56 protein-coding genes (1 of these 56 cut by a window edge) are annotated in these 55,419 nt (G+C 67.9%); 21 read left to right on the top strand and 35 right to left on the bottom strand.

The window, feature by feature from the left end:
* Together MUU77_RS03315 and MUU77_RS03310 are read right to left on the bottom strand one after the other, a co-directional pair.
* Positions 1-1,136, bottom strand: partial view of an MFS transporter gene (locus MUU77_RS03315; RefSeq protein WP_245091558.1) — the 5' portion only. The gene continues 109 nt to the left of window position 1, outside the view; 1,136 of the gene's 1,245 nt are visible here — the first part of the coding sequence; its start codon is at positions 1,134-1,136; its stop codon lies beyond the left edge, outside the window.
* Between the two features lie 60 nt (positions 1,137-1,196).
* Positions 1,197-1,646, bottom strand: coding sequence for a hypothetical protein (locus MUU77_RS03310; protein WP_245091556.1), 450 nt, complete (start codon positions 1,644-1,646; stop codon positions 1,197-1,199).
* A gap of 236 nt (positions 1,647-1,882) precedes the next feature.
* Here MUU77_RS03310 and MUU77_RS03305 point away from each other — a divergent pair, with 236 nt between their 5' ends.
* The gene (locus tag MUU77_RS03305) at positions 1,883-2,269 is read left to right on the top strand and encodes a DUF6165 family protein (RefSeq protein ID WP_245091554.1); all 387 of its coding nucleotides are present in this window, start codon (positions 1,883-1,885) and stop codon (positions 2,267-2,269) included.
* A 6-nt stretch (positions 2,270-2,275) separates the two neighbouring features.
* Here the strand turns inward: MUU77_RS03305 and MUU77_RS03300 are convergent, their stop codons facing one another.
* A complete protein-coding gene (locus MUU77_RS03300; RefSeq protein ID WP_245091552.1) occupies positions 2,276-2,476 on the bottom strand; it encodes a hypothetical protein in 201 nt (66 codons plus the stop codon).
* Positions 2,477-2,620: 144 nt separating this feature from the next.
* On the opposite strand from MUU77_RS03300, the gene MUU77_RS03295 reads away from it, so the two are divergent.
* From MUU77_RS03295 to MUU77_RS03280, 4 genes are all read left to right on the top strand, one after another.
* The gene (locus MUU77_RS03295; RefSeq protein WP_245091550.1) at positions 2,621-2,845 is read left to right on the top strand and encodes a hypothetical protein; all 225 of its coding nucleotides are present in this window, start codon (positions 2,621-2,623) and stop codon (positions 2,843-2,845) included.
* Positions 2,846-2,920: 75 nt separating this feature from the next.
* Positions 2,921-3,607 (top strand): phytanoyl-CoA dioxygenase family protein, encoded by a 687-nt coding sequence (locus MUU77_RS03290; protein WP_245091548.1) that lies wholly within the window; start codon positions 2,921-2,923, stop codon positions 3,605-3,607.
* A gap of 86 nt (positions 3,608-3,693) precedes the next feature.
* A complete protein-coding gene (locus MUU77_RS03285; protein ID WP_245091546.1) occupies positions 3,694-5,133 on the top strand; it encodes a M20/M25/M40 family metallo-hydrolase in 1,440 nt (479 codons plus the stop codon).
* Positions 5,134-5,222: 89 nt separating this feature from the next.
* Positions 5,223-5,804, top strand: coding sequence for a pyridoxamine 5'-phosphate oxidase family protein (locus MUU77_RS03280; RefSeq protein ID WP_245091544.1), 582 nt, complete (start codon positions 5,223-5,225; stop codon positions 5,802-5,804).
* Positions 5,805-5,873: 69 nt separating this feature from the next.
* Here MUU77_RS03280 and MUU77_RS03275 read toward each other — a convergent pair whose 3' ends face one another.
* From MUU77_RS03275 to MUU77_RS03245, 7 genes are all read right to left on the bottom strand, one after another.
* Complete coding sequence (locus tag MUU77_RS03275) at positions 5,874-6,113, bottom strand: DUF2789 domain-containing protein (protein ID WP_245094189.1); 240 nt, start codon at positions 6,111-6,113, stop codon at positions 5,874-5,876.
* Between the two features lie 124 nt (positions 6,114-6,237).
* Positions 6,238-6,780 carry a hypothetical protein gene (locus MUU77_RS03270; RefSeq protein ID WP_245091542.1) on the bottom strand — a complete coding sequence of 181 codons (543 nt, stop codon included), beginning with the start codon at positions 6,778-6,780 and terminating at the stop codon, positions 6,238-6,240.
* A gap of 30 nt (positions 6,781-6,810) precedes the next feature.
* On the bottom strand, positions 6,811-8,559 hold the full coding sequence (locus MUU77_RS03265; RefSeq protein WP_245091540.1) for a hemolysin: 1,749 nt from the start codon (positions 8,557-8,559) through the stop codon (positions 6,811-6,813).
* 60 nt (positions 8,560-8,619) lie between these two features.
* Positions 8,620-8,982 (bottom strand): lysozyme inhibitor LprI family protein, encoded by a 363-nt coding sequence (locus tag MUU77_RS03260; RefSeq protein ID WP_245094186.1) that lies wholly within the window; start codon positions 8,980-8,982, stop codon positions 8,620-8,622.
* A 269-nt stretch (positions 8,983-9,251) separates the two neighbouring features.
* On the bottom strand, positions 9,252-9,785 hold the full coding sequence (locus MUU77_RS03255) for a hypothetical protein (protein ID WP_245091538.1): 534 nt from the start codon (positions 9,783-9,785) through the stop codon (positions 9,252-9,254).
* 132 nt (positions 9,786-9,917) lie between these two features.
* A complete protein-coding gene (locus MUU77_RS03250) occupies positions 9,918-10,277 on the bottom strand; it encodes a hypothetical protein (protein ID WP_245091536.1) in 360 nt (119 codons plus the stop codon).
* A 416-nt stretch (positions 10,278-10,693) separates the two neighbouring features.
* Entirely contained in the window at positions 10,694-11,011 is a 318-nt protein-coding gene (locus MUU77_RS03245; RefSeq protein ID WP_245091534.1) for a hypothetical protein, read from the bottom strand.
* A 269-nt stretch (positions 11,012-11,280) separates the two neighbouring features.
* Between MUU77_RS03245 and MUU77_RS03240 the strand changes: the two genes are divergently transcribed.
* Positions 11,281-12,450, top strand: a complete 1,170-nt coding sequence (locus tag MUU77_RS03240) for a hypothetical protein (RefSeq protein ID WP_245091532.1) — start codon at positions 11,281-11,283, stop codon at positions 12,448-12,450.
* A 138-nt stretch (positions 12,451-12,588) separates the two neighbouring features.
* Here MUU77_RS03240 and MUU77_RS03235 read toward each other — a convergent pair whose 3' ends face one another.
* From MUU77_RS03235 to MUU77_RS03220, 4 genes are all read right to left on the bottom strand, one after another.
* The gene (locus MUU77_RS03235) at positions 12,589-13,524 is read right to left on the bottom strand and encodes a DUF2059 domain-containing protein (RefSeq protein ID WP_245091530.1); all 936 of its coding nucleotides are present in this window, start codon (positions 13,522-13,524) and stop codon (positions 12,589-12,591) included.
* Between the two features lie 246 nt (positions 13,525-13,770).
* Positions 13,771-14,451, bottom strand: coding sequence for a hypothetical protein (locus tag MUU77_RS03230; protein WP_245091528.1), 681 nt, complete (start codon positions 14,449-14,451; stop codon positions 13,771-13,773).
* Positions 14,452-14,473: 22 nt separating this feature from the next.
* Entirely contained in the window at positions 14,474-14,797 is a 324-nt protein-coding gene (locus MUU77_RS03225; RefSeq protein ID WP_245091526.1) for a hypothetical protein, read from the bottom strand.
* Between the two features lie 52 nt (positions 14,798-14,849).
* Complete coding sequence (locus MUU77_RS03220) at positions 14,850-15,068, bottom strand: hypothetical protein (RefSeq protein ID WP_245091524.1); 219 nt, start codon at positions 15,066-15,068, stop codon at positions 14,850-14,852.
* A gap of 141 nt (positions 15,069-15,209) precedes the next feature.
* Between MUU77_RS03220 and MUU77_RS03215 the strand changes: the two genes are divergently transcribed.
* Positions 15,210-15,989: a hypothetical protein gene (locus MUU77_RS03215; protein ID WP_245091522.1), complete on the top strand. Its 780-nt coding sequence runs from the start codon at positions 15,210-15,212 to the stop codon at positions 15,987-15,989.
* Between the two features lie 127 nt (positions 15,990-16,116).
* Here MUU77_RS03215 and MUU77_RS03210 read toward each other — a convergent pair whose 3' ends face one another.
* The 7 genes from MUU77_RS03210 to MUU77_RS03180 form a co-directional block, all read right to left on the bottom strand.
* Positions 16,117-16,335 carry a hypothetical protein gene (locus tag MUU77_RS03210; protein ID WP_245091513.1) on the bottom strand — a complete coding sequence of 73 codons (219 nt, stop codon included), beginning with the start codon at positions 16,333-16,335 and terminating at the stop codon, positions 16,117-16,119.
* Positions 16,336-16,671: 336 nt separating this feature from the next.
* Entirely contained in the window at positions 16,672-16,929 is a 258-nt protein-coding gene (locus MUU77_RS03205) for a hypothetical protein (protein ID WP_245091511.1), read from the bottom strand.
* Between the two features lie 7 nt (positions 16,930-16,936).
* Entirely contained in the window at positions 16,937-17,824 is an 888-nt protein-coding gene (locus tag MUU77_RS03200; protein ID WP_245091509.1) for a hypothetical protein, read from the bottom strand.
* A gap of 48 nt (positions 17,825-17,872) precedes the next feature.
* Positions 17,873-19,330 (bottom strand): hypothetical protein, encoded by a 1,458-nt coding sequence (locus tag MUU77_RS03195; protein ID WP_245091507.1) that lies wholly within the window; start codon positions 19,328-19,330, stop codon positions 17,873-17,875.
* A 31-nt stretch (positions 19,331-19,361) separates the two neighbouring features.
* Positions 19,362-20,171, bottom strand: a complete 810-nt coding sequence (locus MUU77_RS03190; protein ID WP_245091505.1) for an NrdJb — start codon at positions 20,169-20,171, stop codon at positions 19,362-19,364.
* A 121-nt stretch (positions 20,172-20,292) separates the two neighbouring features.
* Positions 20,293-20,886, bottom strand: a complete 594-nt coding sequence (locus MUU77_RS03185; RefSeq protein WP_245091503.1) for a hypothetical protein — start codon at positions 20,884-20,886, stop codon at positions 20,293-20,295.
* Positions 20,887-21,250: 364 nt separating this feature from the next.
* Entirely contained in the window at positions 21,251-23,401 is a 2,151-nt protein-coding gene (locus MUU77_RS03180) for an adenosylcobalamin-dependent ribonucleoside-diphosphate reductase (RefSeq protein WP_245091501.1), read from the bottom strand.
* A 539-nt stretch (positions 23,402-23,940) separates the two neighbouring features.
* Here MUU77_RS03180 and MUU77_RS03175 point away from each other — a divergent pair.
* From MUU77_RS03175 to MUU77_RS03145, 7 genes are all read left to right on the top strand, one after another.
* The gene (locus MUU77_RS03175) at positions 23,941-25,410 is read left to right on the top strand and encodes a Do family serine endopeptidase (RefSeq protein WP_245094183.1); all 1,470 of its coding nucleotides are present in this window, start codon (positions 23,941-23,943) and stop codon (positions 25,408-25,410) included.
* Between the two features lie 195 nt (positions 25,411-25,605).
* On the top strand, positions 25,606-25,968 hold the full coding sequence (locus tag MUU77_RS03170; protein ID WP_056878612.1) for a hypothetical protein: 363 nt from the start codon (positions 25,606-25,608) through the stop codon (positions 25,966-25,968).
* A 9-nt stretch (positions 25,969-25,977) separates the two neighbouring features.
* A complete protein-coding gene (locus tag MUU77_RS03165) occupies positions 25,978-26,469 on the top strand; it encodes a phage holin family protein (RefSeq protein ID WP_245091499.1) in 492 nt (163 codons plus the stop codon).
* On the top strand, positions 26,469-26,897 hold the full coding sequence (locus MUU77_RS03160) for a protein sip-5 (RefSeq protein ID WP_245091497.1): 429 nt from the start codon (positions 26,469-26,471) through the stop codon (positions 26,895-26,897). Before MUU77_RS03165 ends, MUU77_RS03160 begins: the two co-directional genes overlap by 1 nt.
* Positions 26,898-27,098: 201 nt before the next feature.
* The gene (locus tag MUU77_RS03155; protein ID WP_245091495.1) at positions 27,099-28,193 is read left to right on the top strand and encodes an AI-2E family transporter; all 1,095 of its coding nucleotides are present in this window, start codon (positions 27,099-27,101) and stop codon (positions 28,191-28,193) included.
* A gap of 765 nt (positions 28,194-28,958) precedes the next feature.
* Positions 28,959-29,699 carry an HAD-IA family hydrolase gene (locus MUU77_RS03150; protein ID WP_245091493.1) on the top strand — a complete coding sequence of 247 codons (741 nt, stop codon included), beginning with the start codon at positions 28,959-28,961 and terminating at the stop codon, positions 29,697-29,699.
* Positions 29,696-31,066: a leucyl aminopeptidase family protein gene (locus MUU77_RS03145; protein ID WP_245091491.1), complete on the top strand. Its 1,371-nt coding sequence runs from the start codon at positions 29,696-29,698 to the stop codon at positions 31,064-31,066. Before MUU77_RS03150 ends, MUU77_RS03145 begins: the two co-directional genes overlap by 4 nt.
* 174 nt (positions 31,067-31,240) lie before the next feature.
* Here MUU77_RS03145 and MUU77_RS03140 read toward each other — a convergent pair whose 3' ends face one another.
* The 4 genes from MUU77_RS03140 to MUU77_RS03125 all read right to left on the bottom strand — a co-directional run bounded on the left by MUU77_RS03140 (position 31,241) and on the right by MUU77_RS03125 (position 34,937).
* Positions 31,241-31,843 (bottom strand): response regulator transcription factor, encoded by a 603-nt coding sequence (locus tag MUU77_RS03140; protein WP_245091489.1) that lies wholly within the window; start codon positions 31,841-31,843, stop codon positions 31,241-31,243.
* 200 nt (positions 31,844-32,043) lie between these two features.
* Entirely contained in the window at positions 32,044-33,234 is a 1,191-nt protein-coding gene (locus MUU77_RS03135) for a sensor histidine kinase (protein ID WP_245091488.1), read from the bottom strand.
* Positions 33,235-33,261: 27 nt separating this feature from the next.
* Complete coding sequence (locus MUU77_RS03130) at positions 33,262-34,020, bottom strand: ABC transporter permease (RefSeq protein ID WP_245091486.1); 759 nt, start codon at positions 34,018-34,020, stop codon at positions 33,262-33,264.
* On the bottom strand, positions 34,020-34,937 hold the full coding sequence (locus MUU77_RS03125) for an ABC transporter ATP-binding protein (RefSeq protein WP_245091484.1): 918 nt from the start codon (positions 34,935-34,937) through the stop codon (positions 34,020-34,022). Before MUU77_RS03125 ends, MUU77_RS03130 begins: the two co-directional genes overlap by 1 nt.
* A 257-nt stretch (positions 34,938-35,194) precedes the next feature.
* Between MUU77_RS03125 and MUU77_RS03120 the strand changes: the two genes are divergently transcribed.
* The 4 genes from MUU77_RS03120 to MUU77_RS03105 all read left to right on the top strand — a co-directional run bounded on the left by MUU77_RS03120 (position 35,195) and on the right by MUU77_RS03105 (position 39,825).
* Positions 35,195-36,436, top strand: coding sequence for an efflux RND transporter periplasmic adaptor subunit (locus MUU77_RS03120; RefSeq protein ID WP_245091482.1), 1,242 nt, complete (start codon positions 35,195-35,197; stop codon positions 36,434-36,436).
* 198 nt (positions 36,437-36,634) lie between these two features.
* Positions 36,635-37,327 carry an ABC transporter ATP-binding protein gene (locus tag MUU77_RS03115; protein ID WP_245091480.1) on the top strand — a complete coding sequence of 231 codons (693 nt, stop codon included), beginning with the start codon at positions 36,635-36,637 and terminating at the stop codon, positions 37,325-37,327.
* Positions 37,328-37,340: 13 nt separating this feature from the next.
* Complete coding sequence (locus tag MUU77_RS03110; RefSeq protein ID WP_245091478.1) at positions 37,341-38,501, top strand: FtsX-like permease family protein; 1,161 nt, start codon at positions 37,341-37,343, stop codon at positions 38,499-38,501.
* 13 nt (positions 38,502-38,514) lie between these two features.
* Complete coding sequence (locus MUU77_RS03105) at positions 38,515-39,825, top strand: ABC transporter permease (RefSeq protein WP_245091476.1); 1,311 nt, start codon at positions 38,515-38,517, stop codon at positions 39,823-39,825.
* A gap of 38 nt (positions 39,826-39,863) precedes the next feature.
* Here MUU77_RS03105 and MUU77_RS03100 read toward each other — a convergent pair whose 3' ends face one another.
* Both MUU77_RS03100 and MUU77_RS03095 read right to left on the bottom strand, forming a co-directional pair.
* A complete protein-coding gene (locus tag MUU77_RS03100; RefSeq protein ID WP_245091474.1) occupies positions 39,864-40,469 on the bottom strand; it encodes a nucleotidyltransferase family protein in 606 nt (201 codons plus the stop codon).
* The gene (locus tag MUU77_RS03095; protein WP_245091472.1) at positions 40,466-41,428 is read right to left on the bottom strand and encodes an XdhC/CoxI family protein; all 963 of its coding nucleotides are present in this window, start codon (positions 41,426-41,428) and stop codon (positions 40,466-40,468) included. The genes MUU77_RS03100 and MUU77_RS03095 overlap by 4 nt, the downstream gene beginning before the upstream one ends.
* A 169-nt stretch (positions 41,429-41,597) precedes the next feature.
* Here MUU77_RS03095 and MUU77_RS03090 point away from each other — a divergent pair, with 169 nt between their 5' ends.
* Genes MUU77_RS03090 through MUU77_RS03080 form a run of 3 tightly spaced genes read left to right on the top strand, consistent with a single transcriptional unit; the run spans position 41,598 to position 44,908 of the window.
* Complete coding sequence (locus MUU77_RS03090; protein ID WP_245091470.1) at positions 41,598-42,053, top strand: (2Fe-2S)-binding protein; 456 nt, start codon at positions 41,598-41,600, stop codon at positions 42,051-42,053.
* Positions 42,054-42,107: 54 nt separating this feature from the next.
* Entirely contained in the window at positions 42,108-44,300 is a 2,193-nt protein-coding gene (locus MUU77_RS03085) for a xanthine dehydrogenase family protein molybdopterin-binding subunit (RefSeq protein ID WP_245091468.1), read from the top strand.
* 8 nt (positions 44,301-44,308) lie between these two features.
* Entirely contained in the window at positions 44,309-44,908 is a 600-nt protein-coding gene (locus tag MUU77_RS03080) for a hypothetical protein (protein WP_245091466.1), read from the top strand.
* Positions 44,909-44,911: 3 nt separating this feature from the next.
* Here MUU77_RS03080 and rarD read toward each other — a convergent pair whose 3' ends face one another.
* From rarD to MUU77_RS03040, 8 genes are all read right to left on the bottom strand, one after another.
* Positions 44,912-45,832, bottom strand: a complete 921-nt coding sequence (gene rarD / locus MUU77_RS03075; RefSeq protein WP_245091464.1) for an EamA family transporter RarD — start codon at positions 45,830-45,832, stop codon at positions 44,912-44,914.
* Positions 45,829-46,737, bottom strand: a complete 909-nt coding sequence (gene yedA, locus MUU77_RS03070) for a drug/metabolite exporter YedA (protein ID WP_245091462.1) — start codon at positions 46,735-46,737, stop codon at positions 45,829-45,831. Before yedA ends, rarD begins: the two co-directional genes overlap by 4 nt.
* A 307-nt stretch (positions 46,738-47,044) precedes the next feature.
* Positions 47,045-47,890, bottom strand: a complete 846-nt coding sequence (locus MUU77_RS03065) for a methylated-DNA--[protein]-cysteine S-methyltransferase (RefSeq protein WP_245091460.1) — start codon at positions 47,888-47,890, stop codon at positions 47,045-47,047.
* 160 nt (positions 47,891-48,050) lie between these two features.
* Positions 48,051-50,231 carry a carboxy terminal-processing peptidase gene (locus MUU77_RS03060; RefSeq protein WP_245091458.1) on the bottom strand — a complete coding sequence of 727 codons (2,181 nt, stop codon included), beginning with the start codon at positions 50,229-50,231 and terminating at the stop codon, positions 48,051-48,053.
* Positions 50,232-50,438: 207 nt separating this feature from the next.
* Positions 50,439-51,455: a lipoyl synthase gene (gene lipA / locus MUU77_RS03055; RefSeq protein ID WP_245091456.1), complete on the bottom strand. Its 1,017-nt coding sequence runs from the start codon at positions 51,453-51,455 to the stop codon at positions 50,439-50,441.
* A gap of 623 nt (positions 51,456-52,078) precedes the next feature.
* Positions 52,079-53,602 (bottom strand): carotenoid oxygenase family protein, encoded by a 1,524-nt coding sequence (locus MUU77_RS03050; RefSeq protein WP_245091454.1) that lies wholly within the window; start codon positions 53,600-53,602, stop codon positions 52,079-52,081.
* Positions 53,603-53,611: 9 nt separating this feature from the next.
* Positions 53,612-54,043 (bottom strand): DUF2141 domain-containing protein, encoded by a 432-nt coding sequence (locus MUU77_RS03045; RefSeq protein ID WP_245091452.1) that lies wholly within the window; start codon positions 54,041-54,043, stop codon positions 53,612-53,614.
* A gap of 103 nt (positions 54,044-54,146) precedes the next feature.
* A complete protein-coding gene (locus MUU77_RS03040; RefSeq protein ID WP_245091450.1) occupies positions 54,147-55,226 on the bottom strand; it encodes a 3-deoxy-7-phosphoheptulonate synthase in 1,080 nt (359 codons plus the stop codon).
* Positions 55,227-55,419: the final 193 nt, after the last annotated feature.

Raw genomic sequence — 55,419 nt, 5'->3', positions numbered from 1 at the left:
TAGCCCGTCGAGGTCCAGCCCAGCCCGGCGGTGATCGCCATGCCGCCCAGCCACGGGCCCAGCGCGTTGGCGGTGTTGAAGGCCGCATGGTGCGACGCCGCCGCCAGCGTCTGCGCGTCGCCGGCCACGTCCATCAGGTGCGACTGCAGGATGGGGCCCAGCGCCCCCATCAGGCCGATGCCGACGGTGGCCAGCAGGATCGTCGGCAGGGTCTGCGCCATCAGCGGGAACAGCAGCAGCATGGCCACGGCCCAGAGCAGTACGATCCAGGCGGCCCGCAACTGCATGCGGTCGAACAGCCAACCGCCGACGAAGTTGCCGATCACCCCGCCCACGCCGAAGCCGGCCAGGCCCAGCGGAATCCACGCCGGCGCCACCCGCGTCACCTCCAGCATCGTCGGTGCCAGATAGCTGAAGACCGCGAACATGCCGGCAAAGCCGATCGCGCCGATGCCCAGCGCCTGCCAGACCGGCAGCCGGTGGAAGGCGCGCAGTTCGTCCAGCGGATGCGCCCTGGTGCCATCGATGCCCTTGGGCAGCCAGATGGCCAGCAGCAGGGCGGTCGCCAGGGCGATCAGCGCGACGAAGGCGAACACCCAGCGCCAGTCGATCACCTGGCCCAGCCAGGTCGCCAGCGGATTGCCTATCAGGATGGCCAGGGTCAGGCCCAGCATGACCAGGCTGATCGCGCGCCCACGCTTGTTGGGCGGGCTGATGGCCACCGCGGTGAGCGCGGCGACGCCGAAATACGCGCCGTGCGGCAGTCCCGCGACGAAGCGGAACACCAGCAGGCTCTCGTAGGTGGGGCCGAGCGCGCTGGCCAGGTTGCCCAGGGCGTAGAACCCCATCAGCGCCAGCAGCAGCGTCTTGCGTTTCCAGCCGGCCCCCAGGATCGCCAGCAGCGGCGCACCGACGACCACGCCGAGCGCATAGGCACTGATCAGGTGACCCACCTGCGGCTCGGTCACGCCGAGCGAGGCCACCATGTTCGGCATCAGCCCCATGCTGGCGAACTCGCTGGTGCCGATGGCGAAACCGCCCAGCGTCAGCGCGAACAGGATCAGGCCGATCTGGCGGGACGTCAGCGCGTCGGCAACGGACGGAAAGGAAACGGGGGGCGGCGGCGAGACATCCATGCCGCCATTATGCTGCAATGCAGCAGGCCGGATCGACCCCGCCGACGGAACGCTGCAGCCTCAGCCGCCGCGGTACTCGGCCACCACCGCATCGGCATCGGGATTGGCGCGGGCGCGCTTGCGCACGAACACCACCGGGATGGGCCCGTTCATCACCGCCATCACCCGGTTCGCTTCTTCCTGCGACGACAGCGTGCTGAAGCTCGCGTTCTGCGACCGCGCATAGGGAATGCCGGCCTGGTCCAAGCGTCGCGCCAGCGCCTCCGCCCGCTGCGCCGCGTCGGACGGGCAGTTGGCGGGCGCGAAGATCACCACGTGGTGGCCGGGCTGTCCGTCCGGCAGCGGCACGTCGACGAACCCATGGCGGCTGGTCGCGCCGGCTTGCGCCGGGGCCGCACCGATGACGCGCGCGGCCACCGTCTGCACCGCATCGCGCGGCAGGTATGCGCGCGCGGCCAGCACCGCCAGCGCCGCCACGGCGGCGAAGAAGCCCACCTTCAGCACATTCATCGCCACCGCTCCGCGCGCGCGATGTCCGCCACGGGTGCCGCCGCCTGTTCCCGCGCCGGCACGGACACATGCGCACCCACCTGCAGCAGCAGGCCCATCATCCCGTTCCGCATGTGTTCCCCTTGAAGGCGCCCCCGGCGCGCACGCCCTATTCCAGCGCACTCCGGGGGCGCGCGCAATCGGCCGACGCCGGCCGCACGCCCCGGCGCGCGCGGGGACGGCGCTAGAATGCGCGCATGAACACCATCCTGATCCCCGTCTCCATCGGCGAACTGGCCGACAAGCTGTCCATCCTGGAAATCAAGGCTGCGCGCATCGACGATGCCGGCAAGCGCGCCCACGTGCAGGTGGAACGGGAGGGGCTGCGCGCGTTGTGGGACGCACAGGTGGCGGCGCAGGCCGAACTGGCGGACATGAAGGAGCAACTGCGCGCGATCAACGAGCGCATGTGGGACGTGCAGGACGCGTTGCGCGCGAAGGAAGCCGCACAGGTGTTCGATGCGGACTTCATCGCACTGGCGCGCTCGGTGGCGCACCACAACGGCGAGCGCATCCAGGTGAAGAACGCCATCAACCGCCTGGCCGGTTCGCGCTTCATCGAAGAGAAGCAGTACCAGGCCTGAGGCCGTTCACGCGGCGCCGTGGCGCCGGCGGATCACCTCCAGCCGCTCGCGGTAGTACAGCGCGTCGGCGGCCACCTTGGGCGGATGCTCGGCCAGCCAGTCCACCGCATCGCGCAGGAGGGCGGCCGGGTCGGCGTCGGGCGCTTCCAGCGCGGTATCCACGCGGTCCAGTTGCAGGATGACGTCTTCGCGCGTGCTCGGAGGCATGGGGCAGGTCCTTTCAGAGGGGCGTCCACCGTAGCGGACGGGCCGTATGCGGCGCGTCAGCGACGGGCCGCCGTGCGCAGGCATGCGGCCTGCCTGCGACGGAAGGCGCTCCCGCCGCGGCCGGCTTGGCGGTAGAGTCGTGGCATGAGTGTCAGCACGATCGTCGAACACGGCTGCCCGCTGACGGTACAGACGCTGGAGCGCGTGGATGCGCTGGGCGCGAGGTACTGGCAGGCGCGGGCGATGTTCCGCATCGCCTCCGGCCAGGCGCGCGTGGACGTGGTCACCCGCAGCCGCCACGCCACGCGCGAGGCCGCCGAACGCGCGGCGCTGGCGCTGGCGCGCGAGAATGGCTGGGGGCGCGGGTAAGCCGCCGATGCGGCATGCGTGCCGGACAGGCGACCAGCGCGCCCGGCAACCCGCCACGCCACGCACAGGAATCCCATGATCGACCGCGACGCACTCCAACGCGATGGCTACGTCCTGCTGCGCGGGGCCATTCCGCCCGCGTGGCTGGCGGGGCTGCGCGCCACCTTCGATGCCGGCGTGCTGCCCTCGCACGCATGGCCGGTGCCGCGCGGGCACGGGTGGCGGCATGCGCTGGTGGACCTGGACCCCACGGTGCAGGCGGTGTGCCGCCTGCCCGCGGTGCTGGCCGCGGCCGGGGCATTGATCGGCGAGCGCTTCTTCCTGGCCCAGGTGGAAGGCCGCGAGCCGCTGCAGGGCGCCGGCCACCAGGGCCTGCACCGCGACCTGTCCGCCGAGCGCCGCGGCGATACCGTCAATGCGCTGGCCTTCTTCGACGACTACGGCCCGGACAACGGCGCCACCCGGCTGGTGCCGGGCAGCCACCGCCCCGCGACCCGCGACGCGGCGCTGGATCCGGCCGACGAAGCACGCGCGGTGCAGCTGTCCGGCCACGCGGGCGACATCCTGGTGTTCGACGCCGACCTGCTGCATGGCGCCAGCCTCAATCCCTCGGGGGCGCGCCGGCGCTCCATCCTGTTCGGCTTCTTCGCCGAGCCGCGCCATGCCGCGCACCTGGCCACGGCGCACCTGCGCAACGTGCGCATGGCCACCGCCGAGCGCTTCGATCCGGCGCCGCCGCCACCGGTCGAGCAGCCCGCATAGGCGGGCCGCGGGCACGCGTGGCGCGGCCGGGGAAGTGGTAGCGTGGCACTCCTGACGCCACAGGCCGCCCTCCGGGGGGATGCACGATGAGACCGTTGTTGCCGGGTGGGCCGATGGGGTGGTGCTTCGTGCTGGCCGGACTGGCGCTGCTGCGCGCGGACACGCCATCGACGACGGTGCGCGCGCACGTCGCCGCCGCGCCGGCCGCTGCCCACGCGTCCACCGCGGACCCCGCGCGCGGCGCGGTGCGCATGCCGCGCGGTCCCGTGGCCCTGCGGCGGGTCCCGCCCACCACGACGGCGCCGGCCCCGCAGGCCGACCCGTTCGCACCGGTGTACATCGTGACCTCCGCGGACACCTGGCAGGGCATCCGCGGCCTGGCCCGTGGTGCGGTGGCGCGGCGCGACAGCACCGGCATGCCGCTGGTGATCGCCGAAACCCGGGCCGACCGGCTGGGCGGCATCAGCCGCTACGTGCACGAGCACGAGCGCCGCTGCGGCGGTTATTTCGCCTTCCCCGACCGCGCGCAGGCCGAGGCCTTCGTACGCGGCGACCGCGCGAAGCAGGCCATGGCCAAGTCCGCGCTCGCCCGTTACACGCTGGACAACCAAGCCACCGTCGGCCGCTGGCTGCCGCAGGTGCAGGAACAGCGCCTCTACGACACCATCAACCACCTCTCCGGCTACCGCAACCGCTACTTCGCCAGCAGCCACGGCAGGACATCGGCCGAATGGATCCGCGACCACTGGCAGTCGCTGGCCGCCGGCCGCAGCGACGTCACCACCGAGCTGTTCACCGCCTGCGGCAATTGCGGCACGCAGCCGTCGGTCATCCTGACCGTCCGCGGCTGGGACCTGCCCGATGAAGTGGTGGTGCTGGGCGCGCACCTGGATTCGATCAACGGCAGCACCTACAACGACCCCAACCAGCTGGCGCCGGGCGCCGACGACGACGCCTCCGGCATCGCCACGCTCACCGAGACGCTGCGCATCGCCCTGGCCGACGGCTGGCAGCCGCGGCGCACGGTGAAGTTCATGGGCTATGCGGCCGAGGAAGTCGGCCTGCGCGGGTCCAACGCCATCGCGCAGTCGTTCCGCGCCCGCGGCGTGAACGTGGTCAGCGTGCTGCAGGTGGACATGACCAACTACAAGTCCGGCGCGGTCACGGACATGAAGCTGATCAGCGATTACTCCAATACCGAGCTGAAGAATTTCTTCGTGGCCCTGTTCGACGCCTACCTGGCGCCGAGGGGGCTGACGCGCAGCACGACCGCCTGCGGGTACGCCTGTTCGGACCATGCGTCGTGGACCAACGCCGGCTATCCGGCCGCCATGATGTTCGAGGCCGGCGACCCGGGCGGCAGCTTCCCCTACATCCACACGCCGTACGACACGCTGGCCACCATGGGCGAATCGGCGCAGCACAGCGTCAAGTTCATCCAGTTCGCGCTGGCCTACCTGGGCGAAACCGCGAAGACGCGCGGCCGTGTCACCGGCGGGCCGGCGCAGGTGTTGCCGGCGCAATGAGCAGAGGGTGGGCGCGGGCCCACCGATCGATGAGTGCAGATACCGTGCGATGGTGAGCGTGAGCCCACCCGGCGGGCCAGGAGACCCAGATGAGACACGCGTTTGCGAACATCGCCTTCACCCCTGCGGTGCGCCAGGTGCAGGCGCGCGACGGCAGCCGCGCGCAGTACGCACGCGCCTTCGAATCCGGGGACGAGGTCCGCAACGCGGAACTCGGGCCGGACGAGGCGGCGTTCATCCATGCGCAGCGCAGTTTCTACCTGGCCACCGTGTCGGAAACGGGCTGGCCGTACGTGCAGCACCGCGGCGGCGCGCCGGGTTTCCTGCGCGTGCTCGATGCGAAGACGCTGTCGTTCGCCGACCTGCCCGGCAACCGGCAGTTCATCAGCGTGGGCAACGTGGCCAACGACGACCGCGTGGCGTTGATCCTGGTGGACTACGCGCACCGGCACCGCATGAAGCTGCTGGGCCGGTTGGGGGTGCAGGAGTCGCCGGGGGCGGGCCGCACCGAGCGCACGATGACGATCCACGTGGAAGCCTTCGACTGGAACTGCCCGAAGTACATCCCGGTACGGTTCGAGGCCGAAGACGTGCAGCGTGCGCTGGACGAGCGGGACCGGCGCATCGCGGAACTGGAGGCGCAACTGGCAGCGGCGCGGGCCGCGCGCTAGCGCGTCGCTGCAGCTGGGCCCGCCTTCCGGCTTTCAGGCCCGCCCACGGGAACGCGGGCGACGCCCGCCCTACGGGCTACCGTGCAGCGCCACGTTCAGGCGGTCCACCACCATGGCCCAGTCGGCGTCGTCCAGGCGTTCCTCGCGCAGCAGCTGGGCCTGGGCGGGTGTCCAGAACGGGGCTTCTTCCAGGCGCATGCCATCGGGCAGCGGCGAGTGGGTGGCGATGAACTGCTGGATGCCGGCGTTGTCGTTGGGCAGGCCCAGCTGGGCGAACAGTTCGGAGAAGGGGTGGATGGCGTGTTCCATGGTGATGCCTCGTGGGAGAGGCATCAGGGTAACCGTGGCGGTGTGAAGCGGGCGGATGGCCCCGATCGATGCACGCAGCCCCAAGGAGACCCCGTACCCGCCTTGCGGCGTGTGCCCTCGAAACTCACTGGCGGGGCCGCGGTTGAACCTGGACGTACTGGCGTTTGTCCCCGGTTCGCTGCCCCTTGGGATCGATGTTGGCGCACACACGGTCGCCGCAGATGACAACATCGGATGCGTAATAGGCTTCGAGGACGGGGATCGCATCCTCGTAGCGATGGAGCTCTTCCTTGGCGGTGGAGAGCTCCCGACGGTAGTAGCCCAGCACGACCCCGCCGACAAGCAGCACCAGCAACAGGATGGCGGCGGCCGCCGCGAACCACATCCAGACGGTCTTGCCCGCTGCGTGCAGCTTCGCGGATGCCGCCGATACGGCGCGGTCGTACTCGCTGGCGACGGGGGATACCGCTTCCTTGGCCTCCGTGGCGATCCGGGCGCTGGCCCCGCTGACAATCCCGGCCACTTCGTGCCGGAACTGGCTCACTTGCTGTTGCAACGATTGGATTTGCTGACTGAACGAAGCACTCATCTGCGCTTCGCGTTGGGCCATCTCCGAGCGCAGCATCAAGATGGCCTTGATGGCGCTTTCCGCGTCCGCGTTGTTCATCCTTGTACTCCTGCGCGTGGGTGGTGCGCATCACATGCGCATGGCCGGTCCCTGCTGTGTCTGGCTTCGTTGCTGCTCGTCCACTCGCTGCTGCTGGGCCAGCCACTGGTCGCCCATCTGCGCCATGCGCTGCCCCTCCGGCGATCGGGAGAACTCGCGGGCAACACGGTCAAGTTCCCTTCCATCGCCGGCCAACAGGGCTGCATAGGCCTGGTTGACGAAAGGATCGTTGAATGGCCCGCGCTCAGGGTCGCGTCCGCTTCGGCGATCCTCGACGTCAGGCGCGGAGGCTGGACCGGGCGGGACGGCGCTGTCGGGCCCGCGCCCCTCCCCGTGCCGCTGGTCTTCCGGACGGTGCGGATCTGTCTGCGGCCCGCCCAGGGTGATCCCCAACTGGCCGTTCTGGAAATTCTCGACCACTACAGGGCTCGGCAACGCCGGAACCGAAGCCCACGTGTCGGTGACCGAGAGCGTAGTGTTGTCCAGCGCGTAGATGAAGCGCCCGTCTTCGCTGCGATAGGTATCCACGGGATCCGATGCCGCCCGCGTGCCACCTGTCAGCGCCCGCCCGCCCCAGCGCACCTCGCCCATGCCGTCGCCGTCCATCACGCTGTCGCCCGCGTCGACCACGTAGGTGTCCCGGCCTTCACCGCCTTCCATCCGGTCGCGGCCCTGCCCGCCGATCAGAATGTCATCGCCACGATGCGACCGCAGGGTGTCGTTGCCGCCGTCGCCGATCAGCAGGTCGTTGCCTGCGATCTCGACATTGCCTTGCATCCTGCGGGAATCGAGGGTGGCGGCATGGTTCTCGTCGACGTCCTGCTGGGTATTGTTGCGCTGGTCCTGGCGAAGCGCATTGCCGGTGCGCAGACCTCTTCCCGGATCCAGATAGATGGCAGTGGTTGCGAAGTCTTCATTCTGAAGGCGATCGGCAAGATCAGGATTCTCTTGTCTGAGATCCTCCAGAAGTCTGTTCCTGGCGGGCTCAAGAGCAGCGGCCAATGTCTGAACTTGTCCGTATTCTTGGACCAGATCGGGATAGTTGTTGTTGGCCTGCGCGACAGCGTTGCTTCGTGCCGGGTTGCCATCCAGATCTACCCCCCAACTGCGCTCGTTCTCGAGAATATCGTCGCGATGGAGCTGGAACATTCTGTAGACGCTGCGCGCCTCTTCGGGCGACACATTCAACGGATCATTGTAGAGACCGAAGATCTGGGCTTCCATGTTGCGGCGGGCGCGCAACCCCAACTGCACGTCGGGATCGGCGTTCGTCCCGCGGCTGTTGTAACGCAGTTGATACCATGCTTCCGCGCGGTCGCCGTCCGTGACGGCATCGTTGAACCCCTGCATGTGGGTTGCCATGCGCCCCGGGCCACGGTTGTACGTAAGTGACACCACAACCGCGCGCTCATCGGAGAAGGGCATTTCCAGATTCGTAGCCGGGCGTTCATGTGTCGAAAGACTGGCGTTCTCGAGCAAGCTCCGGGCTTCTTCGCGCGTTATCCGCACATCGAACGCGAGCCCGAGCGCCGTCTTATGTCCATCTAGCGCCCTATCAATAGCGATCAACTGCTGGCGCTCGGCCTGAGACAGCTGCACGCCGGCCCTGTCCCACAGTTCGAGATTGTTGTTGCGATTGAACGTATAGCCAAAACCAATCGTCGCCTTGCCATCCTCCGCGTCGTAGGGCGCGGCGCGATAGCCTTCGAAGTTCTGGATCATTACGCTGGCCCGGCGGCGATACTCTTCTTCCGTCTGCTCGTGATAGTCGATGGGCATGCACCTTCTCCTTGGCTTGATTCGTGCCGTGTATCCACTCAGGGCGAACGAGATTCTGCCCTAGCGCTCTCCTGGACATGCGGCCGCCTCTTTCACGAAGAGGATGCGCGCCCTGGTGGCCGCCGTCTTGCAGGAACTCAGGAGCATGGGATACATCGAGCCCCCCTTGTCCTCTTCCGTCTCTTCACTACAGAGGCGGTCACGCTCCGCCTTCCAGCCAGCGTGCGCACGATCCATCTCAGCTCGACATTCCGGCACCACCGACGCCCGCTTCGCTTCCCGTTCGGCATCCAACTCCAGTTCCGCAGCAACAAGGTTTCGAGACGCGCAGAGGGTCATGGCGAGCTGTGTGCGCGAACAATCACCCAGCAACACCCGCAGTTCAGAAACCGGAATCCGGCTACGGGCAGAAAGTTCTTCCATCACCCTGGATTGATCCGGACCGGCGGTCCCGGACGCCGGGGCGGTCTTGCCAATGGGCTCCTCCGAAGAGTACGCAGACTTCGTGGGGGCGGTCTGCTCGCAAGCAGCCAGGACGGCGACCATCAATAGCACTGCGCCTATTCTCAAGACCCCCTCCCGCGGGACCGCAAGGACTCTCTTGCTGCCTATCGAGCCGACATACATCGGAAGCGGAATCTCCGCATGCAGCTTGCGATCGCGGTCTGCCTGATCGAGTACCCGACAAGCCATCATCGATTCCCCTTCAATTGAACGACAGCAACGCAGGTTCTCTCATCTTTCGTGCTCGCATCCTGTTGCAACGGGGCGTCACGGGACTTCACCAGCACCTCGTCCGTTGCAATGATGTCGATGTCCCGTTCGCTTTCACGAACGGTATCCCGCATCTTCCAATGCATGCAGCGACCCTCGATGGTTGCCTCGACAAGACAGATTCCGCCGCTACGCAGGCTTTCTATCGTCAGGATGGCCGTATTGCCGATGGCGATGCCGTGAACATTCCCGCCTTCGTCGATCTGGGAAAGCCGTGGGCTCGCGCCGAAGGATTCGCCGCTGATCCTGTCGTCTACCTGGGTAAGAACGACGTGGAATCCTCCACAGTCCGCATCCGGATCGGTCTTGTCGCACCATTGCACTGACCACTTGCCGTTGAAACCGGCTTTAGCAGCGCGCACGGGCGGGCTCGACGCGCAAGCCGCCATGCCAACGCTCGAGAAGAGTAGAAATCTCGCCAGTGTGCCAGCTGCGAATCTTGGGATGTCCATCGGGTCCTCCTGACCTTTTCCTGACAGGCGGCAGTCTTCCAGAGAAGAGCAAGCGTCATGGTGATTTTCCGCGCAGTGGATCGTATTGGTTCTGGGTACGAATCCTTGATAGCGCTATGCCTTGACTCGTGGCTAGCCAGACGGGACCTCATCCGGCCAGTGGCAAGGAAGTTCCTCCAGTTCGCGCAGCGCAGATGCGCCACCTTCCGACCTGTCGTTGCTCAACAGCCAGTCTCCGCCGATGATGCTGTCCCACGGCCGTTCTCCCTGTATCACCGTCCCTACAACATGCCATTGCAGGCCCTCTAGCGTGAGATTCACAACAGCGATGTTCCGCTCGCCAGATCGCGCGTTGTCAATCAGCAGTACGGCAGTGTTGCCAACGGCTTTGCCCAGCACCGAGCCCGGCTCACCTTCCTCGAGCTTGGACAGTCTCGGCGTAGCGGCGAAGTGTTGGCCGCAGATTCGTTCGCCGCGCTGAACGAGATGCAAGACAAAGTTGCCGCACTCAGCCTGGGGATACTCCGGGTCGCACCACTTGGCTGACCAAGCCCCCGTGAAGTCCGGCTTGTTCGTTTGGACGATTGGACCGGAGGCACAAGCTGCCAAGCCTGCGCATAAGCCAACGGCCAGGCCCAATCGCGGATGGCGGCCCGCACTAGTTTTTCCACAGACCATGCAGCTTCTCCCTGCCCTACTCCGACACTGACTAACGATGGGCACCATTTGATCACTGCCCTCACGGATAGGCACCCATCTCTTTCAAAAGAAGGATGCGTGCTCTGGTGGCGCGAGTTTTGCAGACACTGATGAGCATCGGCCGCACCAAGCCTCCTTCATCTACTTCCGTCTCTTCACAGCATGCTCTATCACGCTCCGTCTCCCAAGCAGCATGGGCGCGGTCCATATCAGCTCGACATTGCTGCGACGCTGATTCGCGCTTGACCTTGAGTGCGGCAGGGACCCTCGATGGTTGCCTCGACAAGATGGATTCCGCTGCTACGCAGGCTTTCTATCGTCAGGATGGCCGTATTGCCGATGGCGACGTGGAATCCTCCACAGGCCGCATCCGGATCGGTCTTGTCGCACCATTGCACTGACCACTTGCCGTTGAAATCGGCTTTAGCAGCGCGCACGGGCGGGCTGGACGTGCAAGCCGCCATGCCAACGCTCGAGAACAGTAGAAAGCTCGCCAGTGTGGCCACCATGGAGCTTCGGATTGCCATGCGGTTCTCCTGCCACCTGTCACACGGGTAGCAGTCTAGCTAGGGATAGACTCTGGTCCTACCTTTCCGGGCTAGGAATTTTCTTACTGCGACGTCAGAGAACGCCTCGATCTGGCGGCGCAACGTCCAACGGCCCGGACAGGCAGTAAATCCATTTACTCGCGCAGCGGCTGGAATATTCGGCTATAAGCACGGCAGGTGCTCCCGGTGGGGCGGGGGCGTCGGGGGAAATGCTGACTTCATGACCGTTCCTTATCAGCGGAGGAAGGATGAAAAGCGCGCGCGCGTTCGTCGCCGTCATGGCACTGGCCATGACGGCATGCACCACGACAGGCAGCGGAAAGGTGGACGGGGGTGGCCTGGACCAGGGCATGCTGTCACGGCACATCGCCTTCGAGCCCATCGATCCGATCAACTACGATCCGAAGCGTTATGCAGGCAATCCCATTCCCGCCGAGTGCATGACGGCCGGCATCTCGAAGGAGATCATGAAGCAGCGCCGGGACTGCTGGCTCTCGGCGCTTCCCGATGGCGAGGACTACGTGTCCGTCCGCGACCTGACGTACGGCGCCAACGCCGGCTTCATGGGGGCGACGATCAGCCACAAGGGCAGTTCGTACGAGATCGTCTCGCAGTGGGCCAGGTTCCTTGTGGTGCAGCCCACGGATGCCAACGGTATTGCCCTGGACGGGGAGATGCACAAGGTGGGTGTGGGTGCGCGCGTGTATGCGCAGATCAAGACCAACACGTCCGGTCTGAACCTGGGCGATCTTCTGGGCATTGCCGCCGCCGCCGAGAAGGGACAGGTGGATGGCACGCTGCTGTTCACCATCCAGGGCATCCATGGCAAGGCGGTGGATACCTATACGCCGCGGGTCTCCACGCTCAACCAGGACAACATGCGCAAGGTGCTGGACGCCATCCAGAGCCTGAAGACGCTGCTGCACAACGACAGCGACATCTACCTGACCGGCAGGGTGTTGGCGACGCGGCGCTCGGGCTCATCGAAGGATGGGCTTCCCAAGGCCGATGCCGCTAGCGGTGAGGGTGTCTTCCGGGGGCTGTCGAACCTGTCCGGGGCACTGGGCGAGAAGTCGTTCGCGGACCTCAGCCGTTTGCTGGGGGGCAGTCTTGGCGGTGCGACGGGCACGTCGGGCAGCGCCGGCACGGTCACGCGTCAGGGTTGGCTTTACGTGGGGGCATTCGATGCCAACCAGAAGCCGCGCGACATCGTGACGCTGGATGTTGCCGCGCGCCCGCTGGGGGGCACCACGGCGAAGACGCGCACGGCCACGTACCTGCGGAGCGACTATCCCAAGTATCCGGACTTCGCGCTGGCGGGGATTCTGGCCGTGGTGCCGGAGGGGAAATCCGTCAACATCCTGCGTGTGGTCAGCAGCAGCGATGAGCACGTGTGGGCGTTGGTGGAGTATCGGTGAGGGCCCGGTGCGGATGCGCATTCCTGGCGGGGTGTCGGCCAGGTGGGTGAAGCAGAGGGCCCGAACACAGGGGCACTCTGGCCCACCGTTTGGCCGCACCGCGACAGATGGGAAGGTGGGCAGAGCCCACCCTACGCGCTACTCGAACAGCTTGGTGGAGTCCTCGACGAAGACGAAGCGGGTCAACACCCAGCCCTGGGTACCGCGGTACCAGACGAAGTACCAGACGATGGCGTGCTCGTCGAAACGGTGGAGGAAGACCGTGCGTACCAGAGAGTCGCCCATCGTGTCGTTGCGCAGCAACTCGTAGCCGGTGCTCTTTCCGAACCGGGCGCCCCAGGTGTCCTGGTGGGTCTTCACCTGCTTGTTGAAATCGTCCATCTGCGCCTTCGTCACCAGGGCGTGCGGTAGCGCCAGGTCGAAGCCTTCGGCGGCCTTGCCCGCCACGATGAACTGCATGATGCGGTCGGACAGCGCCACGGCCGCGTCGGCCGAAGGCAGGGCCCGCGCCGCTCCCACGACGCGCTCCTGGCCCGCCGGTGGAGCCCTGCGGGCGACCAGCGCGGCGATCTTCTCGCCGAAGATGGCGGTGGCCTGTTCCGTATCCAGCTTGGGTTCGACCACCCGGCTGGAGGCGATGTTGGCCGCAAGGGACGCCTTGATGAACCGCTGGCCCAGTTCGGTGGCGTAGAAGGCGATCAGGGCGTCGGCATCGGCGACGGTGAGACTGTCGTCCAGAGCGCGCGCGAAGGCCGTCCTCGCCTTGGTCTTGTCGTAGTCGCAGTAGCTGGCCATCATCGCGGCGTAGGCCGCTTCGGCTTCGGCGAACTCGGGCTCGCCCCGCTGGATGCCGCCAAGGATCTGCGGATTGCTCTTCACGGCCGACTCAACGTCGTACTTCGCCATCATTTCGTGGCAGACCATGATGTTGTTCTCGAAGGCTTTGTCGAACGCCATGGCCTCCATCAGTCGCTGCCCGTGGGAGGGCTCGGTGGCCTGCGCCGGCGCTGCCATCGCCGCTGCCGCCAGGCACGCCGCCATCGCGCATGCGCGCGTCATTCCTTGCTTGACCATGTGTCCCCTTGTCGTGTGCAGGGAGAAGCCGCGTGCGGCGTCTCCTTGATGCGTGCGTTTGCGGGCGCAGACCCCACCGCGCTGCGGGAGACTATGCCATGCCAGGCACGTAGCGTCAGTCGGTACCCGCGGCAGCGATGCGGTCGGCGGTGTCGGCATTGTGGGTGAAGCTGCGCGCAAACGGCCCTGGCCTACCATTTGGATCGCGCCGCAACCGATGGGAGGGCGGGCGGGCTTAAGCCCGGCCTACGCCGCTGGGGCTGCCGAGCCGGATTTCATCGCGAGTGCTTCGGACAGCAGGGATTCGTAAAGTTGCAGGCGGATGCGCATCAAGGTGGCCGCCACGATGACCAGCCATAAGAGGATCAGGAAGGCGGCGATCAGCAGTTCCCACAGGGGCATGTCGAGAATGTCGCCGACATTGCGCAGGAACAGATAGGCGGCCACCAGGGCCGGCAGCACGCCGAGGCGATCGAGCCCGCCGGCCAGCAGGCCCAGCTTCGCCACAAGAAGGCGGTGGGTCAGCGCCACCATGCGCTGGCATCCGGCCAGCGCATCCGCGGGCTGTTGGCACAACCACACCATGATCGCCTCGAATTCCGGGCGGTCGTGGTCCAGTTGCTCCGCCTGTTCCTGCCGCCACTTCCACATGGAGGCGAGCAGCGTCCAGAGTTGGCGGGCATACACCGGCAGCCATGCCACCACCATGACGGAGAAGCCCATCTGCACCATGGTGACCATCCATGGGGCCGCCGGAAGGAGGCGCACCAGGACAATGGGGATGAGCGCGACTACAAGGCCCACGCCCCCCACCATGTTGGCGATGCGGTACAGCGGCGGGGTGTTGAGAATGCCTGCCGGGCCATCGGGCACGGCGCGCAGGCGACGCTCCAGTTCGGTGAAGGTCAGCGTGTCGTTCGTCGGCATGCCACGGGTCCTTGTGGATGGGTCAGCTGCGCGGAGGTGTCAGAGGCTCGTCGAAGCGGGTGCCGCAGGCGGCGCAGTAGTTCATGCGGCGGAACACGCCGGATGTACGCAGGTTGAGCCAGCTGGTGTAGCCGCCCACGGCGCTCCTGCAGCGTGGGCACGCGATGCTGCGCGAGAGGACTACGCAAGCCAGGTAGCCCAGTACGAACACCCAGGCGGTGGCGCTATAGAGGGCCCGCCCACTAACACCGTGGGCCAGGACCAACCCGGCGGCGAACACCAGGCAGGCGGTGCCGATGCCCAGGTAGCGCGCCTTTTGCCGGCGCAGGTAATCGCGGATGGTCATGCCCTTCCCCAAGGCCGATGAGGCAGGACTATGCCATGCGCGGCCTGCTCCGTCAGGCGGTCACGGCGGCGACGATGCGGTCGGCGGTGTCGGCCAGGTGGGTGAAGCAGTGGGCCAGGCCGGTGCGGGGCAGGATGAGGTCGTCGGGGTGTTCGGTTTCGGGGATGCTGAGCTGGGCCAGCAGGTGCAGGTGGTCGCGCAGGGCCTGCAGTTCGGCGTGGGCCTCGGTGGGCAGGTAATAGCCGGGGTCGGTGAGCGTTGCATGCTTCATGGCGAATCCATCCGCTTGCGTCGTACGTGGCGTGCTTACTTGGGCTACATGGTCTTGGGTCCCAGACGCTTCAACGCCATTGCTTCAAGCCCTTGCCGAGCCTTACGATCTGCTCCGAGACATGGACGGCTGGGGAGCCATATGAAAGAGATATTTGAGGCTGTCAGCGCTCGCATTAAGGCCCCCTATTTTGGCTACGCTGTCTTGGCGTTTCTGGCTCTCAACTGGCGAGCTATCTTTCTACTGATCGTCACACAGGCGACGCCCGCCGCTCGGCTGGAAGCATTCGATAAAGCCACCGATCCAGCGCGCCTGTATCTCTTCCCACTGCTGGTCGGCGCCGCCGTGACAGTGGTGACGCCGTGGATACGTTATATCTTCAGTCACATATCGAAGAAGCCTTATTCGCTGCTTGATGGCATAAATCTAGAGGCAGAACACACAAACAATCTCAAGAAGACCGAGTTGGAGCGCTCTAGGGCTGCATTCTTTGCAGCGAAGGAACAGGCGCTCATTGATCAAGCTAAGCGCGACGCTGAAGTTCGCACTATTGGCGATGAGCAGGTTAAGAAGGAAGTAGTAGAGCGCATCGAAACACTGCGACAAGAGCGGAACGCCGCCCACTCTATCGACACGCCATCCACTCCGACCCTATCGAAGGAAGAACGAGAGCTGCTACTCCGAGCAGCTATGGATCCCAAAGGCCAGATAATGCGCATGCGCGACTCCCATGGACCCATCATTGCTGCCGCCGATACGGCGTTCGGAAGAGGCAGCAAGCATGCATATCTTGAATACGATGAAGCCCTGGAGTCCCTCATCAGCAAGCGATTGGTGCGCGCCGTAAGTGGCGAATCTGTCTTCGAGCTGACGCTGAGCGGTTGGCGCACCGCGAAGGCTGAGAATCCTAATCTGTCTTAGCCCGAACTCGACGTACCGAGCATAGCCTAGGCAAAGCCAAAGACCGTGCCCGAGTGCCTAAACGGACCGCGGCAAGCTTCCCGTGTGTGCTGCGCTTATCAAGGCTCCCGGGTGGTCGTGGGCCTGGTCAGTCGGTGACAGCCGCGACAATGCGGTCGGCGGTGTCGGCCAGGTGGGTGAAGCAGTGGGCCAGGCCGGTGCGGGGCAGGATGAGGTCGTCGGGGTGGACGGTTTCGGGAAGGCTGAGCTGTGCCAGCAGGTGCAGGTGGTCGCGCAGGGCCTGCAGTTCGGCGTGGGCCTCGGTGGGCAGGTGGTAGCCGGGATGGGTGGGCGTTCCGTGCTTCATGGCGGTGTCCTTCCGCGTGCGGGGTGCAGGGCGTGCCTGCGGGCGCGGCGTGCGCCCGCAGGGTGTCGGGAGGTTCGAAACCGCTCATAGACGGCGGGCGTATTTCCCCGAAGGGTGTTGTATTAGCCGCCCTCCCGACGCGGAACTTGCTGCGTCGGCATGCCCGATGCGCTGGGCACAAAAAGCCCACCTGGATCTCGGTGGTGGGCTACCGCTATGAGAGGAGTTTCGACGCTCCTTGAAGGCGAGTTTGCACCAGGGATGGCGGGGTGTCTATTCACATTTGGGGATTTCCTGCGGGATCAGGCGCAAGGCTTCTTCGGAACTGCATCCCGTCTAGTGGCGCTCGTAGGTATTGAAGACCAGCAGCGGGGCCAGCACGCCGACGCCAACGGATACCGTGATCTTCCAGGCGCCGCATTCATTGCGATGGGAAGCGGACGGCAGCGACGGGCCCGACAGGTACGTGGACGAAACTCCACGTCCTTCAAGGCTTTTTCGAACCTGGACTCCTGCCGTCCATAGCATCCCCTTGCCCTGCGTCTCGATATTACGGGTAGACGGGGCATGGCTGTTGAGAACCGCCTCGCTCAACCCAATCCTACGCGCCACGCGCTCTTAGCCGTTGTAGACCTGCGCTGGCCAAATTGTGCGCTTCACCCGCAAGTTGATTGAGCACGGCAGCCATACCATCGATATCCCTACCCTCAATCTGCCCCTGCGTCTTCGCTCTCATGATGTAGTTCGCCTCCGCTATCCTTGCCCTCTCTATGTGTCCAATCAGAGCGATTAGTCCAGCCTCCGTTTCTCCATCGAAGTAGTGAAACCTAGGCACGCCATTCTGGATAAACGCGGTCCCCCTAAAATTGTCGAGACCAAAGTACTCTTTCGCTCGCGAGGCGCTGACAGGCAGCGCAGGCTTTATGTCTCGCACCAGGTGCGCAGTATGATCGATTAATGCATCGTGAAATCTAGCGATTCCCTGTAAATACAACTCACACCAAACGCGCAGCTCTCTAGCCTCCTTATTGGCTCTTTCCGACTCCCTTTCGACCTGGCCTCGCATCAATTCAACCTGTCGCCGCATAGCATCTGCTTGTGCTGACATTGCTTCGAACTGCTTGCGCTGAGCATCGTTGTTTGCCGAAAGTTCGCCTCTCTGCAACTCAAGCTCCGCCTTCTGAGATAGCGAGGCATAAACGAGCCAAAGGAATGCCAGTGGTGAAAAGACGCCTGCCAGAACATCACCCCATTCATGCGGATCCAGCGGTCGACGCGACGGATCGCCTAGACCATAGAAACCCAATAGCCAAGAGCTCAGCACAATGACAGCGCAGTACAGGACAGTCGCCACGAGGTACCAGTGTGTACGTGGTCCGCCATGTGGTTTGAGATTTTCCATCTCGGCCATAAGCTCTAGATTTGAAGAGTAGAGGTAACTAGTAGGGTGGCCGCGCCCGCAATGGCGCGAGAGCGCAATCTTCTGCATTCTCTGCTGCTAGAAATGCACTCTGCTTTCTGTTTCAGCTCGGTATCGCTAAGCGCCTGTGGCCACCCTCTTTGCGACCATTTCTGCCAAACGGTCAACCACCTCTTGAAGCGGCATCTTGTCCCCATGCTTGCCGTCGAGCGTTTGCGACGCATTGCGTGCTATCGCATCAATAGCCTTGTTAAGTAGGGAGACGAGCATCTCGTCGTTCTCCTGCCCCAACTCCTCAATTTGCTTCTTATAGCTATCGTAGGATTTTGCAAGCGCTTCCTTATGAGCATACTCCTGCTGCAGTCGTTGATACTCGCTTCTACGCTTGCTCGCATAGTAAGCGAACCAAACGGCAGGGGCATAGAACGGAAGCTTGTACGCCAAACTCCTTAGAACCGACTCCCAGTCGCCTAACTCTTTGAATTTCACGCCTTCCAGAGTGATGCTGTCCACAGCCAACAGAATTGACCCGACGATAAGTACGCCAATAGCCGTATAAAAGGCGCCAGAGGCGAACCTGATGGGCTTCTCAAAGGAATCTTTCATTTCGCGGTAAGCGCTGGCTAGTCCAGCACTAGTAGCGCCCGGCAACAGACTTTCAATCTGGAGATTGAGGGCCTCATACTTCGTCTTTTGTTGCTTTTCGAACTCGACAAGTCGGCCTTTTAGGTCCAACAGATCTGCCGAGTAACCCCCTTTTCGGGTGCCGTCTTCCTCAGCAGCACCAAGGGACTTGTCGTAGAATTTTTCCAACTCCTGGACGAGACTCGCAGCTTTACTTACTGAGGCTTTAGCTTTCTCCGCCTCCCGCTCAGCGATCGCAACTAACGACTCAAATTTACTCTTCGTTGAATCTTCGTCCTCAGTCCCCACTAGCAACTCATCGTAAAGCTCATCAATCTTGTCTCCGCTGATCTCGATGGCGGACAAGTGATCGGCCAGTTGCTTGAGGATTCCGCCCTCGCCATTCTGGCCGCGGATCGCATCCCTATCGGCAATGACGTCGGCCATAGCCGCAGAAGAAGTGCGCGCATCTGCGACAGCCTTATCCCTTGCATCGCGAACCGAAGCCAGCGCCTCAGTCGCTTCCTTCTTATATATCTCGAAGTACTTGACGAGCGTATCGGAATAGTCCTTCGCAGACTCGCTAAGTGCTCTTGCAGACCTACCCGAGGCGACAACAAACGGCTTTATGTTCGCCAGGAGCGCGTCGGCATAGACATTTGCGCCTTGCAAATGTCCGATATTGCGGTTTGCGACGTAGGCCAGCACCTCATTTGAGCAATTCGCGGCCTGCGGATTCAACTCATCCCACTTTCCGAGCGGAATGAGTTCTGGGTCTGTCGCCTCTAGCACTATGCTGAGATACGAGATGACCTTCTTTAATCTAGCCAACTCTTGGAATTCATCGCTAGAAGAATCTTCCGCAAGCTCCGCTTGCTCTAGCGATGCTTTCAATGCAGCCCAGCTCGCTTGGAAAGCATGATTCTTCGACTGCTCACTCCATCGAGACATGTCGATCCGCTCCGTCAGTTGATGGTCCAGCTCACCCGCACTTCGAATAACCACAGTTCAAGCACGTCGCACACCCGTCCATGATGACGAGGGCCTTGGTGCTGCACTTGTGGCAAAGCGTGGCGGAGGGCGGGAAGCTGGCGCCGTCGCCGGTGACGGCGATGTCCTCGGCGGCGCCCAGGGCGGGCGCGGCCGGTACGGCGGGCGCGGCGGCGGGGGCCACGCTTACGTCAGCGTTTTTTTTTGCGCGGTCTTCGTACTGCTTGCGCTTCTCGGCCAGGATGGCGCGCTGGTGCGCGCTCATTTCCGGATCGTGGATCAGGCCGATGGACTTCATGTGCTCTTCCACGATGGCGCCCAGCTCGGCCACCAGCGACGGCATGTACACCCCGCCGGCCTTGAAGTACCCCCCGCGCGGGTCGAACACCGCCTTCATCTCGTCCACCAGGAACGTCACGTCGCCACCCTTGCGGAACACCGCCGACATGATGCGCGTCAGCGCCACGATCCACTGGAAATGCTCCATGGACTTGCTGTTGATGAAGATCTCGAACGGACGGCGCAGCTCGTGCTCGGTGCCGGCGTTCAGCACGATGTCGTTGATGGTCACGTACATGGCGTGCTCCACCAGCGGCGACTTGATCTTGTAGGTGCTGCCAATCAGGACTTCCGGGCGCTCGATGCGCTCGTGCATCTGGATGATGTTGTCCTGCGGGGTTTCCTTTTCCACCGTCTCGCGCGCCACCGACGCCGTGGGGACCAGCGCCGCGGCTTCGCGCGCCTTGTCTTCCGGGGTGAGCACGCTGTAGCCCTTGATTTTCTTGTCGATCTTGACGGCCATGACGGAGGAATCCTGTTCGTGTTCTGAAAGTTGTCGTCGATGGGCGGGGCCTGGCCTTCCGGGCCGGCGACCGCCCCAACCCTCCCCCGGACCCGGGGGAGGAGGGGTGAAGCATCAGGTCTTACTTACGGGCTGCTTTTTTCGCAGCTTTCTTCGGGGCCTTGCGGACGGCCTTCTTGGCCGCTTTCTTCGGGGCGGCTTTCTTCGCCACCTTCTTGGCGGGCGCCTTGCGGGCGACCTTCTTCACTGCCTTCCTGGCGGCCTTCTTGGCCGGCGCCTTCTTGGCGGCGGCCTTGCGGACGGTCTTCTTCACCGCCTTCTTGGCCGTGGCCTTCTTGCTGGCGGCCTTCCTGGTGGCCTTCTTGGCGGCCGACTTCTTGGTGGCCTTCTTGGCCGCCTTCTTGCCGGTCACCTTCTTCTGCAGGCTGGCGGCTTCGGCCTTGGCGCTGGCACTGGCCGCGGCCAGCGTCTTCTTGGCCTTGGCGACGGTCTTCTTCACCGCCTTGGTGGCCTTGTCGGTGCGCTTGGCCACGGCCTTCTTCGCCTTGGCGATGTCGGCGGTGACCGTCTTGCGCGCCTTCTTGGCCGCCTTCTTGGCCTTGGCCACCGTCTCGCTGGCGGTGGAGGCCACCGCTTCGCCGATGCCGGCCACTGTTTCCTTCACGCTCTCGGCGGCGCCGGAAAGCGTCGCCGTGACACCATTACCGTTGCTCATGCTGCCCTCCTTGTGGGCGAGGTTGTGACGCTGCCGATGCTATACCCGATGGCGCGGGGTGGAACGGTGAAGCGGATGAATCTTTGGTTCAACTTTTTGGAGCTTCCTCTCCCCGCCAGCGGGGAGACGTTCTTCTTTCTCCTTCTCCCCGCACGCGGGGAGAAGGTGGCCGAAGGTCGGATGAGGGGCGCTTTTCGCGAAGAGCAAAAGCAGCTCGCTGCGCTCGCTCCCCCTCACCTGCCCTCCGGGCATCCTCTCCCCGCAGGCGGGGAGAGGGGTAAAGCGGTGTTGCTTCCTTCTCCCCGCGTGCGGGGAGAAGGAGAGAGAAGAACCTCTCCCCGTTCGCGGGGAGAAGGCCAAGGCATCAGAACTTGCCGTAATACCCTTCCTTCAACGCATCGAACAGGTTGGCGGCGGTGTGCATCTCGCCGTCGTACTCGATCTGCTCGTTGCCCTTGACCTCGATGACGTTGCCGTCTTCCAGCTCGAAGCGGTAGGTGGTGTTCTCCAGGTCGGCTTCCTTCACCAGCACGCCCTGGAAGGCGGCCGGGTTGAAGCGGAACGTGGTGCAGCCCTTCAGGCCCTGCTGGTGGGCGTAGCGGTAGATGTCCTTGAACTGCTCGTACGGGTAGTCCGTGGGCACGTTGGCGGTCTTGGAGATGGAGCTGTCCACCCACTTCTGCGCGGCGGCCTGCACGTCCACGTGCTCCTTGGGGGAGATGTCGTCGGCGGCGATGAAGTAATCGGGCAGCTTGGCCTCCGGGTCGTCCGAGAACGGCATGGCCTTGGGGTTGACCAGTTCGCGGTAGGCCAGCAGCTCGTAGGAGTAGACGTCCACCTTTTCCTTGGACTTCTTGCCTTCGCGGATCACGTTGCGGCTGTAGTGGTGCGCGAACGAGGGCTCGATGCCGTTGCTGGCGTTGTTGGCCAGCGACAGGCTGATGGTGCCGGTGGGCGCGATGGAGCTGTGGTGGGTGAAGCGGCTGCCCACTTCGGCCAGCTCGTCCACCAGGTCCGGGGCCACCTCGGCCACGCGCTGCATGTAGCGGCTGTACTTGGCGTGCAGCACCTTGCCGGGGATCTCCTGGCCGACCTTCCAGCCGTCCTTCGCCATTTCCGGGCGCTGGCGCAGCATGGCGGCGGTGACGGTGAACAGCTCGTCCATGATCGGGGCGGCGCCCTTTTCCTTGGCCAGGGCCAGGCCCATCTCCCAGCCGGCCACGGCCATCTCGCGGGCGATGGCTTCGGTGAACTCGCAGGATTCGGGGCTGCCGTACTTGTGCTTGAGCATGGTCAGGGTGCTGCCCAGGCCCAGGAAGCCCATGCCGTGGCGGCGCTTGCGCAGGATCTCCGCCTGCTGCTGCGGCAGCGGCAGGCCGTTGACTTCCACCACGTTGTCCAGCATGCGGGTGAACACGCGCACGACTTCCTTGTATTCCTCCCAGTCGAAACGGGCCTGGTCGGTGAAGGGGTCGCGCACGAAGGTGGTCAGGTTGACCGAGCCCAGCAGGCAGGCGCCGTAGGGCGGCAGCGGCTGCTCGCCGCAGGGATTGGTGGCGCGGATGGTCTCGCACCACCAGTTGTTGTTCATCTCGTTGACGCGGTCGATCAGGATGAAGCCCGGCTCGGCGTAGTCGTACGTCGAGACCATGATCATGTCCCACAGGTGGCGGGCGCGGATGTGGCCGTAGATCTTGCAGGCCACCAGGCCGTCGTCGCGGACGATGTAGTTCTTGTGGGTGGGCCACTCGCGCCAGACGACCTGCGAAGCGTCCTCGACGTCGATGTCGCCCTTCTCCTTGATGTTCACCGGGAACACCAGCGGCCAGTCGGCGTCCTGGTCCACCGCCTGCATGAAGCCGTCGGTGATCAGCAGCGACAGGTTGAACTGGCGCAGGCGGCCGTCTTCGCGCTTGGCGCGGATGAAGTCCTTCACGTCCGGGTGCGAGATCTCGAACGTGCCCATCTGCGCGCCGCGGCGGCCGCCGGCGCTGGAGACGGTGAAGCACATCTTGTCGTAGATATCCATGAAGGACATCGGGCCGGAGGTGTAGGCGCCGGCGCCGGCGACGAAGGCGCCCTTCGGACGCAGGGTGCTGAACTCGTAGCCGATGCCGCAGCCGGCCTTCAGGGTGAGGCCGGCCTCGTGGACCTTCTCCAGGATGCCGTCCATCGAGTCCTCGATGGTGCCGGACACGGTGCAGTTGATGGTGCTGGTGGCCGGCTTGTGCTGCTGGGCGCCGGCGTTGGAGGTGATGCGGCCGGCCGGGATGGCGCCGCGGCGCAGCGCCCACACGAAACGCTCGTACCAGTAGGCGCGCTTCTCGGGGGTGGCTTCGGCGTCGGCCAGGGCGCGGGCCACGCGCTGGTAGGTGCCATCGATGTCGGCGTCCAGGGCCTCGCCCTGCTTGGTCTTCAGCCGGTACTTCTTGTCCCAGATGTCCTGGGACGCCGGTTGCATGGGGATCAGGGTGGGCTGTTCCGTCTTGACCGCCTCAAGGCGCACCGTACTCATGGTTGTGTTGTTCTCCTGAAAACGACTGGAACTTCTCTAATGACTGTGGCGGGCAGGCCTGGGCCTGCCCCGGTATCTCATCGCGGACCCGGACGACGGGGACGCCGGCGCGGGCCGCCGCACAGGATGCGCTGCCCGGATGGCCGGATTGTGGTGGTGGGCCCTGACGTTGCCGTGCTGCCCACTGCGTCCCTCGCCCTCATGCGCCAATCCCCAAAGGCGCCCGATTTCCCAAGCGCAAAGCCCGACGTGAAACACCAGTGCTTGGGTCCGCTTCGTGCTGGACCGCAACATCTTGTGTCAGCACGAAGTGGTCAAACTACGCCCGGGGGTGCCCCCTGTCAACCGGATTGACATGACAATGGCATGGCTCTCCACCCACCGTCCGTCGTCGCGCGCCGGGTCCGGCCAGGGCGGTGCACAGGGTGAACTTCATTGCCGGTTTAGGGGTCCGTGCGCAGACTCATTCAGGTTACGCGGGAGGCCTCCGGCGCCCGCTCCCTCTTGCAACGAGCTGCCGACCGACCATGAAGAAAGCGCTGCGCCCGTTCCCCACCCTGATCGCCCTGTCCGCCGCCGCCGCGTTCGGCGGGTTTGCCGCCACCGGCCTGAACGACCTGCTGCAGAAGCCGGCCAACGCCGCACCCGCGGCGGCGGCCGCCGTACCGGCCGCCGCCGCCCTGCCCACCGCGGTGGACGGGCAGGCGCTGCCTTCGCTGGCGCCCATGCTCAAGCGCGTCACCCCCGCGGTGGTCAGCGTGTACAGCCGGCAGACCGTGCGCGTGGCCAGCCCGCTGGGGCCGTTCGGCGATGACCCGATCTTCCGCCGCCTGCTGGGCATCCCCGACATGCCGCGCGAGCGCGTGGAACGCGCGCTGGGCTCGGGCGTCATCGTGGATGCCGCGCGCGGCTACGTGCTGACCAACCACCACGTGGTGGAAAACGCCGACGGCGTGTCGGTCACGCTCAGCGACGGCCGCCAGGTGGAAGCCGAGTTCATCGGCTCGGACCCGGACACCGACGTGGCCCTGATCCGCATCCCCTCCCAGGGCCTGACCGCGGTGCCCATGGCCAACAGCGACCAGCTGCAGGTGGGCGATTTCGTGGTGGCGATGGGCAACCCCTACGGGCTGGGCCAGACCGTCACCTCGGGCATCGTCTCGGCGGTGGGGCGCAGCGGCATCCCGGTGGCGGGCTACCAGAACTTCATCCAGACCGACGCCTCGATCAACCCGGGCAACTCCGGTGGCGCGCTGGTGGACCTGCAGGGCCGGCTGGTCGGCATCAACACCGCCAGCTTCAACCCGCGCGGCAGCATGGCCGGCAACATCGGCCTGGGCTTCGCCATTCCCATCAACATGGCGCGCGGCATCATGGAGCAGCTGATCGCCAACGACGGCGTGGTGCGCCGGGGCACGTTCGGGGTGGAATCGCAGGACGTGGACGAGCGCGTGGCGCGCGGCCTGGGCCTGGACCTGCCGCGCGGGGCGCTGGTGACCCGCGTGTACCCCGGATCGGCCGCGGCCGAGGCCGGACTGCAGCCCGGCGACGTGGTGCTGGCGGCCAACGGCCAGCGCATCGACAACCGCGCGGCGCTGCACAACTTCGAAGGCCTGCAACCGGTGGGCACGCGCGTGGCGCTGGACGTGCGCCGCGACGGCAGGCCGCTGCAGCTCAACGTGGCCCTGAAGGAGGGCGCGCGCAGCGCCGACGGCGCCAGCCTGGATCCGCGCCTGGCCGGCGCCACCCTGAAGGAGATGGACGAGTCGGCGCGGCAGGCCGTGCGCGGCATGATCCGCGGCGCGCAGGGCGGCGTGCAGGTAGGCAACGTGGCGCGCGACAGCCGCGCATGGAACAGCGGCCTGCGCCCGGGTGACATCATCGTGGCCAGCAGCAGCGGCGAGTTCGGCGACCTGCCCGGGTTCCGCGCCAGCTTCGAGCGCAAGCCCGCGCAGCTGGTGCTGAACATCCTGCGCGGACGCGGCACGGGCCGGCTGCTGATGCAGTGAGGAAGGCCAGGAACGAGTGATGAGGAACGAGCAGCGAGGGGCGGGCGGGGCAAGTGGCTCTCACTCTCCACGCCGCAGCCCCCACTCGTTCCTCGTTCCTAGCCACTCGTTCCTCGCCCCCAGCCATCTAACAGCCCGTTCACCCCCGTGCATTAGAGTGGCCCCATCCCCCGCCTGCAGGAGACACCCATGAGCATGCCCACCAACACCGATGCCTTGAAGTCCAACCTGGGCGAGGCCGGTTCGCACCTGGCGTCGGCCGCCGCGGCCGCTGGCGAGGCCATCAAGGGCGCGGCCAGCGCCGCTGGCGACGAGCTGCGCCTGGGCAAGGCGAACGTGAAGTCCGAACTGGCCGACAGCGCGCTGTCGGGCATCGCCGCGGCCGAAGCCGGCGGCGGCGCCGCGCGCGAGCAGGTGGACGCCCTGATGGACAAGGGCCGCGACCTGATCGACAGCGCCGCGGACCTGATCCGCGAGCGGCCGCTGGCCTCGTTCGGCGTGGCCTTCGCCGCCGGCTGGATCATCGCCAAGCTGGCGCGCAGCGGCGGCGACAAGTAAGCCGGCCGCGTGAGCGACGCGCCCCGCGATACCGACACCCCCGCGCCGCCCGACCTGGCCGACACCCTGAAGGAGGTCGGCGCGGCGGGCCGCGCGGCGTTCGGCTCGGCCAAGGATGCCGGGCGCGCCTTCCGCGGCCTGGTCTCGGCCGACTTCGCCCTGGCCCGCAGCGCCTTCGGCCGCGCGCTGGCCTGGGCCGGGGTGGCCATCGTGTTCGGCGCCTCGGCGTGGCTGCTGGTCACCGGCGCGCTGATCGCGCTGATGCAGCGCTTCGGGTTCTCGTGGCTGCAGGCGCTGTCGCTGGCGGCGCTGCTCAGCCTGGCAGTCACCGCGCTGGCGGTGTGGAAGGTGGGGCGCTACTTCGACTACACCGGCATGCATGCCACGCGGCGCCAGCTGTCCAGGCTGGGCCTGTTCGACGAGGACGCCGCGCTGGACGATGGGCCGCCGGCCGCCGGCACCGCGCACGACCCGCGCGCGGCCGACCACGGAGGCGCGTGATGCGCTTCGAGAAGCTGCTGCAGCACGTGCAGCGGGCCGAGCGGCGGGTCGAGCTGCGCGCCACCCACGCACAGCTGCAATGGGCCACGCTGAAGCAGGCCTGGCGCGCAGGCTGGACGCCGGGCCGCATCGTCATTGCCGGCGTGGTCAGCGGCTTCCTGGTGGGGCGGTCCGAGCCGCTGCGCGCGCTGACCGGCGCCCGCTGGATGCAGATGTTCACCGCCGTCTCCAGCTTCCTGGCCACCGCGCAGGCGGCCGCCGCCGCCGAGACCGCCGAGCAGGCCGCCGACACCGCGCAGGAAGCGCAGGAACAGGCCGACACGCAGGCCGACGAAGAGCCGATGGTGGACGAGGCCTTCGACGAGGACGAGATCGTGGTCACCGCGCCGCGCCCGGCCGAAGCGGCGACGGAGCTGTCCGAGCGCTGAGGCGCTTGCGGTGGTGGGAGCGACGTGAGTCGCGAACGCGCGCCACCCGTCGTGGGGAAAGCCGGCCGTTCTTCTCCCGGACGCGCTGCGGCGCGTCCACCCTCCTGCATCCGGCGCCGCTATCGGGGCGCGCTCGCGACTCACGTCGCTCCCACGGGGGACGTTGCACAATCGCGCATTCCTTCCGGCGGCCCCCTGCCCATGAGCACACCTGCCCCACCCGACGCGCCCGCGGCCCCCGCCCCGCCGCCGCCACGCCCGCGCGCCTCCACCCCGGTGCTGGTACTGGCCACGCTGGCGGTGGGCTACACGATGTGGGCCGCGCAGGACCTGCTGCTGCCGGTGCTGCTGGCGATGTTCTTCGCCCTGGTCGGCAACCCGATCATCCGCGTGCTGCGCCGGCTGTACGTGCCGCGCTTCCTGGGCGCGCTGATCGTGCTGCTGGGCGGCATGGCCACCACCGGGCTGCTGGCGCAGAAGATGCTGCCCTCGGCGATGGAGTGGGCGCAGCAGGCGCCGCGCGAGATGCGCCAGCTGGCGCCCAAGCTGCGCGAGCTGACCAAGCCGGTGCAGGACGCCAACAAGGCCGCCGAGAACTTCGCCCGCGCCGCCGCCGGCACCCAGACGGGGCGGCAGCCGCAGGTGGTGCAGGCCACCCCCGACGACCCCTACGGCAAGCTGCTGGCCACGCCGCGCGTGCTGGCCTCGCTGCTGGCGGTGGTGCTGCTGACGTTCTTCTTCATGGTGTACGGGGAGAACCTGCAGCGGAATGCCATCGCGCTGCTGCCGGGGCGGCAGCAGAAGAAGTTCACCGTGGAGATCCTGCACTCCATCGAGCGCGAGGTGTCGCGCTACGTGCTGACCATCAGCATCATCAACACGGTGGTGGGCCTGGTGTTCGCCTGCGTGCTGTACCTGCTGGGGCTGCCGCTGGCCGAGGCGCTGCTGTGGGGCACGATGGCGGCGCTGCTGAATTTCGCGCCGTACGTGGGGCCGCTGATCGGGATGGTGGCGATGCTGCTGGTGGGCTTCATCAGCTTCGAGGAGCCGTTCCAGTCGATGCTGCCGGCGGTGGCCTACCTGGTGCTGCACACGATCGAGGGGCAGATCGTCACCCCGATCATCCTGGGCAGGCGGATGGCGCTGTCGCCGCTGGTGCTGATCCTGGCGCTGATGCTGTTCGGGTGGTTGTGGGGGATCATCGGGTTGCTGCTGGCGGTGCCGCTGCTGGTGTGCGTGAAGCTGGTGCTGGCGCGGGTGGAGGGCATGGAGGGGTGGGCACGGTTGTTGGAGTGAGCGCTACGCTTCATTGAGCCTGCGGCGTCCGCTCTCTGATTGGCGAGCATGGCGCCGCTCGCCGCGGGGGCCCTACTTTTCTTTGCTTGTGCAAAGAAAAGTAGGCAAAAGAAACACACCCCGGCGGTCCGCCCGCCGCTGTGCGGCGGGTGCGCAGTCCCGACGGGAATTTTCGGACGGGGCCTCCTGCCCCGGCCGAAAACGGCGCACATCCTTGTGCGCCGCCCTGCGGGTTTTACCCGCCGGGACTGCCGGACCTAAGGGGCCCCGGGAGCAAAAGCAAACGCGTCCGCGCCCGCGATCTGCATGTGCTGTTGCTGTTGTTGTTGTTGCTGTTGCTCCTGCTTTTCGGGGCCCCCATGAGGCACGCCGAGCGGGCCGGGTAAAACCCGCAGGGCGCCGTCATGGATGACGGCGTTTTCGTATGGCACAGGGATGTGCCATACGAAAATTCCCGGCCCGCTCGCGGACCCGGAGCGCGCAGCGCGCAGGGCGTGCCGCCTGGGGCGTTTTTCTTTGGTTCCTTTCTTTGCACGAGCAAAGAAAGGAACGCCCCCGCGGCGAGCGGCGCCATACCGAAGAAAATGAAGGCCTGTCCCGCAAGGCCACCGAATCAGAAAGCCATCGCGGATGTGGCCCCAGCAACGGAAAGCGAAGAACCATCTTCGTTTCCCCTCACCCCAACCCCCTCTTCCACTGGGACAAGGGCTCCCTCCAGCCTGACGGAGTGAAAGGCAGCCCGGGACGGGGTGTAAAATCGCCGCGATGAGCTTCCCCGTCCGCGCCATCACCCTCGACCTCGACGACACCCTCTGGCCGTTCGCCCCCATCGGCGCCCGGATCGAGCGCGTCCTCGACGACTGGCTGCGCCAGCACAGCCCCGCCACCGCCGCCATGTTCCCGGTCGAGCGCATGCGCGCCGTGCGCGAGCAGGTGTTTGCCGCGCACCCGCAGCACAAGCACGACCTCAGCATCCTGCGCCGGATGACGCTGGAACACGCCCTGCGCGAGAGCGGCGCCGACATGGCCCTGCTGGAACCGGCCTACGAGACCTTCTACGCCGCCCGCAACCAGGTGGAGTACTACCCGGACGCACGGGCGGCCCTGGAGCGCATCGCCGCACGCCTGCCGGTGGCCGCGGTGACCAACGGCAACGCCGACCTGCAGCGGATCGGGCTGGGCCACCTGTTCGTGCATCAGATCCATTCGCGCGAACACGGCGCCGCCAAGCCCGAGGCCAGCATCTTCCTGGCCGCCTGCGAGCGCCTGGGCGTGCCACCGGCCGAAGTGCTGCACGTGGGCGACCACATCGAGATGGACGTGCTGGGGGCCGCGCGCGCCGGCCTGCGCAGCTGCTGGATCAACCGGCCGGAAGACCACGACGGCCAACCCCGCGCCTGGACGCACGAAACCCTGCGTCCGGACCTGGAATTTCCCACCCTCACCGCGCTGGCCGACTGGCTGGACGCCCACCCCGACTTCGCCACGGAACACGCCGCCGCATGAGCGCCGCCCTCGCCTACACCGATGCCTCCTCCAGCGCCCGCGCGCTGCACGTGCTGGACCGCACGCAACTGGCCGCCTGGCGCACCACCCAGTCCGCCGCGGTCAATGCCTGGATCGACGCGCAGGCGTTTGCCGCCGGTGCGGGTTCGCTGCTGTTGCTGCCGGGCGAGGACGGGCTGGCGGGCGCGCTGATCGGCATCGGCGATGCGCTGGACCCCTACAGCTACGCACACGCGCCGTTCGGTTTGCCGGCCGGCGACTGGCAGCTGGCCAGCGACCTGTCCGCAGAAGCACGCACCGCGCTGCAGCTGGGCTGGGGCCTGGGCAGCTACAGGTTCGACCGCTACAAGCAGCCCGCGCGCAAGCCCGCACGGCTGGTGCTGCCGCAGGCCGATGCCGAAGCGCTGGACCTGCTGGCGGCCAGCTTGCAGGTGCGCGACCTGGTCAACACGCCCACCGAGCACATGGGGCCGGACGAGCTGGAAGCCGCGGTGCGCGAGCTGGCCGCCACCCACGGCGCGCAGGTCGAGGTGGTCGCCGGCGACGCGCTGCTGGCGCAGAACTTCCCCGCCATCCACGCGGTGGGCCGCGCCTCGCACCGCGCGCCGCGGCTGATCGCGCTGCGCTGGGGCGATGCCTCGCAGCCGCACGTGGCGCTGGTCGGCAAGGGCGTGTGCTTCGACACCGGCGGCCTGGACATCAAGCCGGCCGACGGCATGCGCAACATGAAGAAGGACATGGGCGGCGCGGCGCATGCCATCGCGCTGGCCCGTCTGGTGATGGCGCGCCGGCTGCCGGTACGGCTGACCCTGCTGGTGCCGGCGGTGGAGAACAGCATCGGCCCGAACGCCTTCCGTCCCGGCGAGGTGATCGCCACCCGCAAGGGCGTCAGCGTGGAGATCGACAACACCGATGCCGAAGGCCGCGTGATCCTGTGCGATGCGCTGGCCTACGCGGGCGAGCAGTCGCCCGAACTGCTGCTGGACTTCGCCACGCTGACCGGCGCGGCACGCATCGCGCTGGGTCCGGACCTGCCGGCGCTGTTCGCCAACGACGATGCCGTGGCCCACGACTGGATCGCCGCCGGCGAACGCACGCGCGACCCGGTGTGGCGCATGCCGCTGTGGCGCCCGTACCTGCGCTACCTGACCAGCGGCATCGCCGACCTGGCCAACGCCGGCTCGCGCATGGCCGGCGCGGTGACCGCCGCGCTGTACCTGGAGCGCTTCGTGCCGGACGGCATGAAGTGGGCGCACCTGGACGTGTACGCATGGAACGACAGCGACCGGGCCGGCCGTCCCGCCGGTGGCGAAGCCCTGGCGCTGCGCAGCGCCTACGCGATGCTGAAGGCACGCTACGGCGCGTGACGTTGCCCCCTGCAGGAGCGACGTCAGTCGCGACCGTGGCCCCGAAGCCACGTGAACCGGTCAAAGACGCGACGAGCGTCGCATGCCCATTCCTGCGCAATAGCGCAAGCCATCGGAACGCGGGGACGCGTGCGGTCGCGACTGACGTCGCTCCTAGAGCAGGCGTTTCATTTCCTACAACCACCCGCGCTGGCGCGCCAGCCGGTAGGCTTCGATGCGGTTGCCCACCCCGAGCTTGCCGATGGCTTCGGACAGGTAGTTGCGCACCGTGCCCTGCGAGAGGTTGAGCTGCCTGGCGATGTCGCCGGCCGATTGCCCTTCGCCGGCCAGCCGCAGCACCTGGCGCTCGCGGTCGTTCAACGGGTCCGCGTCGGACCAGGCTTCCAGCGCCAGCTGCGGATCGATGGCGCGGCCGCCCCGGTGCACCTTGCGCAGCGCTTCGGCCAGGTCTTCGGCCGGCGCATCCTTCAGCAGGTAGCCGGATACGCCGGCCTCCAGTGCGCGCCGCAGGAAGCCGCTGCGCGCGAAGGTGGTGACGATGACCACCTTGCACGCCAGTTCGTGCCGCTGGATGCGCTGGGCCAGCTCCAGCCCGCTCAGGCCGGGCATCTCGATGTCGGTGACCAGCAGGTCGGGCTTGAGCCGTTGCAGTTCGCGCCACGCCGTCTCGCCATCGGCCGCGCCGCCGACCACCTCGATGTCGCGTTCCATGCCCAGCAGCGCGGTGAGCGCACCCCGCACCATGGCCTGGTCTTCGGCGAGCAGTACGCGGATCATGGAGATGTCGTGGCAAAAAGATTGAACGTCACGCTAGTGAATCACACTCGTGAAGTGGACTGCCCATTGTAGGAGTGGTGCAGGCAAGTCTGCACCGGTAAGTCGCGACCGCACGGGTGGCGCAGCCATGGAAACAAGCGAGGCAGCCTGCATCCGCGCACGCGTCGAGATGAGGGTGTGTCCGGCCATGCGGTCGCGACTCACGTCGCTCCTACAGGGGCTTTCTCTGGTGCCGTCACGACATCGGACCCCGACGGCAGCGGCAGCACGATCTCAACGCAGGTCCCCTGCCGCAAGGTGGAATCGATGCGCAGGCGTCCGCCGCGTGCTTCCACACGCTCGCGCATGCCGCCCAGGCCGTTGCCGGGCACGGCGGCGCTGCCGACGCCGTTGTCGCGGATGCGCAGATGCGCGTGTCCGTCGCTGCAGGCCAGCGCGACTTCGGCGATCGTGGCGCGCGCGTGGCGCTGGATGTTGGTCACCGCCTCGCGCAGGCTCAGCGCGAGCACGGTCTCAAGATCGGCCGGCAGCGCCACGTCCTGCGCCTGGTAGCGCAGGGTGACGCCGTCCGATTCCAGCAGCAGGCGCGCCGAGGCCAGTTCGGCCGCCAGTCCGGCCGCGCGGATGCCGGTGACCGCGCGCCGCACCTGCGCCAGCGCATCGCGGGCGACGCGGCTGACTTCGTCGATCTCGTTGCGCGCGGCCTGCGGGTCGCGGGCGATCAGCCGGCCGGCCAGGTCGGATTTCAGCGCCACCAGCGACAGCGTGTGGCCCAGCAGGTCGTGCAGGTCGCGGCCGATGCGCTCGCGTTCGGCCAGCGCGGCCAGCCGGCGCACTTCCTCGTGCGAGAGTTTCAGCTCGGCGCGCTTGCGCACCGTTTCGGACTGGAAGTAGTTGCCGGTGAACACGGCCACCGAGATGATGGCGGTCAGTATCGGCACGAACACCGGGAACCCCAGCCACACCGACAGGCCATGGTAGGCGCCCAGCAATGCCGCCAGCACGGCCAGCCGCAGCCACACCGCGCCGGGCAGCAGCGCGACGAAGGCCGCCGCGTAGATGATGTAGGTGTTGGAGAAGGCGTTGTACGCCATCAGCCCGCAGCCGAGCGCGGCGATGCCCAAGGTGCACAGCACCCGCGTCATCGCACTGCCGCGGTAGGCCAGGAAGTACATCGGCAGGAACGCCGCGATCGATGCCAGCGTCGGCCACAGGCGCCAGTGCAGGTTGCCGCCCCAGTCGCCCCCGGACGGCACCAGCACCGGCATGAACAGGAACACCAGGTAGCCCAGCAGGAAGAGGGGCATCCAGCCCAGGCCCAGCGCCTCCGGGACCAGGGCGTCGCGCAGGCGGGTCAGCCGACGCAGCAGCGGAGAGGAAGACGGGTTCATCGCAGGCTCCTTGCTCGACGGTCCGGTTCACCGCACCAGGCGGCGGCGCGCCAGCAGGAAGAACACGATCGTCATCCCGGCCAGTACGGCGACATGCAGCGGCAGCGGACGCCCTGCATCCACGCCGACCACCTTCTGCGCGACCTGCGCCAGATGATACGCCGGCCATGCCGGCGCCAGCGTCTGCAGCATCGCCGGAAGCATCGTCAGCGGCACCCACAGCCCCGACAGGAACGCCATAGGCAGGTAGACCAGGTTGATCAGCGCGGGCGCACCGCGGCCGCCGACCAACGTGCCCAGCCACAGCCCCAGCGCGCTGAAGGGCAGCACGCCCAGCAGGCACGTCGCCGCCCACCCGGCCCACTGCGCGGCCGACAGCCGCACCTGCGCCACGCCGGCCGCGATGGCGGCGAGCAGCAGCAGGATGATCGCGGCGAACAGCAGCGCCATGGCCATCTTCGCCACCAGGTAGGCCCCCGGCGGCATCGGCTGCGCACGCTTGAGCGTCAGCAGGCCCTGTTCGCGATCCATCGCCACGGTCACGCCGAAGCCGAACAGCGCCACGCCGATCACGCCGAATACGCCATAGCCCGCCAGCAGGTACTGCGCGGCGACCGGCCCGCCCTTGCCGCCCAGCAGCACGCCGAACAGCAGGTAGAACACCGGCGGAAACAACAGGGCAGGCAGTGAGAACGAGGGCGTGCGCAGCAGGCGGAGGAATTCGTAGCGGGCTTCGAGCACGTACGCCCGCGTGGACGAAAACGGAACGGTGGCGACGGTATCCATCAGGCGGCTTCCTTCTGCGTGTCACGGGTGAGGGCCAGGAAGGCATCCGCCAGGCCGGCGCGCTGCACTTCCAGCTCCGTGAGTGCGGGATCCTCGTCCAACAGCCGGCGGACCACCGGCTCGGCCGCATCGACGACGATCTCCAGCCGCTCGCCGTCGTGCTGCGCGCGCTGCACCCCCGGCCAGCCCTGCACCCGCGCCGCCGGCAGCGTGGTGCTGCAGCGGATGCGTCGTTGCGCCACGTGGGCGCGGATCTGCGCCACGGTGCCTTCGGCCACGACGCGCCCGTGGTTGAGCACCACCACGCGATCGGCCAGCGCTTGGGCTTCTTCCAGGTAATGCGTGGTCAGCAGCACCGCGCAGCCCTGCGCGCCCAGTTCGCGGATCGCCTTCCACAGCGTCTGCCGGGCATCCAGGTCCAGGCCCGTCGTGGGTTCGTCGAGGAACAGCAGCCCGGGCCGCCCGCAGAGGGCCAGCGCGAACTGCACGCGCCGCTGCTGGCCGCCGGACAGCCGGCCGTAGCGGCGGTCCATCAGGCCGTCCAGCCCGGCCAGCGCCACGCAGTCGGCCACGCTGCGCGGACGCGGGTAGTAGCTGCGGGTCAGGTCGATCAGCTCGCGCACCTGCAACGTGTCCGGCACGGCAGCCGTCTGCAGCATCACGCCGATGCGCCGGCGCGCGGCCAGGTCCTGCGGTGGCAGGCCGAACAGTTCCACCTGCCCCGCCTGCGGACGCTGCAGGCCCAGCAGCAGGCTGATCGCGGTGGTCTTGCCGGCCCCGTTGGGGCCGAGCAGGGCCAGCACCTGGCCGGCCGGCAACGCCAGATCCAGACCGTCGAGCGCCAGGGTGCGGCCATACTGATGGCGCACGCCACGCAGCCGGGCGAGCGCGGGGGAAGGGAGGGTCGCCGTGTCCATGCCAAGGAGCCTTGCCGGAAGAGGGACACAGCCTGCGCCCTCGCCCCGCCTGTGATCAGTGGCGCCCCTCAGGCGAATCAGATGACAGGTGTCACTGGGATGCGCCCGCCGGAGCGTCGATGATGCGCACCCTCCCGGCCTGTTGCCGGCCCGTTGCCGGGCCGGGCCGGCCGGTTCCTGCATGAAGTGACTTCCGGCAACTAGGCTTCCGTTACCCTTGCTGGTCACACTTCCCCGCATTCACCGTCTGGATACGCATGAACACCTCTGCCGACCTGCTGAAGGAACTCCGCATCGACCGCAAGGCACCGCCGCCGGAGCCCGCATCGCGCCGCGGCCTGTGGATCACGCTGGGCGTGGTCGCCGTGCTGCTGGCGCTGGCCGCGGCCGGCTGGGCATTGTTCGGGCGCGAGAAGCCGATCGAAGTGCGCACCGCGCCCACGGTGGCGATGGGCAACGGCGGTGCCGCCGCCTCGGTGCTGGACGCCTCCGGCTACGTGGTCGCACGGCGCATGGCCACGGTGTCGGCCAAGATCACCGGCAAGGTGCGCGAAGTGCTGATCGAGGAAGGCATGAAGGTCGAAGCCGGCCAGGTGATGGCCACGCTCGACCCGGTGGATGCCGACGCCAGCCGTGCGCTGTCGCAGGCGCAGGTCGAGGCCGCGCGCTCGCAGGTGGCGAACGTGCAGGCGCAGCTGACCGAGGCCGAGGCCCATGCGCGCCGCCTGTCCTCGCTGGTGCGGCAGCAGTTGGTCGCGCGCTCGCAGTACGACCAGGCGGTCGCCACCCGCGACGCCCTGCGCGCGCAGCTGCAGGCCGCGCAGCGCAACGTCACCGTGGCCAGCCGCAGCCTGGCCATTTCCGACAACGGCGTGGACAACACCATCGTGCGCGCACCGTTCGCCGGCGTGGTGATCGCCAAGGCCGCGCAGCCCGGCGAGATCGTCTCGCCGCTGGCCACCGGCGGCTATACCCGCACCGGCATCGGCACCATCGTCGACATGGACTCGCTGGAAGTGGAAGTGGAGGTCAACGAGTCCTTCATCGGCCGCGTGCAGCCGAAGATGCCGATCCAGGCCACGCTGAACGCCTATCCCGACTGGCAGATCCCCGGCGAGGTGATCGCCATCATCCCCACCGCCGACCGCAGCAAGGCCACGGTGAAGGTGCGCGTGGCGCTGGCGGTGAAGGACCCGCGCATCGTCCCCGACATGGGCGTGCGGGTGAGCTTCCTGGAAGCGGCCCGGCCGCAGCAGGCCGCGCAGCCCAAGGGCGTGCGTGCGCCGGGCGCCGCCGTGGTCGAGCGCGACGGCGCGCAGGTGGCCTTCGTCGTCGGCGACCAGGACACCGTGCAGCGGCGCGCGCTGAAGGTCGCCGGCAAGCTGGGCGACGACGTGCATGTCACCCAGGGCCTGGACGCGGGCGAAACCGTCGTCCTGGACCCGCCCGCCGAACTGCAGGACGGTGCCAAGGTCGTGCTGGCCGAAGACACCGAGTAAGCCCGCAAGGCGCCGCGTGAGGATGTCCTCGCGGCGGCGAACCACCGAACACCGGGCGCCGTTGCACCGGCGCCCGTCGATCCCGGGCGGCGCCATCCGTCGCCCCACGGGCGTCCCGTGTCCCTCGAGGGCGGGATCCGCCCTGCTTGAACCGCAGCATCGCCGTCCGCCTTTCCGTCTCCTACAAGGATCCTGCCGATGTCTTCCCTGGTTTCCATCCGCAACGTCACCAAGACCTACCAGCGCGGCCCCGAGAAGGTGCAGGTGCTGCACGGCATCGACCTGGACATCCCGCACGGCGATTTCGTCGCGCTGATGGGTCCGTCCGGCTCGGGCAAGACCACCCTGCTGAACCTGATCGGCGGCCTGGACACGCCCACGGCCGGCGAGATCGAGATCGAGGGCCAGCGCATCGACCGCATGAACGACGGCCAGCTGGCGCACTGGCGCAGCTCCAATGTCGGCTTCGTGTTCCAGTTCTACAACCTGATGCCGACGCTCACCGCGCAGCGCAACGTCGAGCTGCCGCTGCTGCTGACCAAGCTGGGCGCGGCGCAGCGCAAGCGCAATGCCGAGATCGCACTGCAGCTGGTGGGCCTGGCCGACCGCAAGTCGCACCGCCCCAACGAGCTGTCCGGCGGCCAGCAGCAGCGCGTGGCGATCGCCCGCGCCATCGTCTCCGACCCGACCTTCCTGATCTGCGACGAGCCCACCGGCGACCTGGACCGCCATTCGGCCGAGGAGATCCTCAACCTGCTGAAGATGCTCAACCGCGAGCACGGCAAGACCATCATCATGGTCACCCACGACCCGAAGGCGGCCGAGTACGCCACCCACACCATCCACCTGGACAAGGGCGAACTGGTCGACGCCCCGGCCGCGGCGCACTGATCCGGAGGCGGACATGAAATATTTCTCGTTGATCTGGTCGGCGCTGTTCCGCAGCAAGACGCGGACGCTGCTGACCCTGCTGTCGGTGGTGGCGGCGTTCCTGCTGTTCGGCCTGCTGGACTCGGTGCGCGTGGCGTTCAACTCCGGCGGCAGCGTCGCCGGCGCGGACCGCCTGGTGGTGGCCTCGCGCCTGTCGATCACGCAGATGCTGCCGTACAGCCTGCTGACCCGCATCGAATCCACGCCCGGCGTGAAGAAGGCCACGTATGCGGCCTGGTTCGGCGGCATCTACAAGGACCCGAAGAACTTCTTCCCCAACTTCTCGGTGGGCCCGGGCTATCTGGACATGTACCCGGAGTACATCGTCGATCCGGCGCAGGTGAAGGCCTGGGAGGCCGACCGCACCGGCGCCATCGTCGGCGAGAACCTGGCCAGGCGTTTCGGCTGGAAGGTCGGCGACACCATTCCGCTGCAGGCGACGATCTTCCCGCAGAAGGACGGCAGCAATGCCTGGCCGCTCACGCTGCGCGGCACGTTCAGACTGGCCGACTCCAAGCGCAAGGGCGAGGAGAACCAGCTGATCTTCCACTGGAAGTACTTCGACGAAGCCAACCAGTACGTCAACGGCCAGGTCGGCTGGTACATGGTGAAGCTGGACAACGTGAACCACGCCACCCGCGTGGCCAAGGCCATCGATGCGATCTCGGAGAACTCCGCGCACGAGACCAAGACCCAGACCGAGCAGGCGTTCAACCAGTCCTTCGCCAAGCAGTTCGCCGACATCGGCCTGATCGTCACCGCGATCATGGCGGCGGTGTTCTTCACCCTGCTGCTGCTGACCGGCAACACCATGGCGCAGGCGGTGCGCGAGCGCATCCCGGAACTGGCGGTGCTGAAGACGCTGGGCTTCACCAACGGCACCGTGCTGGTGCTGGTGCTGGTGGAGGCGGTGCTGCTGATCGTGCTGGGCGGCGTGCTGGGCATGGGCCTGGCCTCGGTGATGATTCCGGTGGTCAGCGGCGCCAGCAACGGCATGATCGCCCTGCCCACCATCCCCGCCCAGACCTGGGCGCTGGGGCTGTCGCTGATGGTCGCCATCGGCCTGATCGTCGGCGCGCTGCCGGCGACGCGGGCGATGCGCCTGAAGATCGTCGACGCCCTGGCCGGCCGCTGAGAGGAGACACCACATGAAGAAGCAATGGTTGGGCAATCTGGTCTCCATCGTGCTGCTGGCCGTCGGCCTGGCGGCGTGGATCGTGTCGCCGTGGTTCGTGGTGGCCGGCCTGGCGGTGCTGCTGGCGCTGTGGCTGTTCCTCACCCGCAGCGGCCGACTGTCGCTGGAGGCGGCCAGGATCGGCATCGCCAGCCTGCCGCAGCGCTGGGGCGCCTCGTCGGTGATCGTGGTCGGCATCGCCGGCGTGGTCGGCGTGCTGGTGGCGATGCTGGCGATGGGCGAAGGCTTTTCGGCCACGCTCAAGCAGACCGGCAGCGACGACACCGCCATCGTGCTGCGCGGCGGCTCGCAGGCGGAAACCAACTCGGTCATCACCCGCGACCAGGTGCCGCTGATCTCGACGCTGGCCGGCATCGCCAAGGACAAGGACGGCCGCGCATTGCTGTCGCCGGAGCTGTCGCAGATCGTCAACCTGCCCACCGCCGGCAGCGGCGAGGACGCCAATGCGCAGTTCCGTGGCGTCAGCGAAGCGGCCTGGGCGATCCGTCCGCACATCAAGCTGATCGAAGGCCGCAAGTTCAACGTCGGCGTGCGCGAGATCGTGGTCGGCCAGGGCGCCAAGGGCCAGTACCGCGGCCTGGACATCGGCAAGACGCTGCGCCTGGGCAACCAGGACTGGACGGTGGTGGGCGTGTTCGCCGCCGGTGATGCGCACGACTCGGAGCTGTGGACCGACATCGACACGCTCTCCTCGGCCTATGACCGCCGCGCCTACCAGTCGGTCACCGTGCGCACCGCCGGCAAGCCGGGCTTCGAGCAGTTCAAGAAGGCCATGGAGAACGACCCGCGGCTGAAACTGGACGTACTGACCACGCGCGACTATTACACCAAGCAGTCCACCGGCCTGACCACGCTGATCAGGGTGCTGGGCACGGTGATCGGCAGCATCATGGCCATCGGCGCGGTGTTCGGCGCGCTGAACACCATGTACGCCGCCGTTGCCGGCCGCGCGCGCGAGATCGCCACCATGCGTGCGATCGGTTTCCGTGGCCTGCCGGTGGTGATGGCGGTGATGCTGGAGACGATGCTGCTGGCCCTGCTGGGCGGGCTGCTGGGCGGGCTGATCGCCTGGGCCGTGTTCAACGGCTACAGCGTGGCCACGCTGGGCAGCAACTTCAGCCAGGTGGTGTTCCAGTTCAAGGTCACGCCCGAGCTGTTGTGGAGCGGGCTGAAGTGGGCCCTGGGCATCGGCCTGGTGGGCGGGCTGTTCCCGGCGCTGCGCGCGGCGCGCCTGCCGATCACGCAGGCCCTGCGCGCGATCTGATGCAACCGGGCGGGGTGCCGGCCCACGCCGGCACCTCGTCACGCGAGGGGATCCAGCCACCCCCGCGATACGGCCCCCGCAATATCCTCCGGGGTGTCGATATCGACACCCAGATCCGGCGCCTCGCAGGCGATGACGCCGGCACCTGCCGCATTCAGCACATCGCGCAGGCCGCGATCTCCCCGCGCCGCCATTGCGGCCCGCAGCATCGTCGGCGCCACGACGGCGGGGACACCCACGCGGTCGGCCAGGCGCGTCGCGGCGGAACCCGACGGCGCACGACCAGACGCCTCCAGCAATGCCTGCAGGTGCGCGGCCTCCAGTGCCGGCTGGTCGCAGGTCAGCAGCAGCGTGGCGCGGGCATGCGCGGCAAGCGCATCCACCGCGGTGCGCAGGCTTCCTGCCAGACCCTCGCGCCAGCGCGCGTTGCACAGGCACTCCACGGGCAGGTCGCGCACCGCGGCCGCCACATCATCCGCCTGCGCACCGACGATCACCAGCACGCGTGCCGCGCCCGACGCCAGGGCCAGCCGTGCGGCGCGGTGCACCAGCGTCTCGCCATCGCGCGTCAGCAGTTGCTTGGGACGGCCCAGGCGCGTGCTGCCGCCCGCGGCCAGCACCACGGCGGCATGCGGCTTGGTCATGGCGTCTCGCCGTGCCGCCAGGCCTGCAGCTGGGCGACGATGCTCAACGCGATGGCCTCCGGACCCTGTCCGCCCAGCCTGAGCCCCACGGGCGAGCGCAGGCGCGGCGACAGCAGCGCAGGCGTCGGCGCCGGGAGTACCCGCAACAGGTCTTCGCGGCGACGCACCGGCCCCAGCAGGCCGATGAAAGGAATGCGGGTATGCGCCAACGCCTCCAGCGCCTCCCGGTCGTGTTCGAAATGATGGTGCATGACCAGCGCCGCATCGGGCGCGGGTTGCAGGCTGCGCAGCGCATCGGCGGGCGGCTGCATCAGCCACGCGTCGGCGATGTCGGTGTCGGGAATCCAGCGCGCGCGCCGCTCGACCATGCTGACGTGCCAACCGAGCGGACGCAGCGCCTGCAGCAGCGACGGGGTTTCCGGTCCCGCGCCGAAGACCGCCACGCGCGCCGGAGGCGGCACGCTGACATCGCCGGCCAGGCTGACCGTCGGTTCCCCGGCATGGCGCACCAGCGTCCAGTGCAGGCTCACCTCGCCCACCCGCAGGTGCACCTCGCCGTCGGCGGACAACGCCAAGCCCAGCGTGCCGCGGCCCGCCCACCACGCCTGCACGGCGGTGGCCCAGCCGGGCATGCGATCCAGCGGCAGCAGCACCAGGCGCAGACGGCCGCGACAGCCGACGGCGGAGCCGGCGAACAGGTCCTCATCGTCGCGGGTGTCGATCTCCATCGCGCCCACGGCGCCGACGGCGGCGGCATGGCGCGCGCGCCTGGCGATCTCGGGCTCCAGGCAGCCGCCGCTCAGCCAACCCACCTGCGTCTGGTCCGGGCCGAACAGCGCCATGGCCCCTGCGCGGACATACGTCGAGCCTTCGGTGGCCACGACGACGGCCAATGCACGGCCATCGGTGTCCTCACCGGCGCGGGCGGACGCGAGCAGCACGTGAGGGGACGCGGTCATGGCACCACGATGGCGCAAGCCGCGGGGCGAAGGCAACGCCCGGCGCGCCGGTCGGGGCATCGGGCAAGCATCCCGCAGGATCGTGCAAACATCGACCCGTGGCTTCACTGGCATGCAACGCGGGCGCGGAGTATCGTCGCCCGGTCCCACGCCGCCGCCAGGAGACGCCATGAAGTTGAACGTCAACGGGGCCGAGCGCGAAGTCGACGCGCCGGACGACATGCCGCTGCTCTGGGTCCTGCGCGACCTGATGGGCCTGACCGGTACCAAGTTCGGCTGCGGCATCGCCCAGTGCGGCGCCTGCACCGTGCATGTCGATGGCGCGCCGCTGCGCGCCTGCGTCACGCCGGCATCCGCCGTCGCCGGCAGGAAGATCACCACCATCGAAGGCCTGTCGGCCGACGGCTCGCATCCGGTGCAGAAGGCGTGGGCGGAACTGGACGTGGTGCAGTGCGGCTACTGCCAGTCCGGCCAGATCATGTCGGCCGCCGCCCTGCTCGCCAAGGTCCCCTCGCCCAGCGACGCCGACATCGACCAGGCGCTGTCCGGCAACCTGTGCCGCTGCGGCACCTACCAGCGCATCCGCGCCGCCGTGCACCGCGCGGCCGACATCGGCAAGGCCTGATCCGGTGCGGTGACGCCCGTCATCGCATTCCCCACGTTCGACGGAGGCTGTTCCGTGAACCTCGAAACTTCTTCCCCGCGCCGCGACTTCCTGCGCGCCACCGCACTGGCCGGTGGCGGCCTGGTGATCGGCTTCCTCGTACCCGGCGCGCGCCGCTACGCCATGGCGCAGGACGCGGCCGCCGCCCCGGCCGCCGCGTTCGTGCCGAACGCCTTCCTCAGCATCGCCGCCGACGACACCATCACCGTGCAGCTGGCGCATGCCGAGATGGGCCAGGGCATCTGGACCACGCTGCCGATGCTGATCGCCGAAGAGCTGGATGCCGACTGGTCGAAGATCCGCGTCGAGCACGGTGCGGCGGACAAGGCCTACACCAGTCCGGTGTTCGGCATGCAGGGCACCGGCGGTTCCACCACCACCTGGTCCGAGTTCGACCGCTACCGGCAGGCCGGTGCGACCGCGCGGGCGATGCTGCTGCAGGCGGCGGCCGCGCGCCTCAAGGTGCCCGTCGACCAGCTGCGCACCGAGAACGGCGCGGTGGTGTCCGGCACCACGCGGCTGCGCTACGGCGAACTCGCCGACGAGGCCGGCAGGCAGACCCCGCCGGCACTGGATGCATTGAAGCTGCGCGACCCGAAGGACTGGAAGCTGATCGGCAAGCCGACCAAGCGCCTGGACACGCCGGAGAAGATCACCGGCAAGGCCCGGTTCGGCATGGACGTGCAGTTCGAGGGCCTGCTGACGGCGGTGGTGCTGCGCTCGCCGGTGTTCGGCGGTACGGTCAAGTCGTTCGACGCCACCCAGGCGCGCGCCGTGGCCGGCGTGCGCAACGTGGTGCAGGTGCCCAGTGGCGTGGCCGTGATCGCGGATCACTACTGGGCCGCCAAGCTCGGCCGCGATGCGCTGCAGGTGGTGTGGGAAGCGGGCGACGGCGCCAAGCTGGACAGCACCGCGCTGCGGCAGCAGTTCTCGCAGCTGGCGACCGAGGAGGGACCGACCGCGGTGCGCGCCGGCGACGTGACGGCCGCACTCGGCAAGGCCGCGAAGACCGTCGAGGCCGAGTACGCCGTGCCCTACCTCGCCCATGCCGCGATGGAACCGCTGAACTGCACGGTGAAGATCGGCGACGGCGAGTGCGACATCTGGTGCGGCACCCAGTTCCCCACCCTGGACCAGAACAGCGCCGCGAAGATCCTCGGCATTGCGCCGGAAAGGATCCGCATCCACACGCCGTTCCTCGGCGGCGGCTTCGGCCGTCGCGCCACGCCGACCTCGGACGTGGTGTCCGAGGCCGTCGAGGTCGCCAAGGCCGCGAAGGCGCCGGTCAAGACGGTGTGGACGCGCGAGGACGACACCCGCGGCGGCTACTACCGCTCGGCGTTCGTCGAGAAGATCAAGGTCGGCCTGGGCGAGGACGGCCTGCCGGCGGCATGGCACCAGGTGATGGTGGGCCAGTCGATCATGGCCGGCACCTTCATGGAAGCGATGATGGTCAAGGACGGCATCGACGCCACCTCGACCGAGGGCGTGGCCAATTCGCCGTACGTCCTGGGCACGCCCGCGCACCGCGTCGACCTGCATTCGCCCAGGACCGGCATCCCCGTGCTGTGGTGGCGCTCGGTCGGCCACAGCGTCAACGGTTTCGTGATGGAAGGCTTCGTCGACGAACTGGCGCACGCCGCGGGCCAGGACCCGGTGGAGTACCGGCGCAGACTGCTGAAGGACCACCCCCGCCATCTCGCGGCACTGGACCTGGCCGCCGAAAAGTTCGGCTGGGACGCGCCGCCCGCGCAGGGCCGCGGCCGCGGCATCGCGGTGCACGAGTCCTTCGGCAGCTACGTGGCGCAGGTCGCCGAAGTGTCGATCGAGGACGGCAGGATCCGCGTGCACCGCGTGGTGTGCGCCATCGATTGCGGCGTGGCCGTCAATCCGGCGGGCGTACAGGCGCAGATGGAGTCCGGCATCGTGTTCGGCCTGAGCGCCGCGCTGCATTCCACGCTCACGCTCCGCGAGGGCCAGGTGCAGGAATCCAATTTCCACGACTACCCGGTGTTGCGGATGAACGAGATGCCGCAGGTGGAGGTGCACATCGTGCCCAGCACCGAGAAGATGGGCGGCGTGGGCGAACCCGGCACGCCGCCGATCGCGGCCGCGGTGGCCAACGCGGTGTTCGCCCTGACCGGCCAGCGCCTGCGCGAACTGCCGCTGCGCCTGCCGACGTCCACCTCCTCGACGCCGACCGCCTGAGGCCCGCCATGCGCATCCTGATGATGTCCCTGACCGTGCTCCTGCTGGTGGCGTGCAAGCCCCGCATCAGCGAGGAGCAGAAAGCCCTGGCGCTGACCGCGTTCGCCACGGTGGAGGAGGTGTTCCAGCATCCGCGCTGCAGCAACTGCCACATTCCCGGCGACGCGCCGCTGCAGTTCGACGCGCAGGTGCCGCATGCGATGAACGTGGTGCGCGGGCCGGACGGCAAGGGCGCGCCCGGCCTGCCCTGTTCCACCTGCCATGGCGAACAGAATTCGCCGGCCAGCTACGGCCCGCACGCGCCGCCGGGCGCACCGCACTGGCAGCTGCCGCCGCCCGACCAGAAGATGGCGTGGATCGGCCTGCCCGCCGACCAGTTGTGCGCGATGATCCAGGACAAGGACCGCAACGGCGGCCGCGACTTCGACGCGCTGCTCAAGCACGTGGCCGAGGACAAGCTGGTGCTGTGGGGCTGGAACCCCGGCGGCGAACGCGCACCGGTGCCGGTACCGCACGACCGCTTCGTCGCGGCGTTCAGGACGTGGGCGGAGGCGGGTGGGCCCTGCCCCTCGCCTGGCGCCACCGCGGCCGGCGGCGCCGCGCGCTGAGCCTTACTTGCCCGCGGACGCCGCGACCAGCGCGTCGCGGCGACGCGCGCGCCACAGGCCGTCGCTGGCGAAGATCAGCAGGCCGGCCCAGATGGCGGCAAAGCCGACCGCACGCGTGGCATCGAAGGCCTCCTTGAACACCAGCACGCCGATCAGCAGCTGCAGGCTGGGCGCGACGTACTGCAGCAGTCCCACCACCGACAGCGGGATGCGGCGCACACCGTAGGCGAAGCCGATCAGCGGCACCGCACTGACCACGCCCCCCAGAACCAGCAGCAGGTCGTCGCGCCAGCCATAGCCGTCGACGAAACCGCCGCCATGGCCGAACTCGCCCCACACGACATAGGCCAGGCCGGGCAGGAACAGGTACAGGCTCTCCACGCCCAGTCCGGCGACGGCGTCCACCGCCACGGTCTTGCGCACCAGGCCGTACAGGCCGAACGAGAACGCCAGGCCCAGCGCGATCCAGGGGGGCGAACCGGCCTGCACCGTCAGCCACGCCACGCCGGCCAGGGCGAACCCCACCGCGATCCATTGCGCGGGCGAGAGGCGTTCGCGCAGCACCAGCACGCCCAGCACCACGTTGATCAGCGGATTGATGAAGTAACCCAGGCTGGTTTCCACCACGTGCCCGGCGTTCACCGCCCAGATGTACAGGCCCCAGTTGAACGCGATCAGCAGGCTGCTGACGCCCAGCAGCGGCACCGCGCGCGGCTGGGCGCGGATCTGCCGCCACCAGCCCAGGCCGTTCTTCAGCAGCAGCCAGCCCAGCACCAGCACCGCGCTCCACACGATGCGGTGGGCGATGATCTGGAACGACGGCACGGCCTTGAGCAGGTGCCAGTACAGCGGCACCACGCCCCAGATCAGGAAGGTGCCGACGGTGATCGCCAGCCCTTTGCGGTCGAGCGGTTGATGGGTCATTTCGACTGCCGCGCGCGCGCCAGCGTGATCACCACCACGCCGGCCAGGATCACCGCCATGGCGCCCAGGTCGTGCGCGGTGAAGGTCTCGCCGGCGATGAAGGCGCCCAGCGCCACCGCGATGACAGGATTGACGTAGGCGTAGCTGCCCACCAGCACCGGACGCGCGTGGTGCAGCAGCCACACGTACGCGGTGAACGCCACGATGGAGCCGAACACCGCCAGGTAGGCGACGGCCAGCCCGCCTTCCAGCGTCCAGTCCGCCACGTGGAAGCGCTCGCCATGCAGCAGGCCCGCGCCGACCAGCATCACGCCCGCCGCCAGCATCTGCGCGGCGGCGGTCATGAAGGGCGAAGGCAGGTCGCGGCCGCGCGACCACACCGAGCCGTACGCCCAGGCGATGGGCGCCACCAGCAACAGCACCAGTCCCACCGGCGAACCGGTCAGCGAGCTGCCCGCGTTGAGCCAGACCACACCCGCGAAGCCGACGATGATGCCCAGCCATTCGCCGCGCGTCGGGTGCTGTCCGCGCATGGCGCCGAACAGGCCCATCCACAACGGCATGGACGCCACCGCCACCGCGGCAAGCCCCGAGGACACCGTCTGCTCGGCCAGCACCACCATGCCGTTGCCCATCAGCAGCAGCAATGCGCCCATCACCAGCAGGTTCTTCCATTGCGCGCGCGTGGGCGCGGCGACACCGCGCCAGCGCAGGAACAGGTACATCACCAGGCCCGCGGCGACGAAACGGCTGCCCGACACCATCAGCAGCGGCGGGAACCCGCCTTCCAGCGCGAAGCGGATGCCGAGATAGGTCGAGCCCCACACCACGTACACGATGGCCAGGGCGGCAGCGACGGCAAGGCCGCCACGCGCGGGCGCGGCGGCGGAAACGGAGGAGCTCATGGGGAAACCGTGGGGGAGTGCGGTATGGGGCAATTCTAGGCCAGACGCCGACCGGTGGCATGGCGAACCTGCCCTCGGTCGTTTGAAACCTTTCCCGTCCGGCTTGAAAGGCGTTCAAGTCTCTATCGCGACTGCTTTCCGCTGGCGGGAGCGGCGCCAAGCGCGGCCGGGGCGACAGGCGAGGTTTCTGGATCGTCGACAGGCAGGCTTGGTCCGGCGCGCCGTTCTTCCGGATCGCGCGTTCGGGCCCGCAGCGCCATCGCGACCGCCATCACGATCGCCTTCGCAGCCACCGCGAAGATCCGGGTCAGCCGCGCTCCCGCGCGAGCAACTGCTGCTTGCGCGGCAATCCCCAGCGGTAACCGCCAAGCGAGCCATCGCCGCGGATCACGCGGTGGCAGGGCACCACCACGGCGATGCGGTTGTGCGCGCAGGCGCTGGCCACCGCGCGCGCCGCGCGCGGGGCGCCCAGCTGGCGCGCCAGGCCGGCATAGCTCACCGTCTCGCCCACGGGCACCTTCATCAGCGCATCCCACACGCGCTGCTGGAAGCCGGTCCCCAGCAGGTCCACGGGCACCTCCGCCTCGCGGCCGGCCAGGCGTTCGGCCACGGCCTGCAGGCGCGGCGCGAGGAAATCGTCACGACCGGCTTCCACGCGTTCGAGCTGCGCATGCGGGAACTCTTCGCGCAGCCGACGTTCCAGTGCGACGTCCTCATCGCCCAGTTCCACCGCGCAGATGCCGCGCTCGGTGGCGGCCACCAGGGTGCGGCCGAGCACGGTGTCCACGAGCGTCCAGCGGATCGCAACGCCGCGGCCACCGGCACGATAGGTGGCCGGGGTCATGCCCAGCTTCGCCGCTCCCTGCTCATACAGCCGCGAGGGCGAACCATAGCCGGCATCGTAGAGCGCGGTGGTGACGTCACGCCCTTCGCGCAGGGCCGTCTTCAGCGTGCCCAGCTTCTTGCGGGCCAGGTACTCGGCCGGACTCAGGCCGAAGCGCGCGCGGAAGCGGCGCTGCAGATGCGAGGCACTGAGGCCGGTGTGCGTGGCCAGCTCCGCCAGGGACGGTTCGCCCTCATCGAGCAGGCGGCGCGCCTGGTCCAGCGGATCGGCAGCGAGGGCGGTCGGGGCGGGAAGCGATCGGCGCGGCATGGTGTCCATGCGCCCAGACTAGGGCGCGCGCGACGGTGGGACTATCCGGATCTTGCGCTTGGGACGAGGAGCGAATGGAAGGAGTGAGTGGGGAGGAGTGAGGAGCGAGCAGGAGCGCATGCCGACGCTCACTTCTCACTCCTCATCACTCACCACTGCCTCATTCCGCCCAGCGACCCGGTCCGGGCGAATCCGGCAACACCTGCGCGGACAGCTTGCGGTCCTGGCCCAGGATCTCGATGGCATCGCCCAGGATGGCCGCCGATTCGCGCAGCAGCGGGTCCGGACGCTTGTCGGCCAGCTTCTCGCGCTGCGCATCCTTCACGATGTCGCGCTCGGAAGCGCCCAGGCCGTCATCGGCCAGGTCCTCGGCCAGCGGATCCAGCGCCAGTCCCAGGGCCTTGCGCTCGGCCTGGCGCTGCTTGCGCTGCGCCTCCTGGCGGTCGCGTTCGGCGCGGCGTTCGGCTTCGTTGAGCGAAACGTACTTCTTGGCGGCCTCGGCGCGGAACTGGGCCACGTCTTCGGACCACCACTGGAACTCCCTGTCCTTGGCCGAACGCGCGGCGTGCAGCGCCTCCAGCCGGGGCAGCAGCGGCGCGAAGTTGCCATACTGCAGGTGCGGCACGGCGGCGATGCGCGTCCACGGCAGCGCGTTGTCGTAGGTGCTTTCGCCGTATTCGCTGGCGTCCACGCTCACCGGGAACGCGATGTCGGGCACCACGCCCTTGTGCTGCGTGCTGCCGCCGGCCACGCGGAAGAACTGCGCGATGGTCAGCTTCACCGAGCCGAAGCGCGGCGCCTCGTTGGCCGGCCAGCGGTCCAGGTCCACCATGTTCTGCACGGTGCCCTTGCCGAAGCTGGTCTCGCCGATCACCAGGCCGCGCCCGTAATCCTGGATGGCGCCGGCGAAGATCTCCGACGCCGATGCCGAAGCGCGGTTGATCAGCACGGCCAGCGGGCCATCCCACGCCACGCCGGTCTTGCGGTCGCTGTTGACGGTGACGCGGCCGCCGGATTCGCGCACCTGCACCACCGGGCCCTTGTCGATGAACAGGCCGGTGAGCTCCACCGCCTCGTCCAGCGAACCACCGCCGTTGTTGCGCAGGTCCATCACCACGCCGTCCACGCCCTGCGCCTTGAACTGGGCCAGCAGCTTGGCGATGTCGCGGGTAGCCGAGTTGAAGTCGTTGGGGTTGCGGCGACGGCCTTCGAAATCCTGGTAGAACGCCGGCAGCTTGATCACGCCGATGCGGCGCTCGGGCTCACCCGCGCCGGCCGGCAGCGTGATGGTCTCGGCCTTGGCCGCCTGCTCTTCCAGCTTGACCTTCTGCCGGGTGATGGTGACCTGCGCGTGCTTGCCATCGATGCCGGCTTCCACCGGGATGTACTCGATGCGGACCTGGGTGTCCTTCTTGCCGCGGATCTGCGCCACTACGTCGTCGATGCGCCAGCCGATCACGTCGGTCATCGGCCCGGACTTGCCCTGCCCGACCGCGACGATGCGGTCGCCGACCTTCAGCTTGCCGCTCAGGTCGGCGGGGCCGCCGGGCACGATCTCGCGGATCGCCACCAGATCGTCCTGACGCTGCAGCACCGCACCGATGCCTTCCAGCGACAGCGACATCGACTGGTTGAAGTTCTCGGCGGTGCGCGGCGTGAAGTAGTCGGTATGCGGATCGATCGCGCCGGTATAGGCATTGAGGAAGGTCTGGAAGACATCCTCGGTCTTGAGTTCGTTGATGCTGCGCTGGAGGTTGGCGTAGCGCTTGTCCAGCGTCTTGCGGATGTCGTCGGGCTTCTTGCCGGCCAGCTTCAGGCGCAGCCAGTCGTTCATCACCGACTTCTTCCAGATGGCATCCAGTTCCTTGCCATCGGCCGCCCACGGCGCGTCCTCGCGGTCGTATTCCCAGCGCTGGCTGCCGGTGAAGTCGAAATCCTGCTTCAGCAGCGCGCGCGCATACGCCACGCGCTGGCCCACGCGCTGCTTGTAGACGGTGAAGATGTCGTACGCAGGCGCCAGGTCGCCGCTGCGGATGGCGTCGTCCATCTTCGTCCTGTACGGCGCGAACCGCGCCACGTCGGCAGCGGTGAAGAACTGCTTGCCGCCGTCCAGCGCTTCCAGGTAGCGCTTGAACACGTCCTGCGACAGCGCATCGTCCAGCGGGCGCGGACGGTAGGCGTAGCGGCTGTCGGACAACAGCCCGTACACCAGCTTGGACGTGTTGGCCTGGTCCGTCGTGGGCGCCACGGCGATCGTGCCGCCATCGCCGCGCGCGAGCAGCGCCAGCGGGGTCGACAGGGCCAAGGCCAGCAGCAGGAGGGGGGCTTTCTTCAGTTTCATGGGTACTCGTGGCCCCTGGGGACCGTCAGCTGGAACGATGCGGGTTCGACACGACGACAGTGCACAAAGTTGCGCGCCTTGTCATCTGCCTTTCGGCAGCCTAAAGGCCCAGGCGTAGGGAAAGGTGAACCGCGCCCGTGCCGGGGTGCGGAGGCGCACACGGCGCCGCCCCGGCCCGGGGTGGCCAGGGCGCACGGAGGGAGACGTTCAGACTGCCTGGCGGGCGGCGTGGGCGGCCTGCGCCGCCTGCTGGTCGGCGTGGTAGGACGAACGCACCAGCGGACCCGACGCCACATGGCTGAAGCCCAGCGCCATGCCGTACTCCTCCAGCGCCTTGAACTCGTCGGGCGTCCAGTAGCGCAGCACCGGGTGGTGGTGCGGTGTGGGCTGCAGGTACTGGCCGATGGTGACCATGTCCACCTCGTGCGCGCGCAGGTCGCGCAGCGTGCCCTGCACCTGCTCCATGGTCTCGCCCAGGCCCAGCATGATGCCGCTCTTGGTGGGCAGATGCGGGTGCTGCTGCTTGAAGCGCTGCAGCAGGGTCAACGACCACTGGTAGTCGGCGCCGGGACGCACGTTGGGGTACAGCTCCGGCACGGTCTCGATGTTGTGGTTGAACACGTCCGGCGGATTGGCGGCCAGGATGTCCAGCGCGCGGTCCATCCGGCCCTTGCCGCGGAAATCCGGGGTGAGGATCTCGATGCGCGTGGCCGGCGAATGCTCGCGGATGGCCGCGATGCAGTCCACGAAGTGCTGGGCGCCGCCGTCGCGCAGGTCGTCGCGGTCCACGCTGGTCACCACGACGTACTTCAGGCCCATGTCGGCCACGGTGTTGGCCAGGCTCAGCGGTTCGGACGCATCCGGCGGCTTGGGACGGCCGTGGGCGACATCGCAGAACGAGCAGCGGCGCGTGCACACCTCGCCCAGGATCATGAACGTGGCGGTGCCGTGGCCGAAACACTCATGGATGTTCGGGCAGCTGGCCTCTTCGCACACGGTGACCAGGCGGTTCTCGCGCAGCTTGGCCTTGAGCCGGGCCACCGAGCCATCGGAGGGAATGCGGACGCGTATCCAGGACGGCTTGCGCAGCACCGGGGCGTCGGCGAACTGCACGGGCGAACGCGCGATCTTGTCGCCCCCCAGTTGTTTGGCGCCTGCCTCGAGCGGGGCGGGCGAGGAACTGACGACTTCAAGGGGGATTACGCGGGCGGGGGTGTCGGCCATGGGCCAATTCTAACGCTTCGCCGGTCGCCTCTGGCCGGCACCTGGCTCCAGGCAGGGGAAGGCGACCAGGGCAGAGCCCGCTGAGTCCGGGGGCGCGGCGAAGCCGCGGGGTGGGGTGGCGCGGCTCGAGGCCCCGGGTCTGCGCAGCAGAACCTGGGTTTCCATTCCTGCGCAGCAGGAATAAAAAAGCCCGCAAAGGCTGGGCCATTTGCGGGCTTGCTCCCTCCCCCACGTCGGGATGCGGGGCCATCGTGAAGGGTGCGTTACGGGTGTTGCACGCTGCACTGCAAAACAAAACCCCGGGTATCGCGTCCTGAGGGTGCGATGCCACAAAGATGAATGCGAGCAAAACCCGCGCCGTGACTGCATGTTACCGATATCAGACCAATTCCGCGGCCGCTCGTCAGAATCCCGGTTACGTTCTTCATCGCATTTACCTGAACAGGCGCGCAGGCCCACTCGCGCGCAAACCGGCGGCCCCTCCCCCGATCGAGGGCACGGGCCCGCCTTCGCACCAGACCTTGGCCTTCGACCGCATGGCGACTGCGCCAAGCCGGGAGTCCCAGCCGCGCCAGCAAAGCGTGCCGGTCATGGCACGCTGCCTGCGGCCGAGCCCGGGCGCATCAGCGCGCGGCGAAGTGCCCGTGGAAGCCCAGCGGCACCGTGTAGGGCAGCCAGGCCTGCGCCAGCGGGCCGTCGTCCACCCGCCGCGCATCCAGCACGGCGATGCCGCTGCGCCCCTTCGCCGCATCCAGCAACGTGCCGACCAGCCAGCCGTCGTCCGGACGCGCGCTGCCGGGACGCGGCACGAACAGGTGTTCTTCGACCAGCACGTCGCGCCCGTAGTCGTGCACCTGGCGGCGGCCGCGCGCCAGATCGAACGCGCCGATGCGGCTGAAGTACGGCGCGGTCGAACCTTCGGCATGGATCGGTGCGTACAGCCGCGCCGTGCCGCGCGATGGCGTGCGGGCATCGAACACGGGAAACTCGATGCCGGTGACGCCGGTGTCCTCCCAGTGCGCCTTGCCGCTGCGCAGGTCCAGCACCAGTTCGCGCAGCGCACCCTTGCTGCCATGGACATCGCCCTGCGCGTCGCCGTTCATCGCGGCCCGCATCGGCGAGCGCGCTTCCTCCGGGTCCAGGTGCTGCACCGCGCGTACCGTGATACGGCCGTCGCGCTCATGCGCGTCGCCGAAATGGTAGATCGCGGCGAAGTCGGCCTCGAACCAGCGCGCCCGCGTCGGCGCGGCCTTGTCCACGACCGCGATGCACAGCGGCTGCTCCGGCTGGAAGCGGAGGCGTTCGAAGAACGCCCCGTTGCCTTCGCGATAGCGGAACGGGATCAGCGCGAAGACCAGGTGGCGATCGGTCATGGCGAAGCTGTGCAGGTAGCCGGGCACCGGCGTTTCCAGCACGTCCGCCGATGCCAGCGTGCCGTCGCGACCCACATGCCACACCACCAGCCCGTTGCCGCCCATCATCGAGATGGAGCCGAAGTTCCACCACGAGCCGTCGCGGTCCAGCAGCGGGTGCGCGGAGAACGGTATCGCCGCCAGGTCCGGGCGCCAGGTCACCGGGCCCAGCGTGGCCAGATCGTCCGGATCCAGTTCGAACGCCGAGCCCGCCTCGCACAACGCGAACAGGCGGCCGTTGATCATGGTGACGGAGGTGTTGGCCGCATTCGCGTCGTCGTTGTTGCGGATCGGGTGCCGGTCCGGGATGGACGTGCCGGCGACCGGATACAGGAAGCGGCCCGCCCGCTGCTCACGCGTGAACTTCGGTGTGGCGACCATGCGTGCGTGGTGGCTCAGCGTGCCGTCGCCGTTGAAGCGCCAGCCATGGACCATGCCGTCGCCATCGAACCAGTGCTCGTAGCGGAAGCCGGCGCGTTCGGTCCACGCAGGCCCGTTGCGGTACAGCGTCCCGGCGAAGCCTGCCGGCAACCGCCCCTCCAACTGCACGGTGGCCGGCCCCAGCGTTTCGGACTGCACGGACTTCCAGCCCGCGAGCCAGGGCTGTTCGCGCAGGCCGGCCGCGAAGCGGGCGGGGTCGCCGGCGAAGGCGTCCTCGCCGCGCAGCAGCGCGGGGGCGACGGCCAGTGCGGTGGCGCCGGACAGGAGATGGCGCAGGAAGCGGCGACGGTCCATGGCGGGCCCTCAGCGCAAGGTGATGGCGATGGCGGCATCCTGCGCACCCACGTCGAAGCGGGCCTCGTCCCAGGTCGGCTTGCGCATCACGTTGGGATTGTTGCTGAAGCCGTAGGCCTCGACCGGCATGCCGATCATGTTGCTGTCGAGCTTGCCGTTACCGTTCTCGTCGTGGGTCACCAACACCGCATACGCGCCCGGCGCCAGATCCTTGAACACGAACGTGGCGGCCTCGCCCTGCGGCGGCGCCCCGTCGGCCTTCACCGGCCGCGCCTGTCCGTCCCAGCCGGCCTGCGAATCGACCACCGCCAGCTTCAGCACGCCGGTCTGCGCGCGCACGCCCTGCAGCGTCACGGTGAGATCGGCGGCGTGCGCCTGCAGCGCGCCGAAGCAGGCGAGAACCAGCGTGAGGGGAAGCAGGCGGCGGGCAGGACGGGACATGGCGGACTCCGGTGGCGGGATGGGCCTCCACTGTCTCCCGCGGCGCCGACGCGCGTCAGTTGCCAGCGGTCACCTCTTCCACCTGCCGGAAGTCACTTCCTGCTCAGGCCGCCTGCACCGCCGTGTCGTCGCGCTGGCGGCGCGCCCGTACCGCCGCGGCCAGACGTTCCAGCACCCGCACGGAGGCCTCCCAGCCGAGGCAGCCGTCGGTGATGCTCTGGCCGTAGGCCAGCGGCTGGCCGTCGACCAGGTCCTGGCGTCCGCCCACCAGATGGCTTTCCACCATCACCCCGACGATGCGCCGCTCGCCGCCTTCCAGCTGCGCGGCGATGTCCTCGACCACGGCCGGCTGGTTGTCCGGGTCCTTGCCGCTGTTGGCATGGCTGGCATCGACCATCAGGCGGGCCGGCAGTCCCGCCTTGGCCAGTACCCGGCTGGCCGCTTCGATGCTGGCCGCATCGTAGTTGGGCGCCTTGCCGCCGCGCAGGATCACATGGCAATCCGGATTGCCCGCGGTGGCGGCGATCGCCGAGCGGCCTTCCTTCGTCACCGCCAGGAAATGGTGCGGATGCGAGGCCGCACCCACCGCGTCCACGGCGATCTTCACGTTGCCATCGGTGCCGTTCTTGAAGCCTACCGGGCACGACAGGCCACTGGCCATCTCGCGATGCACCTGGCTCTCGGTGGTGCGCGCGCCGATCGCGCCCCAGGCCACCAGATCGCTGATGTACTGCGGCGAGATCGTGTCCAGGTATTCGCAGCCGGCCGGCAGGCCCAGCGCGTTGATGTCGCGCAGCAGGCCGCGCGCCAGGCGCAGGCCGCGGTTGATGTCGAAACTGCCGTCCAGCGCCGGATCGTTGATCAGGCCCTTCCAGCCAACCGTCGTGCGCGGCTTCTCGAAATAGACGCGCATGACGATCTCGAGCTCGCCGGCCAGGGCGTCGCGCAGCGGCTTCAGGCGCGTCGCGTACTCCATCGCCGAAGCCGGGTCGTGGATCGAACACGGGCCGATCACCACCACCAGGCGGTCGTCGCGCCCCTGCAGGATGTGGTGCAGCGCGCCGCGCGCTTCGGACACCGTCTGCGAAATCGCATCGTCGCACGGCAGTTCGCCGATGATCGCGGCGGGCGTGACCAGCTCATCAAGCTTCCTGATGCGCAGGTCGTCGGTGTGGGGGGCCATGGGGGTTCTCCGGTGTCAATAAAAAAGCCGCCAGGTTCGCTGGCGGCTTCAAGGGGATTCTTCTGGTGTCTACCTAGAATGAACGCAGCCTCGCCACCGCCGTGGGATCGCGGTAATACCAAAACCAGAAGCGGGCGCGGGTCGGGCTCATCGGGGCGTAGAGATATCACGCCTTTCGCGGGCTGGCGAATGT

It is taken from the genome of Pseudoxanthomonas sp. F37 (assembly GCF_022965755.1).
Lineage (GTDB): Bacteria > Pseudomonadota > Gammaproteobacteria > Xanthomonadales > Xanthomonadaceae > Pseudoxanthomonas_A.
This window is presented reverse-complemented; position numbering and strand designations above follow the sequence as displayed.

Coding starts and splice junctions, on each gene's coding strand:
- MUU77_RS03310 (WP_245091556.1), bottom strand. CDS start 1,646: ATGAATGTGCTGAAGGTGGGCTTCTTCGCCGCCGTGGCGGCGCTGGCG.
- MUU77_RS03305 (WP_245091554.1), top strand. CDS start 1,883: ATGAACACCATCCTGATCCCCGTCTCCATCGGCGAACTGGCCGACAAG.
- MUU77_RS03300 (WP_245091552.1), bottom strand. CDS start 2,476: ATGCCTCCGAGCACGCGCGAAGACGTCATCCTGCAACTGGACCGCGTG.
- MUU77_RS03295 (WP_245091550.1), top strand. CDS start 2,621: ATGAGTGTCAGCACGATCGTCGAACACGGCTGCCCGCTGACGGTACAG.
- MUU77_RS03290 (WP_245091548.1), top strand. CDS start 2,921: ATGATCGACCGCGACGCACTCCAACGCGATGGCTACGTCCTGCTGCGC.
- MUU77_RS03285 (WP_245091546.1), top strand. CDS start 3,694: ATGAGACCGTTGTTGCCGGGTGGGCCGATGGGGTGGTGCTTCGTGCTG.
- MUU77_RS03280 (WP_245091544.1), top strand. CDS start 5,223: ATGAGACACGCGTTTGCGAACATCGCCTTCACCCCTGCGGTGCGCCAG.
- MUU77_RS03275 (WP_245094189.1), bottom strand. CDS start 6,113: ATGGAACACGCCATCCACCCCTTCTCCGAACTGTTCGCCCAGCTGGGC.
- MUU77_RS03270 (WP_245091542.1), bottom strand. CDS start 6,780: ATGAACAACGCGGACGCGGAAAGCGCCATCAAGGCCATCTTGATGCTG.
- MUU77_RS03265 (WP_245091540.1), bottom strand. CDS start 8,559: ATGCCCATCGACTATCACGAGCAGACGGAAGAAGAGTATCGCCGCCGG.
- MUU77_RS03260 (WP_245094186.1), bottom strand. CDS start 8,982: ATGGAAGAACTTTCTGCCCGTAGCCGGATTCCGGTTTCTGAACTGCGG.
- MUU77_RS03255 (WP_245091538.1), bottom strand. CDS start 9,785: ATGGACATCCCAAGATTCGCAGCTGGCACACTGGCGAGATTTCTACTC.
- MUU77_RS03245 (WP_245091534.1), bottom strand. CDS start 11,011: ATGGCAATCCGAAGCTCCATGGTGGCCACACTGGCGAGCTTTCTACTG.
- MUU77_RS03240 (WP_245091532.1), top strand. CDS start 11,281: ATGAAAAGCGCGCGCGCGTTCGTCGCCGTCATGGCACTGGCCATGACG.
- MUU77_RS03235 (WP_245091530.1), bottom strand. CDS start 13,524: ATGGTCAAGCAAGGAATGACGCGCGCATGCGCGATGGCGGCGTGCCTG.
- MUU77_RS03230 (WP_245091528.1), bottom strand. CDS start 14,451: ATGCCGACGAACGACACGCTGACCTTCACCGAACTGGAGCGTCGCCTG.
- MUU77_RS03225 (WP_245091526.1), bottom strand. CDS start 14,797: ATGACCATCCGCGATTACCTGCGCCGGCAAAAGGCGCGCTACCTGGGC.
- MUU77_RS03220 (WP_245091524.1), bottom strand. CDS start 15,068: ATGAAGCATGCAACGCTCACCGACCCCGGCTATTACCTGCCCACCGAG.
- MUU77_RS03215 (WP_245091522.1), top strand. CDS start 15,210: ATGAAAGAGATATTTGAGGCTGTCAGCGCTCGCATTAAGGCCCCCTAT.
- MUU77_RS03210 (WP_245091513.1), bottom strand. CDS start 16,335: ATGAAGCACGGAACGCCCACCCATCCCGGCTACCACCTGCCCACCGAG.
- MUU77_RS03200 (WP_245091509.1), bottom strand. CDS start 17,824: ATGCAGAAGATTGCGCTCTCGCGCCATTGCGGGCGCGGCCACCCTACT.
- MUU77_RS03195 (WP_245091507.1), bottom strand. CDS start 19,330: ATGTCTCGATGGAGTGAGCAGTCGAAGAATCATGCTTTCCAAGCGAGC.
- MUU77_RS03190 (WP_245091505.1), bottom strand. CDS start 20,171: ATGGCCGTCAAGATCGACAAGAAAATCAAGGGCTACAGCGTGCTCACC.
- MUU77_RS03185 (WP_245091503.1), bottom strand. CDS start 20,886: ATGAGCAACGGTAATGGTGTCACGGCGACGCTTTCCGGCGCCGCCGAG.
- MUU77_RS03180 (WP_245091501.1), bottom strand. CDS start 23,401: ATGAGTACGGTGCGCCTTGAGGCGGTCAAGACGGAACAGCCCACCCTG.
- MUU77_RS03170 (WP_056878612.1), top strand. CDS start 25,606: ATGCCCACCAACACCGATGCCTTGAAGTCCAACCTGGGCGAGGCCGGT.
- MUU77_RS03160 (WP_245091497.1), top strand. CDS start 26,469: ATGCGCTTCGAGAAGCTGCTGCAGCACGTGCAGCGGGCCGAGCGGCGG.
- MUU77_RS03155 (WP_245091495.1), top strand. CDS start 27,099: ATGAGCACACCTGCCCCACCCGACGCGCCCGCGGCCCCCGCCCCGCCG.
- MUU77_RS03150 (WP_245091493.1), top strand. CDS start 28,959: ATGAGCTTCCCCGTCCGCGCCATCACCCTCGACCTCGACGACACCCTC.
- MUU77_RS03145 (WP_245091491.1), top strand. CDS start 29,696: ATGAGCGCCGCCCTCGCCTACACCGATGCCTCCTCCAGCGCCCGCGCG.
- MUU77_RS03140 (WP_245091489.1), bottom strand. CDS start 31,843: ATGATCCGCGTACTGCTCGCCGAAGACCAGGCCATGGTGCGGGGTGCG.
- MUU77_RS03135 (WP_245091488.1), bottom strand. CDS start 33,234: ATGAACCCGTCTTCCTCTCCGCTGCTGCGTCGGCTGACCCGCCTGCGC.
- MUU77_RS03130 (WP_245091486.1), bottom strand. CDS start 34,020: ATGGATACCGTCGCCACCGTTCCGTTTTCGTCCACGCGGGCGTACGTG.
- MUU77_RS03125 (WP_245091484.1), bottom strand. CDS start 34,937: ATGGACACGGCGACCCTCCCTTCCCCCGCGCTCGCCCGGCTGCGTGGC.
- MUU77_RS03120 (WP_245091482.1), top strand. CDS start 35,195: ATGAACACCTCTGCCGACCTGCTGAAGGAACTCCGCATCGACCGCAAG.
- MUU77_RS03115 (WP_245091480.1), top strand. CDS start 36,635: ATGTCTTCCCTGGTTTCCATCCGCAACGTCACCAAGACCTACCAGCGC.
- MUU77_RS03110 (WP_245091478.1), top strand. CDS start 37,341: ATGAAATATTTCTCGTTGATCTGGTCGGCGCTGTTCCGCAGCAAGACG.
- MUU77_RS03105 (WP_245091476.1), top strand. CDS start 38,515: ATGAAGAAGCAATGGTTGGGCAATCTGGTCTCCATCGTGCTGCTGGCC.
- MUU77_RS03100 (WP_245091474.1), bottom strand. CDS start 40,469: ATGACCAAGCCGCATGCCGCCGTGGTGCTGGCCGCGGGCGGCAGCACG.
- MUU77_RS03095 (WP_245091472.1), bottom strand. CDS start 41,428: ATGACCGCGTCCCCTCACGTGCTGCTCGCGTCCGCCCGCGCCGGTGAG.
- MUU77_RS03090 (WP_245091470.1), top strand. CDS start 41,598: ATGAAGTTGAACGTCAACGGGGCCGAGCGCGAAGTCGACGCGCCGGAC.
- MUU77_RS03080 (WP_245091466.1), top strand. CDS start 44,309: ATGCGCATCCTGATGATGTCCCTGACCGTGCTCCTGCTGGTGGCGTGC.
- rarD (WP_245091464.1), bottom strand. CDS start 45,832: ATGACCCATCAACCGCTCGACCGCAAAGGGCTGGCGATCACCGTCGGC.
- yedA (WP_245091462.1), bottom strand. CDS start 46,737: ATGAGCTCCTCCGTTTCCGCCGCCGCGCCCGCGCGTGGCGGCCTTGCC.
- MUU77_RS03065 (WP_245091460.1), bottom strand. CDS start 47,890: ATGCCGCGCCGATCGCTTCCCGCCCCGACCGCCCTCGCTGCCGATCCG.
- MUU77_RS03060 (WP_245091458.1), bottom strand. CDS start 50,231: ATGAAACTGAAGAAAGCCCCCCTCCTGCTGCTGGCCTTGGCCCTGTCG.
- lipA (WP_245091456.1), bottom strand. CDS start 51,455: ATGGCCGACACCCCCGCCCGCGTAATCCCCCTTGAAGTCGTCAGTTCC.
- MUU77_RS03050 (WP_245091454.1), bottom strand. CDS start 53,602: ATGGACCGTCGCCGCTTCCTGCGCCATCTCCTGTCCGGCGCCACCGCA.
- MUU77_RS03045 (WP_245091452.1), bottom strand. CDS start 54,043: ATGTCCCGTCCTGCCCGCCGCCTGCTTCCCCTCACGCTGGTTCTCGCC.
- MUU77_RS03040 (WP_245091450.1), bottom strand. CDS start 55,226: ATGGCCCCCCACACCGACGACCTGCGCATCAGGAAGCTTGATGAGCTG.